56 protein-coding genes, 1 tRNA gene, 1 riboswitch and 1 other annotated feature (2 of these 59 only partly in view) are annotated in these 57,671 nt (G+C 43.0%); of the genes, 12 read left to right on the top strand and 45 right to left on the bottom strand.

The features are described 5' to 3' along the window. The 39 genes from AC0NJP_RS01140 to AC0NJP_RS00950 form a co-directional block, all read right to left on the bottom strand. Window positions 1-1,067: the 5' portion of a sodium ion-translocating decarboxylase subunit beta gene (locus AC0NJP_RS01140; protein WP_474038074.1), read on the bottom strand. It extends 64 nt beyond the left edge of the window; the window shows 1,067 of its 1,131 coding nt (coding positions 1-1,067); the start codon lies at window positions 1,065-1,067; its stop codon lies off the left edge, out of view. 32 nt (window positions 1,068-1,099) lie between these two features. Then, entirely contained in the window at window positions 1,100-1,261 is a 162-nt protein-coding gene (locus AC0NJP_RS01135) for a hypothetical protein (protein WP_474038073.1), read from the bottom strand. Window positions 1,262-1,368: 107 nt separating this feature from the next. Continuing rightward, the gene (mmdA, locus tag AC0NJP_RS01130) at window positions 1,369-2,898 is read right to left on the bottom strand and encodes a methylmalonyl-CoA decarboxylase subunit alpha (protein ID WP_474038072.1); all 1,530 of its coding nucleotides are present in this window, start codon (window positions 2,896-2,898) and stop codon (window positions 1,369-1,371) included. A 37-nt stretch (window positions 2,899-2,935) separates the two neighbouring features. Next, complete coding sequence (mce, locus tag AC0NJP_RS01125; protein WP_474038071.1) at window positions 2,936-3,343, bottom strand: methylmalonyl-CoA epimerase; 408 nt, start codon at window positions 3,341-3,343, stop codon at window positions 2,936-2,938. Window positions 3,344-3,379: 36 nt separating this feature from the next. Beyond that, entirely contained in the window at window positions 3,380-4,318 is a 939-nt protein-coding gene (meaB, locus tag AC0NJP_RS01120; protein WP_474038069.1) for a methylmalonyl Co-A mutase-associated GTPase MeaB, read from the bottom strand. A gap of 84 nt (window positions 4,319-4,402) precedes the next feature. Further along, window positions 4,403-4,795, bottom strand: a complete 393-nt coding sequence (locus AC0NJP_RS01115) for a cobalamin B12-binding domain-containing protein (RefSeq protein WP_474038067.1) — start codon at window positions 4,793-4,795, stop codon at window positions 4,403-4,405. 20 nt (window positions 4,796-4,815) lie between these two features. Further along, window positions 4,816-6,462, bottom strand: coding sequence for an acyl-CoA mutase large subunit family protein (locus AC0NJP_RS01110; protein WP_474038066.1), 1,647 nt, complete (start codon window positions 6,460-6,462; stop codon window positions 4,816-4,818). A 25-nt stretch (window positions 6,463-6,487) separates the two neighbouring features. Further along, window positions 6,488-7,993: an acetyl-CoA hydrolase/transferase family protein gene (locus AC0NJP_RS01105; RefSeq protein ID WP_474038065.1), complete on the bottom strand. Its 1,506-nt coding sequence runs from the start codon at window positions 7,991-7,993 to the stop codon at window positions 6,488-6,490. A 439-nt stretch (window positions 7,994-8,432) separates the two neighbouring features. Further along, window positions 8,433-9,074, bottom strand: coding sequence for a redox-sensing transcriptional repressor Rex (locus AC0NJP_RS01100; protein WP_474698506.1), 642 nt, complete (start codon window positions 9,072-9,074; stop codon window positions 8,433-8,435). A 237-nt stretch (window positions 9,075-9,311) separates the two neighbouring features. Then, window positions 9,312-10,538, bottom strand: coding sequence for a cation:proton antiporter (locus tag AC0NJP_RS01095; RefSeq protein WP_474698505.1), 1,227 nt, complete (start codon window positions 10,536-10,538; stop codon window positions 9,312-9,314). Window positions 10,539-10,654: 116 nt separating this feature from the next. Beyond that, entirely contained in the window at window positions 10,655-12,379 is a 1,725-nt protein-coding gene (locus tag AC0NJP_RS01090) for an NADH-dependent [FeFe] hydrogenase, group A6 (RefSeq protein ID WP_474698504.1), read from the bottom strand. 21 nt (window positions 12,380-12,400) lie between these two features. Next, window positions 12,401-14,191 (bottom strand): NADH-quinone oxidoreductase subunit NuoF, encoded by a 1,791-nt coding sequence (gene nuoF / locus AC0NJP_RS01085; protein ID WP_474038060.1) that lies wholly within the window; start codon window positions 14,189-14,191, stop codon window positions 12,401-12,403. A gap of 22 nt (window positions 14,192-14,213) precedes the next feature. Beyond that, window positions 14,214-14,579: a (2Fe-2S) ferredoxin domain-containing protein gene (locus AC0NJP_RS01080; RefSeq protein ID WP_474038059.1), complete on the bottom strand. Its 366-nt coding sequence runs from the start codon at window positions 14,577-14,579 to the stop codon at window positions 14,214-14,216. After that, on the bottom strand, window positions 14,566-15,129 hold the full coding sequence (locus tag AC0NJP_RS01075; RefSeq protein WP_474038058.1) for an ATP-binding protein: 564 nt from the start codon (window positions 15,127-15,129) through the stop codon (window positions 14,566-14,568). Before AC0NJP_RS01075 ends, AC0NJP_RS01080 begins: the two co-directional genes overlap by 14 nt. Before the next feature lie 2 nt (window positions 15,130-15,131). Further along, on the bottom strand, window positions 15,132-15,629 hold the full coding sequence (gene nuoE, locus AC0NJP_RS01070; RefSeq protein WP_474038057.1) for an NADH-quinone oxidoreductase subunit NuoE: 498 nt from the start codon (window positions 15,627-15,629) through the stop codon (window positions 15,132-15,134). Window positions 15,630-15,671: 42 nt separating this feature from the next. Next, window positions 15,672-16,415 carry a PHP domain-containing protein gene (locus AC0NJP_RS01065; RefSeq protein ID WP_474698503.1) on the bottom strand — a complete coding sequence of 248 codons (744 nt, stop codon included), beginning with the start codon at window positions 16,413-16,415 and terminating at the stop codon, window positions 15,672-15,674. Then, on the bottom strand, window positions 16,408-16,758 hold the full coding sequence (locus AC0NJP_RS01060) for a serine kinase (RefSeq protein WP_474698502.1): 351 nt from the start codon (window positions 16,756-16,758) through the stop codon (window positions 16,408-16,410). Before AC0NJP_RS01060 ends, AC0NJP_RS01065 begins: the two co-directional genes overlap by 8 nt. A gap of 14 nt (window positions 16,759-16,772) precedes the next feature. Beyond that, window positions 16,773-18,125 (bottom strand): [Fe-Fe] hydrogenase large subunit C-terminal domain-containing protein, encoded by a 1,353-nt coding sequence (locus AC0NJP_RS01055; protein ID WP_474698501.1) that lies wholly within the window; start codon window positions 18,123-18,125, stop codon window positions 16,773-16,775. Between the two features lie 6 nt (window positions 18,126-18,131). Next, complete coding sequence (locus AC0NJP_RS01050) at window positions 18,132-18,575, bottom strand: ATP-binding protein (RefSeq protein ID WP_474038052.1); 444 nt, start codon at window positions 18,573-18,575, stop codon at window positions 18,132-18,134. After that, a complete protein-coding gene (locus AC0NJP_RS01045) occupies window positions 18,548-18,940 on the bottom strand; it encodes a DRTGG domain-containing protein (RefSeq protein WP_474038050.1) in 393 nt (130 codons plus the stop codon). Before AC0NJP_RS01045 ends, AC0NJP_RS01050 begins: the two co-directional genes overlap by 28 nt. Before the next feature lie 242 nt (window positions 18,941-19,182). Further along, entirely contained in the window at window positions 19,183-20,436 is a 1,254-nt protein-coding gene (locus AC0NJP_RS01040; protein WP_474698500.1) for an O-antigen ligase family protein, read from the bottom strand. A gap of 77 nt (window positions 20,437-20,513) precedes the next feature. Further along, window positions 20,514-21,806 carry a bifunctional folylpolyglutamate synthase/dihydrofolate synthase gene (locus AC0NJP_RS01035; RefSeq protein ID WP_474698499.1) on the bottom strand — a complete coding sequence of 431 codons (1,293 nt, stop codon included), beginning with the start codon at window positions 21,804-21,806 and terminating at the stop codon, window positions 20,514-20,516. A gap of 33 nt (window positions 21,807-21,839) precedes the next feature. Next, the gene (locus AC0NJP_RS01030) at window positions 21,840-24,494 is read right to left on the bottom strand and encodes a valine--tRNA ligase (RefSeq protein WP_474698498.1); all 2,655 of its coding nucleotides are present in this window, start codon (window positions 24,492-24,494) and stop codon (window positions 21,840-21,842) included. 46 nt (window positions 24,495-24,540) lie between these two features. Next, window positions 24,541-24,760: a binding site (T-box leader), on the bottom strand. A 65-nt stretch (window positions 24,761-24,825) separates the two neighbouring features. Further along, window positions 24,826-26,232, bottom strand: a complete 1,407-nt coding sequence (gene gltA, locus AC0NJP_RS01025) for an NADPH-dependent glutamate synthase (RefSeq protein ID WP_474038045.1) — start codon at window positions 26,230-26,232, stop codon at window positions 24,826-24,828. After that, window positions 26,214-27,053 carry a sulfide/dihydroorotate dehydrogenase-like FAD/NAD-binding protein gene (locus tag AC0NJP_RS01020; protein WP_474038044.1) on the bottom strand — a complete coding sequence of 280 codons (840 nt, stop codon included), beginning with the start codon at window positions 27,051-27,053 and terminating at the stop codon, window positions 26,214-26,216. The genes gltA and AC0NJP_RS01020 overlap by 19 nt, the downstream gene beginning before the upstream one ends. Window positions 27,054-27,089: 36 nt before the next feature. Next, a complete protein-coding gene (locus AC0NJP_RS01015) occupies window positions 27,090-28,757 on the bottom strand; it encodes a formate--tetrahydrofolate ligase (RefSeq protein WP_474698497.1) in 1,668 nt (555 codons plus the stop codon). Window positions 28,758-28,798: 41 nt separating this feature from the next. Further along, on the bottom strand, window positions 28,799-29,644 hold the full coding sequence (gene folD / locus AC0NJP_RS01010) for a bifunctional methylenetetrahydrofolate dehydrogenase/methenyltetrahydrofolate cyclohydrolase FolD (RefSeq protein ID WP_474698496.1): 846 nt from the start codon (window positions 29,642-29,644) through the stop codon (window positions 28,799-28,801). A gap of 75 nt (window positions 29,645-29,719) precedes the next feature. Further along, a complete protein-coding gene (tatC, locus tag AC0NJP_RS01005) occupies window positions 29,720-30,475 on the bottom strand; it encodes a twin-arginine translocase subunit TatC (protein WP_474038040.1) in 756 nt (251 codons plus the stop codon). A gap of 9 nt (window positions 30,476-30,484) precedes the next feature. Continuing rightward, window positions 30,485-30,694 (bottom strand): twin-arginine translocase TatA/TatE family subunit, encoded by a 210-nt coding sequence (locus tag AC0NJP_RS01000; RefSeq protein ID WP_474038039.1) that lies wholly within the window; start codon window positions 30,692-30,694, stop codon window positions 30,485-30,487. 211 nt (window positions 30,695-30,905) lie between these two features. Further along, window positions 30,906-31,874: a polyprenyl synthetase family protein gene (locus AC0NJP_RS00995; protein ID WP_474698495.1), complete on the bottom strand. Its 969-nt coding sequence runs from the start codon at window positions 31,872-31,874 to the stop codon at window positions 30,906-30,908. A gap of 88 nt (window positions 31,875-31,962) precedes the next feature. Next, window positions 31,963-32,460: a siroheme decarboxylase subunit beta gene (gene ahbB / locus AC0NJP_RS00990; RefSeq protein WP_474038035.1), complete on the bottom strand. Its 498-nt coding sequence runs from the start codon at window positions 32,458-32,460 to the stop codon at window positions 31,963-31,965. Window positions 32,461-32,468: 8 nt separating this feature from the next. Then, on the bottom strand, window positions 32,469-32,921 hold the full coding sequence (ahbA, locus tag AC0NJP_RS00985; protein ID WP_474038034.1) for a siroheme decarboxylase subunit alpha: 453 nt from the start codon (window positions 32,919-32,921) through the stop codon (window positions 32,469-32,471). Window positions 32,922-33,016: 95 nt separating this feature from the next. Beyond that, window positions 33,017-33,661, bottom strand: coding sequence for a ribosome biogenesis GTP-binding protein YihA/YsxC (yihA, locus tag AC0NJP_RS00980; RefSeq protein WP_474698834.1), 645 nt, complete (start codon window positions 33,659-33,661; stop codon window positions 33,017-33,019). A gap of 23 nt (window positions 33,662-33,684) precedes the next feature. Beyond that, entirely contained in the window at window positions 33,685-36,045 is a 2,361-nt protein-coding gene (lon, locus tag AC0NJP_RS00975) for an endopeptidase La (RefSeq protein WP_474038033.1), read from the bottom strand. Between the two features lie 180 nt (window positions 36,046-36,225). Continuing rightward, entirely contained in the window at window positions 36,226-37,884 is a 1,659-nt protein-coding gene (gene lonB, locus AC0NJP_RS00970; protein ID WP_474038031.1) for an ATP-dependent protease LonB, read from the bottom strand. 138 nt (window positions 37,885-38,022) lie between these two features. Next, entirely contained in the window at window positions 38,023-39,288 is a 1,266-nt protein-coding gene (clpX, locus tag AC0NJP_RS00965; protein ID WP_474698494.1) for an ATP-dependent Clp protease ATP-binding subunit ClpX, read from the bottom strand. Window positions 39,289-39,300: 12 nt separating this feature from the next. Then, complete coding sequence (gene clpP / locus AC0NJP_RS00960; RefSeq protein WP_474038029.1) at window positions 39,301-39,906, bottom strand: ATP-dependent Clp endopeptidase proteolytic subunit ClpP; 606 nt, start codon at window positions 39,904-39,906, stop codon at window positions 39,301-39,303. A 35-nt stretch (window positions 39,907-39,941) separates the two neighbouring features. Beyond that, window positions 39,942-41,231 (bottom strand): trigger factor, encoded by a 1,290-nt coding sequence (gene tig, locus AC0NJP_RS00955; protein ID WP_474698493.1) that lies wholly within the window; start codon window positions 41,229-41,231, stop codon window positions 39,942-39,944. 184 nt (window positions 41,232-41,415) lie between these two features. Beyond that, a tRNA-Gly gene (locus AC0NJP_RS00950) sits at window positions 41,416-41,490 on the bottom strand. A 156-nt stretch (window positions 41,491-41,646) separates the two neighbouring features. Here AC0NJP_RS00950 and AC0NJP_RS00945 point away from each other — a divergent pair. From AC0NJP_RS00945 to AC0NJP_RS00935, 3 genes are all read left to right on the top strand, one after another. After that, on the top strand, window positions 41,647-42,879 hold the full coding sequence (locus AC0NJP_RS00945) for a radical SAM protein (RefSeq protein ID WP_474698492.1): 1,233 nt from the start codon (window positions 41,647-41,649) through the stop codon (window positions 42,877-42,879). Then, a complete protein-coding gene (locus tag AC0NJP_RS00940; RefSeq protein ID WP_474698491.1) occupies window positions 42,880-43,212 on the top strand; it encodes a hypothetical protein in 333 nt (110 codons plus the stop codon). 227 nt (window positions 43,213-43,439) lie between these two features. Then, window positions 43,440-45,278 (top strand): APC family permease, encoded by a 1,839-nt coding sequence (locus AC0NJP_RS00935; RefSeq protein WP_474698490.1) that lies wholly within the window; start codon window positions 43,440-43,442, stop codon window positions 45,276-45,278. A gap of 65 nt (window positions 45,279-45,343) precedes the next feature. Here AC0NJP_RS00935 and AC0NJP_RS00930 read toward each other — a convergent pair whose 3' ends face one another. From AC0NJP_RS00930 to AC0NJP_RS00920, 3 genes are all read right to left on the bottom strand, one after another. Beyond that, on the bottom strand, window positions 45,344-46,903 hold the full coding sequence (locus AC0NJP_RS00930; protein WP_474698489.1) for an aldo/keto reductase: 1,560 nt from the start codon (window positions 46,901-46,903) through the stop codon (window positions 45,344-45,346). Window positions 46,904-46,973: 70 nt separating this feature from the next. Further along, window positions 46,974-48,983, bottom strand: a complete 2,010-nt coding sequence (nrdJ, locus tag AC0NJP_RS00925) for a ribonucleoside-triphosphate reductase, adenosylcobalamin-dependent (protein WP_474698488.1) — start codon at window positions 48,981-48,983, stop codon at window positions 46,974-46,976. Between the two features lie 203 nt (window positions 48,984-49,186). After that, complete coding sequence (locus AC0NJP_RS00920) at window positions 49,187-49,450, bottom strand: LysM peptidoglycan-binding domain-containing protein (RefSeq protein ID WP_474038021.1); 264 nt, start codon at window positions 49,448-49,450, stop codon at window positions 49,187-49,189. Window positions 49,451-49,870: 420 nt separating this feature from the next. Here AC0NJP_RS00920 and AC0NJP_RS00915 point away from each other — a divergent pair, with 420 nt between their 5' ends. After that, the gene (locus AC0NJP_RS00915) at window positions 49,871-50,395 is read left to right on the top strand and encodes a hypothetical protein (RefSeq protein ID WP_474038020.1); all 525 of its coding nucleotides are present in this window, start codon (window positions 49,871-49,873) and stop codon (window positions 50,393-50,395) included. A 108-nt stretch (window positions 50,396-50,503) separates the two neighbouring features. On the opposite strand, the gene AC0NJP_RS00910 is transcribed toward AC0NJP_RS00915, so the two are convergent. Further along, a complete protein-coding gene (locus AC0NJP_RS00910) occupies window positions 50,504-50,734 on the bottom strand; it encodes a hypothetical protein (RefSeq protein ID WP_474038019.1) in 231 nt (76 codons plus the stop codon). A gap of 290 nt (window positions 50,735-51,024) precedes the next feature. On the opposite strand from AC0NJP_RS00910, the gene AC0NJP_RS00905 reads away from it, so the two are divergent. The 4 genes from AC0NJP_RS00905 (at window position 51,025) to AC0NJP_RS00890 (ending at window position 53,336) form a co-directional block, all read left to right on the top strand. After that, complete coding sequence (locus AC0NJP_RS00905; RefSeq protein ID WP_474698487.1) at window positions 51,025-51,195, top strand: hypothetical protein; 171 nt, start codon at window positions 51,025-51,027, stop codon at window positions 51,193-51,195. 38 nt (window positions 51,196-51,233) lie between these two features. Next, window positions 51,234-51,398: a hypothetical protein gene (locus AC0NJP_RS00900; protein WP_474698486.1), complete on the top strand. Its 165-nt coding sequence runs from the start codon at window positions 51,234-51,236 to the stop codon at window positions 51,396-51,398. 190 nt (window positions 51,399-51,588) lie between these two features. After that, a complete protein-coding gene (locus AC0NJP_RS00895) occupies window positions 51,589-52,302 on the top strand; it encodes a DUF421 domain-containing protein (RefSeq protein ID WP_474698485.1) in 714 nt (237 codons plus the stop codon). A 242-nt stretch (window positions 52,303-52,544) separates the two neighbouring features. Then, entirely contained in the window at window positions 52,545-53,336 is a 792-nt protein-coding gene (locus AC0NJP_RS00890; protein WP_474698484.1) for a hypothetical protein, read from the top strand. Between the two features lie 79 nt (window positions 53,337-53,415). On the opposite strand, the gene AC0NJP_RS00885 is transcribed toward AC0NJP_RS00890, so the two are convergent. Beyond that, window positions 53,416-54,123, bottom strand: a complete 708-nt coding sequence (locus tag AC0NJP_RS00885; RefSeq protein ID WP_474698483.1) for a Bax inhibitor-1/YccA family protein — start codon at window positions 54,121-54,123, stop codon at window positions 53,416-53,418. Window positions 54,124-54,331: 208 nt separating this feature from the next. On the opposite strand from AC0NJP_RS00885, the gene AC0NJP_RS00880 reads away from it, so the two are divergent. Next, window positions 54,332-54,829 carry a hypothetical protein gene (locus tag AC0NJP_RS00880; protein WP_474698482.1) on the top strand — a complete coding sequence of 166 codons (498 nt, stop codon included), beginning with the start codon at window positions 54,332-54,334 and terminating at the stop codon, window positions 54,827-54,829. Window positions 54,830-55,087: 258 nt separating this feature from the next. Here AC0NJP_RS00880 and AC0NJP_RS00875 read toward each other — a convergent pair whose 3' ends face one another. Further along, a complete protein-coding gene (locus AC0NJP_RS00875) occupies window positions 55,088-55,243 on the bottom strand; it encodes a hypothetical protein (protein WP_474038009.1) in 156 nt (51 codons plus the stop codon). A 211-nt stretch (window positions 55,244-55,454) separates the two neighbouring features. Further along, window positions 55,455-55,537: riboswitch (ZMP/ZTP riboswitch) on the top strand. Between the two features lie 70 nt (window positions 55,538-55,607). Between AC0NJP_RS00875 and AC0NJP_RS00870 the strand changes: the two genes are divergently transcribed. The 3 genes from AC0NJP_RS00870 to recD2 all read left to right on the top strand — a co-directional run. After that, on the top strand, window positions 55,608-56,852 hold the full coding sequence (locus tag AC0NJP_RS00870; RefSeq protein ID WP_474698481.1) for an L-lactate MFS transporter: 1,245 nt from the start codon (window positions 55,608-55,610) through the stop codon (window positions 56,850-56,852). Window positions 56,853-56,957: 105 nt separating this feature from the next. After that, entirely contained in the window at window positions 56,958-57,188 is a 231-nt protein-coding gene (locus tag AC0NJP_RS00865) for a DUF2164 domain-containing protein (protein WP_474038006.1), read from the top strand. A gap of 48 nt (window positions 57,189-57,236) precedes the next feature. Further along, window positions 57,237-57,671, top strand: the 5' end (the start) of a protein-coding gene (gene recD2 / locus AC0NJP_RS00860; protein ID WP_474698480.1) for an SF1B family DNA helicase RecD2. The gene runs 1,794 nt beyond the window's last position; only the first 435 of its 2,229 coding nucleotides appear in the window; it begins with the start codon at window positions 57,237-57,239; the stop codon falls past the right edge of the window.

Raw genomic sequence — 57,671 nt, 5'->3', positions numbered from 1 at the left:
AGGTTTGGTCCCATAGCATGCATAATCAAGAAGTTGTAAGGATTTTCTTTTAAAGCAACTACGTGAGCAACACGCGCTGCGATAGGTACCGAAGCAATACCAGCCGAACCGATCAAAGGATTGATTTTGCCGCCGGAAAGTTTGTACATAATACGTCCGCCGATAATACCGGAGAAAGTACCGCCAGCAAAAGCGATCAAACCAAGAACAACGATTTCAATCGTTTCGAAAGTCAAGAAAGTATCAGCATTCATAGTGGAACCGATAGCAACCGTCAACGTAATGATGATGATATTGATCAAATCATTTGCTGCTGTTTGAGCCAAACGATCAACCACGCCGCATTCACGAAGCAAGTTGCCAAGCATCAGCATCGTGATGAGCGGAGCAACTGGAGGAAGTAACAAGTCAACAATAACAGCGATAACCATTGGGAATACGATTTTTTCTAAACGGCTTACAGGACGAACCTGCGTCATGATAACCATACGTTCTTTTTTCGTTGTGAAGAGTTTCATGATTGGCGGCTGAATGAGTGGCATCAGCGCCATGTAGGAATAAGCTGCTACGGAAATCTGTGGTAACAAATGCGGTGCTAATTTCATGGTAACGAAGATAGCCATTGGGCCGTCAGCGCCGCCGATAATACCGATTGCGCCAGCTTCTGCTAAGGAGAAGCCCAGCATTTTAGCGCCAATTAATGCAATAAAGATACCTAAATGAGCTGCAGCTCCTAAGATAATAACACTTGGATTCGAAATCATCGGTCCAAAGTCAGTCATTGCGCCAACGCCGAGGAAAATCAGCGGAGGAATAATAATGAGAGCAACCCCCTGGTAAGCATACCAGAACAATCCGCCTGGGTCCGCTAACCCAGATCCCGGAGCGTTTGTTACGATACAAGCAAAACCAATACCAATTAAGAGTAATGGTTCGTATTTTTTCACAATTGCTAAGAAAACGAAAACAATACCGACGAGCATCATGATAATGTTGCCATACCATAAATGCATTACGCCAGTCTGATTGACCATGTCAATCATCAGTGAGCCTATTTGTTCAAGCATGTAGTTGTTTACCTCCTATAAAAATCTAATTCTTAGTGACCGCCTTTTAACTTCTCTTCATTAATTTCGCCAAGTTTATTGAGCATGGGGAACAGGTATAACACAAGGCCGATGCCCCAAATAATAACGAAACTCAAAATAAAGTCAATGACGCTGAGTAGGATGGAGCCTTCAATTGTATCAGGTACTGTCATGTGCATTCTCCTTTCTAAAGCTAATTATATATAACAACGAGCTTGGCGGAAGCTCTCAGTTAAGTCTCGTCAAGCTCGCTATTATTGAGGTGTAATAGGCTGAACTCTTATAAAGGAATATTGCCGTGTTTTTTCTTCGGACGATCTTCCCGTTTCGTAGCCAGCATATTTAATGCATTAACAACAGCTGGTCTCGTCTGGCTTGGTTCAATGACGATATCAACAAAACCGCGTTCTGCTGCTTTATACGGATTCGCAAAGTCTTTAATATATTCTTCCGTTTTAGCTTTGATGTTTTCATCGCCGCGGAAGATAATGTTCGCTGCGCCAGCAGGTCCCATAACAGCAATTTCAGCGGAAGGCCAAGCAAGAACTTGGTCAGCGCCAAGATCTTTCGAGCACATAGCCAGATAAGATCCGCCGTAAGCTTTACGGGTAATAACCGTAATCTTAGGTACCGTAGCTTCAGAGTAAGCATAAAGCATTTTGGCGCCATGACGGATAACTCCGCCGTATTCCTGCTGCGTACCAGGCAAGAAGCCAGGAACATCGACAATTGTCAATACAGGTACATTGAAGGCGTCACAAGTCCGAACAAAGCGAGCTGCTTTATCGGAAGCGTTGATATCGAGGCAGCCTGCCATAACAGCTGGCTGGTTGGCAATAATACCAACAGACTGGCCGTCAATACGAGCATAGCAAGTGATCATGTTTTTCGCAAAATGCGTTGCTACGTCGAAATATTCGCCATTATCAACAATCGATTTAATGACATCATACATGTTATAAGGCATGTTCGGGTTGTCAGGCAGTAACGTATCAAGAGCTGGATCGACACGAGCCGGATCATCACCAGTTTCTACAATCGGAGCTTCTTCCATATTGTTGTTTGGTAAGAAGCTTAAGAGATAGCGAACTTGGTTAAGAGCGTCTTCATCGTTTTCAGCTGCAAACTGTGCTACGCCGGAAGTCTGGTTATGAGTCATAGCACCGCCCAGAGCTTCTGCTGTAACTTCTTCCGCCGTAACGGATTTAATAACAGCAGGACCTGTTAAGAACATTTGGCTCGTATTTTTAACCATGAAGATAAAGTCAGTTAATGCCGGAGAATATACTGCGCCGCCAGCACTTGGTCCCATGATTACAGAAATCTGCGGGATTACGCCGGAAGCCATGGTGTTATTGAAGAAAATGCGGCCATAACCGGAAAGAGCGTCAACAGCTTCCTGAATTCTAGCACCGCCGGAATCAGCAAGACCGATGATTGGTGCGCCCATTTTCAGAGCAAGGCTCTGCACTTTAGCAATTTTTGCTGCATGCATTTCGCCGAGAGCACCGCCAATGACAGTGAAATCTTGAGCAAATACATAAACGAGACGACCATCAACTGTACCATAACCAGTTGTTACGCCTTCACCAGGAGCCTCTTTGCCAGCCATATCAAAGTTTACGCAACGATGCGTTACAAATTGATCAAGCTCCACAAAAGAACCTGGATCTAAGAGAAGATTGATTCTTTCTCTTGAAGTCAGTTTTCCTTTGGCATGCTGTTTATCAATGGATTTTTTTCCGCCGCCCAGAAGAATTTTTTCCTGGCGTTTTCTTAAATCTTGGATTTTTTCTTGAATTGTAGCCATACTACACCTCCGTTAAATGTCGGAACAAGATCTATACTTATTTACGTTCAGAAAGTTCGAGCAAAATGCCGCCCGTTGCTTTCGGATGTACAAAGGCAATGCTAGCGCCGCCGGCACCATAGCGAGGAGTTTCATCAATAAGACGTACGCCTTTTTCTTTCAAGTCAGCCAAAGCGTTTACGATATTATCAACGCGAAGGGCAACATGCTGAATTCCTTGGCCATTTTTGTCAATGTATTTAGCAATAGGGCCATCAGGAGAAGTGGATTCTAACAATTCCAATTCGCTGTCGCCACAAGGCAAGAAGCATACTTTTACTTTCTGCTGTTCAACAACTTCTTCACCCATAGCTTTTACACCAAGAATTTCAGTATAAAATTTCTTAGCTTCTTCCAAATCCTTTACGGCAATACCAATATGGTCTACTTTTAAAACATTAAACATGTTATTTCCTCCCTTTTGGTACTTCTCATTTTAAAATTATTTTAAAACTTTGCTCAGGATTTCACTAACAATAGTATAAGGGTCTTTCTCCCTTTTTTCAACACTTGACAAAATAGCGTCAAATTGCTCGCCAGAAACAACATTTTTTCTAACGTAACGACCAATTTCATCATCAATCATTGCGGTAAGTTCATTAGCAATCCGTTTTCTACGCCGTTCCGCTAGTTTACCTGTTTCATCTAAATATGTCAAATGTTCTTGCATTTTTGCAATTAATTCACTAATCCCATTGTTTTGGTGAGCAACGGTTTTCATAACAGGCGGTCGCCAATCAGTTTTATACTGATCAAGATCAAGCATCATTTCGAGCTCAATATTCAAGCGATCCACACCATCACGATCTGCTTTATTAATAACAAAAATATCGCCAATTTCAAGGATACCTGCTTTTATCGCCTGTATATCGTCACCCATTCCGGGAATTAAAACAACGGCAGTTGTATCAGCCATTTTGACGATATCAACTTCCGATTGCCCTACACCTACAGTTTCGACAAAAATCACATCTTTACCAAAAGCATCCAAAATTTTGACGACATCTGCAGTTTTGCGGGATAAACCGCCTAAACTGCCTCGAGTACCCATACTGCGAATAAACACACCTTCATCAAGTGTTAAATCATTCATCCGAATCCGGTCACCTAAGATCGCTCCGCCGGAAAACGGACTCGTGGGGTCGATTGCAATAATACCCACCGTTTTTCCCTGACGCCGACATTCTTTAACAAGTTTATCAGTCAAAGTACTTTTGCCTGCGCCCGGAGGACCAGTGATGCCAATGACATGTGCCCTGCCAGTATGACTATAAAGCGCTTTCATGATTTCTACAGCGCTGTCATATTCATTTTCAACTGCAGTAATGGCCCGCGATAAAGCCAGCCGTGATCCTGCCAGTATTTCTTTTGCTATGTCCAAATTTTGCACCACCTTATGGGTTTCTGCTGCCTGCTAAAAATAGCAGGCAGCAGCGACTCCACAATAATTATTGGCGTGTTTACCTTACTTCACATTGGCATTAATGAAATCTACAATAGCTGAAGTAGGCGTTCCTGGGGTAAAGACTTCAGCCACACCGGCTGCTTTCAATCCAGGAATATCGGAATCAGGAATAACTCCGCCGCCAAGAACAAGAACATCGTTCATGCCCTTGTCTTTTAATAAAGCAATAACTTTCGGGAATAAATGGTTATGAGCGCCAGACAGAAGGCTAAGTGCAATAACCTGCACGTCTTCTTGCAAAGCAGCTTCTGCGATTTGTTCCGGAGTTTGGCGAAGTCCTGTATATACAACTTCAAAGCCGGCGTCGCGAAGAGCGCGGGCCACGACTTTGGCACCACGATCATGACCATCAAGACCTGGTTTTCCTACTAATACTCTGATATGTTTTTCCATCGTTGTCCCTCCTACCCTTCTTACAGATTGACATGCGCTTCGTATTCACCGAATACTTTACGCAGTACACCGCAAATTTCGCCAAGCGTTGCATAAGCACGAACTGCTTCCAAAATGAAAGGCATTAAGTTTACATGTTCGTCTTTTGCTTGTGTTTCCAGAGCTGCCAAGGCTTCCTGAACTTTTGCATTATCGCGTTTTGCTCTAAGATCAGCCAATTTTTTCTTCTGCAGTTCGCCAACGGAAGCGTCTACACGAAGAAGACCTTCTGGAGCTTTTTCTTCAACTTGGAATTTATTTACGCCTACAATGATGCGGTTGTTCTTTTCAACATCCATCTGCCATTTGTAAGCACTGTCTTGAATTTCTCTTTGAATATAGCCTTTTTCGATAGCAACAACAGCGCCGCCAATTTCATCGATTTTAGCAATATATTCCATAGCTTCTTTTTCGATCTGGTTAGTCAGGCTTTCTACATAGTAGGAGCCGCCCATTGGGTCAACCGTATCAGCAATGCCGCTTTCATAAGCAACAATCTGCTGTGTACGAAGAGCAACCTGTACGGAAGCTTCTGTAGGAAGAGCCAACGCTTCATCTTTAGAGTTCGTGTGCAGAGACTGCGTTCCGCCGATAACAGCAGCTGCCGTCTGCAAAGCAACACGAACAATATTGTTGTCAGTCTGCTGTGCAGTCAGCATGGAGCCAGCAGTCTGAGTGTGGAAACGAAGCATCATGGATTTTGGTTTTGTAGCTTTGAAACGGTCTTTCATGATGCGAGCCCAAATCCGGCGGGAAGCGCGGAATTTAGCAATTTCTTCGAAGAAGTTATTATGTGCATTCCAGAAGAAGGAAAGACGACCAGCAAAATCATCAACATTCAAGCCAGCTTTGATAGCAGCTTCTACATAAGCAATACCATCAGCGATAGTGAATGCGATTTCCTGTGCAGCAGTCGAGCCAGCTTCACGAATATGATAACCGGAAATGGAAATCGTATTCCAGGAAGGAACATTTTTCGAGCAATATTCAAATACGTTCGTAATTAAACGCATTGAAGGTTTTGGCGGGAAAATGTAAGTGCCGCGAGCAGCATATTCTTTCAGAATATCATTCTGAATCGTGCCTTTTAATTTGTCAGGAGTTACACCCTGTTTTTCTGCTACAGCAATATACATAGCCAACAAGATCGATGCAGGTGCATTAATCGTCATTGAAGTGGAAACTTTGCCAAGATCGATCTGATCAAACAAGATTTCCATGTCAGCTAAAGAGTCGATAGCAACGCCCACTTTACCAACTTCGCCTTCGGCTACTGCGTCATCAGAATCGTAACCGATCTGAGTCGGAAGGTCGAATGCGCAAGAGAGTCCAGTAGCACCCGATTCAATCAAGTAGCGATAACGTTTATTGGATTCTTCTGCTGTTGCGAAACCTGCATACATACGCATGGTCCAGAAACGGCCACGATACATAGTAGGCTGTACACCGCGAGTGTAAGGGAATTCCGAAGGGAAACCAAGGTCGGTTTCATAATCAAAACCCTCGATATCAAGCGGAGTGTAGAGGCGGTCTGCCAAAAGGTGTTTACGTTCTGGGCTTTTCGCAAGAGTTTTTTCAACTTTTGCTTCATAAGCTGCCAGTTTTTCTTTCATAGTGTCATTAGACATGTTCCAAATCCTCCTTTTCTATACTCTATTTCTTCATAGTGCCAGTTTCTTGGAACCGGCTATGCCAGGAAAGGGCTTCGCTCATGATATGAGGCGATTGAGCAAAACCTGTAGCTTTTTCAGCTCTTTCCAGGTAATCAAGAAGCATGGGTTGATAATCAGGATGCGCACAATTGTTGATAATCACACGAGCTCTTTCTTTTGGAGTCAGGCCGCGTACATCAGCTACGCCGCGTTCGGTGATAAACACATCCGTATCATGTTCCGTATGGTCAATGTGCGAGCACATTGGAACGATAGAAGAAATCGCTCCGCCTTTGGCTACGGAATTGGTAAAGAAGAAAGTCAAATAACCATTGCGGGCATAATCGCCAGAACCGCCAATGCCGTTCATGATTTTGCTGCCCATGATATGTGTAGAATTAACATGTCCATAAATATCGAACTCAATTGCCGTATTCATGGCAATAACGCCAAGGCGACGAGCAAGTTCAGGACTATTAGAAATTTCTTGAGGTCTAAGTAAAATCTTTTTGCGATATTCGCTAATATTGCTGTAGAAACGTTTCAGACCTTCTGGTGAAGGACTCAGAGAAGTACCTGAAGCGAAATCCAACTTTCCAGCGTCAATCAAGTCAAACATGCCATCTTGTACCACTTCAGTAAATACGGAGAGGTTTTCATAAGGCGAATCTACAAGACCGCAGATAACAGCATTTGCTACCGAGCCAACACCCGACTGCAGTGGCAGAAGGTTTTTAGGCATACGTCCTTGTTTGATTTCATGATTTAAGAATTCAATCAAATGAGCGCTCATTGCTTTAGCATCATCATCAATTTCAGCTAAAGGACGAACAGCATCAGGAATATCGCATGGAACGATGCAGGCAATTTTATCAATGCCGCAAGGAATATAAGGTGTTCCAATACGATCATCAGCTTTTTCCAAAGGAATCGCTTTTCTATGCGGTGGATCCAGTGGAATGTATACATCATGCATTCCTTCTAATTCAAGTGGCTGGCTCGTATTGACTTCAACAATAACGACATCAGCACTTTGTACATAGGAAGCAGCATTACCCATGGAAGTCGTAGGAATGAGATGACCTTCTTCGGTAATAGCGCAAACTTCCACAATAGCAACATCTACTTTGCCGCCTAAATAGCCATAACGAACCATTTGCGCCATATGGCTTAAATGAAGATCGCAATAGGCAATTTTACCAGCGTTAATTCCTTTGCGGATATCACCATTCGTTTGGTAAGGCATTCTTCTGGCAATCCCATTAACAGCAGCAAGAGCGCCGTCAAGTTCTTTACCAACAGAAGCACCTGTCCAAAGATTGATCTGAAAATGTTCCTGCTTCATTCTTTCCGCTAATGCCAAAGGTACAGCTTTCGGATAGCCGGCTGGAGTAAAACCGCTTGTACCGATATTCATACCAGGTTTAATCAAAGCAGCTGCTTCTTCGGCACTTACGATTTTCGAGTGCAGAGCGGTGTTACGAATGCGACTTTTAATGTCAATCATTCTTGTTCCCCCTATTCATTTTCATTAATTATAGTATTTTGTATTGTCAGCAAAACAATGCAAAATATGCCTAGGTTAAAAAGCTTTATCTTTGCCCCTATAAAATTCCAATTTTATAGTTTGTAGGCAAAATAAAAAGCGCCTAGTAAGTTTTGATAATAATTCTTCAAAACAAACTTTGGCGCAGCTTACTCAATTGTACAGCCGTTTGGGCAATACACCATAAGATGCTTCAGTTTGTGACGTTTTACTTTCAAAAAAGCCGCAACTTCTTCGTCCGTAAATATCCACTTATAAAAGAAACTCCGCATACTCGCTTTATATTTATTGTAATTCGCTATGCTTTTTCAATTTCCTTCTTACCAAACGCAATTTTTGAAAAAAATTTCAAAAATTACGTTTATTGCAAAAAGATATAGATTTTCACAATTTTCTTTCATTATGAATCAGGCAAAGCCCGCGTCAAATAATAAGATAAACTGCTCAAGCCGACGGAAAGATCTTCCGATACAAGCAACACATCTTCTGGAACTTCAATCTTAATGGGAGCAAAATTCCAGATTCCTTTTACACCAGCAGCAATCAATTGATCCGCCACAGCCTGCGCCTTATCAGCAGGTACAGTAATCACAGCAATATGAAGGGACTCAGCCGCTACTACCTTTTCAATTTCATCAATATGGCTCACTGAAACGCCTTTAATATTGAGACCTACCTTGCTATGGTCAATATCAAAAATCGCTTTAATATTGAAGCCAAGCGAAGAGAAGTTCGGGTAGTTGGCCAAAGCCCATCCCAAATGTCCTAAGCCGACAATAGCCATATTCCAGTTGCGATGAAGTCCTAAAATCTCACCAATATTGCGAATCAGTTCACGTACATAGTACCCCACGCCCTTTTTGCCAAACTGGCCAAAAGAGGCAAGGTCTTTCCGAATCTGCTCAGGCGTAACACCAATACGCCGCCCAAGCTCTTCTGACGATATGATTTCAAGTCCTTCCTGCTGGGTCAGTTTTAAGGTGCGAAAATAAAGAGGCAAACGATCAATTGTTGCTTTCGAAATAACAATGTGGCTTTTCAAAGAACTTCCTCCTTATCCATCCACTGCCCAATGACAGAAGAAGATTTCTGTCTTTTTCTACATTACTTATAATTTTCACATAGTCTGGCTATTTAGTCAAGCCTTTTCAAGAGTTTTCCAAAAAATCAACATTATAGCCAATATAAATCAAAACGCCTCGAAGAATACTTTCACACAAAATCACCGAAAGTATTCTCCAAGGCATGAAAAACATTATATAATTACACTTTCTGAAACTTAATCAAGCAAATCTAATTTTTGCGCCAACCACTTTGTTGTGCTTGCCTGAATGACAAGTGTAGCTAAAATAGCCATAAACGTAATCGCTGCAATAATATCAGCATATTGAATTCCCATCCCGATCAGCATGCCTGACAAGGCCGCCGGGATAACCCCTGTTTCTCGCGTCCAAAACATAAACAAGATTTCCTTCTTAGTCCACTCTGCTCTGCGATCAAAAATTACGCAAGCAAGAACCGCCAAGGGTCTGGCGACAAACATAAAGATGCCAATAATAATCATACCAGGAATCAAATACTGACAAACAATCGCAAAGTCCACATGGGTTCCCAGAAGAATAAAGATGATCATACGTAACAACAAAGATCCATTATTAAGGAAAGATTCAAAGTTCTCATGATGCTCTTTGGTCATATGCCAACCAAAAGCGTCTAGATTACCATAAATTAATCCAATTACAAAAACAGCCATAAAGCCGCTCGCCTCAAAATGCTCTGATGTTAGATAGGCAGCAATAATAACAGGCAGAATCAGAACTTGCGCATAGTCGCCAAATAAGAATCTCGCTTTATTGGAAATGATAAAGCCGGAAAGAAGGCCATAAACTACGCCAATGGCGATCCCGCCGCCAGCCATAATAAAAAACTTCATGATGCTTTCACCAGCAGAAACCTGCCCTGTTGCAATCATACCAAGGATCGCAAAGGTACAAATAGCGCCAGTGGCATCATTAAAAGCCGATTCACTAAGCACAGTCTGCGCTACTTTATCACGAATCTTAATCGATAAAAAGATAGGAACAAGTGTCGCCGGATCAGTAGAAGCAATAACTGCCGCTAATAAAAAAGCAAACATAAGATCAATCCCCAATGCCCACTGCGCCACAAATCCAACTATAAGAATCATAATGATTACAGCAAGAGTGGCCAGAAGCGACAAAGTAATCCAGGTCTTTTTTAGTACACCAAAACTAACACTTGTACCACCATGAAAGAGTAAAAAGGACGCACCAAGAATAAGCATGAATTGGTTTAACACCGATTCCGCCGGAACAACTACTAAATTAAGCCCTGGCGGGCCAATTAAAATACCGATAAGCAAAAATAAAACAACGTCAGGAATTTTGAAAAGATCGGCAACTTTAGCGGCAATCCCCCCGGCAAGAAACAACGCCGCAAAAATTGCTAAAGTATGTTTGGATATTTCGATAGCCTGTGACTCCATATTCTCCCCCTGAATAAAAACATTTTGCTTTATTGTAACACATAAAAAAGCATCAGAAAACTTTTAGCAGTTCGCTAAAGAGTTTTCTGATGCAAGATGATAAGTCAGCTGTTTTATTAACCTTTTTGTTGTGCCTTATAGTGGGTATGGAGCAAATGATGGGCTTTATCGCCTAAGGGTTCCCCTAAAAACTCTTCATATAATTCTTTAATACGAGGATTTTCATGGGATTTACGCAACACCATTGCTTCGTCACAGTCATAGATTGCTGCAATGCGCGCTTCTCTGACCTCTTTGGAAACAGGGTAAGGTTGTCCGCCACCGCCAATACAGCCGCCAGGACAAGCCATGACTTCAATAAAATGATACTTAGCCTCGCCTTGCCGGATTTTTTCAAGAAGCACTCGTGCATTGGCCAAGGAATGAGCCACAGCAACGCGAATCTCTAAGTCTTTTACTTTGACAATCGCTTCTTTAATTCCCTCCAGTCCCCGTACTGCTTTGTACTCTAGGTCAGGAAGGCTTTCCTGCGCCAGCACATCGGCAACAGTACGTAAAGCAGCTTCCATAACACCGCCGCTTGCACCAAAAATCACAGCCGCCCCAGTGGAGTCGCCAAGAGGATCATCAAACTCTTCTTCTGGCAAGGTGGCAAAATCAATACCAGCTTCTGTGATCATGCGCGCCAATTCCCGTGTCGTAAGCACCCAATCTACATCCTGATAGCCGCTTGATGCCATATCGGGCCGCAAAGCTTCTGCCTTTTTCGCTGTGCAAGGCATAATGGCGACAGAAATAATATCTTTAGGATCTGTTCCTGTTTTCTGAGCATAATAGGTCTTTACGATGGCGCCAAACATCTGCATCGGAGATTTCGCTGTTGATAAATGGCTGAGAAGATCACTGTAATTTTGCTCAATAAAATTAACCCAGCCGGGACTGCACGAAGTAATCATTGGCAAAACCCCGCCTTGCTTAATACGATGCAATAATTCGTGTCCTTCTTCCATTATCGTCAAATCAGCGCCGAAATCCGTATCAAAAACCTTGGCAAAACCAAGTCGTCTTAGCGCGGCTACCATTTTTCCTGTAGCAATAGAGGCTGTCGGTAAACCGAGTGCTTCCCCTAAAGCCACACGCACACTCGGAGCGGTTTGCACAACAACGTGTTTCGTCTTATCACTTAAAGAGTGCCAAACACCAGGCGTATCATCTTTTTCAATAATAGCAGCCGTTGGACAGACTGTTGCACACTGACCGCAAAGTGTACAGGCCACATCTCCCAATCCCAGCTCAAAAGCAGGCGCTACAATTGTCTTAAAGCCTCTATTGACAAAGCTATAGACGTTAACATCCTGTCTTTCGCTACAAACACGAACACACCGACCACATTTTATGCATTTTGACGGTTCACGGATCAGCGAAGGATTACTGGTATCTAACGGATATTCATTTTTTTCGCCACGAAACGGAATCTGGCGAATATTTAAATCAGCCGCAATTTTTTGCAGCTCGCACTTTTGATTTTTATAGCAAGATAAACAGTCGGACGGATGATTCGCTAGCAGCAACTCGACTACAGTCCGACGCGCTTCGCGAACATCGGCTGTGTTCGTATGAACAACAAGACCTTCACTGACTGGATAAACACAAGAAGCTACAAGAGTTCGCGCGCCTTCTACTTCTACCATACATACCCGGCAAGCCCCTGCCGGTCTAAGTTCCGGATGATGACACAAGCTAGGAACTTTTATGCCAAGCTGCTCGGCCGCCGCTAAAATAGTGCTGCCAGGCTCTACTACTATTTCCTTACCATCAATTGTCAGTCGAACTTTTTCCATACTCCTGTTTTCCCCCTTTCTTTATCCCTTCACAATTGCTTTAAAGGGACACTTTGTCATGCAAGCGCCACATTTAATACACTTACTGCCATCAATTTTATGAACGGATTTTAGTTCACCCGAAATCGCCTCTACCGGACAAACCTTTTTACAGAGACCACAGCCTTTACAGATTTCTTGAATCACGTAGCCCGAAAGTCGGCTGCATACTCCAGCGGTACAGCGTTTTTGCTTAATATGCGCTTCATATTCACTGCGAAAATACTTGAGTGTACTGAGAACAGGGTTCGGGGCCGTTTGACCGAGCCCACATAAAGCCGTTGCTTTAATATTTTTCGCCAAGGATTCTAAAAGTTCAATATCCCCTTCGACGCCTTTCCCTTCCGTGAGCCGGGTGAGAATTTCAAGCATCCGCTTGGTGCCTTCCCGGCAGGGCGTACACTTGCCGCAGGATTCACTTTGCGTAAAATGAACGAAGAATTTTGCTACATCAACCATGCAGGTATCTTCGTCCATAACGACAAGACCGCCTGACCCCATCATCGCGCCAACTTTTATTAAAGAATCGTAATCTACAGGTAAATCCAAAAGTTCCTCTGGCAAACAGCCGCCGGAGGGACCACCGATTTGCACCGCTTTAAATTTCTTCCCGTTTAGAATACCGCCGCCAATATCAAAAATGATCTCACGCATAGTAATTCCCATGGGAACTTCCGCCAGACCGGTATTATTAATTTTCCCAGTCAGAGCAAACACCTTGGTTCCCTTGCTCTTCTCGGTGCCGATCGCAGCATACCACTGACTACCGCGAACAATAATCTGCGGCACATTAGCAAAAGTCTCCACATTATTAATATTGGTTGGTTTACCCCATAAGCCGGAAATCGCTGGAAAAGGCGGCCGTGACCGTGGCATCCCCCGCTCACCTTCAATCGAAGCAAGCAAGGCCGTTTCTTCCCCGCAGACAAAAGCGCCAGCGCCCTCTTTAATCTTAATTTTAAAGGAAAAGCCAGAGTCAAAAATATTATCGCCTAATAAGCCCATGGCCTGAGCTTGCTCTATGGCAACTTTTAATCGTTTAATCGCGAGCGGATATTCTGCCCGTACGTATATATAGCCTTCTTGCGCGCCAATAGCGTAGCCACAAATAACCATTCCTTCAATCACTCGATGCGGATCGCCTTCGAGCACACTGCGATCCATAAAAGCGCCCGGATCGCCTTCGTCGGCGTTACAAACTACATATTTTTCTTTACCTGGTGCATTTTTGGCAAATTCCCATTTCACACCGGTAGGAAAACCGCCGCCGCCGCGCCCTCTAAGTCCCGCTTGTTTCATTTCGCTAACCACAGCCTCTGGCGTCATTAAAGTAAGCGCTTTTCCTAACGCTTCATAACCGCCTGCTGCAATATAATCTTCAATACATTCTGGATTAATATGGCCACAGTTTGCCAAGACCAGACGCATTTGTTTCTTATAAAAAACAATATCCTGATAATTGGGAATTTTCTCATGAGATAGCGGCTCACGATACAAAAGTCGTTCCACAATGCGACCTTTGTAAAGATGCGAGTCTACAATTTCCGCCACATCTTCTTCTTGCACGCGGCAGTAGAAGACTCCTTCGGGATAAACAATGACAAGAGGTCCCATTTCACAAAAGCCATGACAGCCTGTTTCGACAACTTTAACTTCCTTATTCAGGCCGCGGCGCTCTAACTCCCGCACAAAGGCAGCCTGTACTTTTTTCGAGCCGGAAGACACACAGCCGGTACCGGCACAAAGTAAGACGTGGGCTCTGATATGTTCCATAACTTCTCCTCCCGTTAGCCTTTTATTGTTCTATTTTAGCCACAACAAGTTCTTCCACAATTCGGCCGTTCACTACGTGTTCCGCCACAATTTTGGCCACATCTTCTGGTTTTACATTGCCATAGGTAATCCGCGGTTCTCCTGCTCGCACAACATCTACAAGCACTTCCTTCTCACACATGCCGATACAACCAGTTTGGCGTACCGATACATCATCAAGACGGCGCTTTGCCATTTCTTCTAATAAAGCTTTCATTACTTCTCTAGCGCCAGCGGCAATCCCGCATGTCCCCATGCCGATAATGACCTGCGTTTCACCTAGTTGGCGCACTTTGCGTTCACACTGCAGCTTCTCTCGTAATTTTCTCAGGTCTTCAAGCGTCTTCATGGCCTACACCTCCGTATAGTCGTTCATACTGTTCTTCTAAATATCGCGTCAGCCACTGTAATACATCAGGCTGCGTCAGGGATATACCGCCAAGAATTTCGTAAATCTCCTGTGAGGAAAGCGAAAAAGAACGTTCTTTCACACGATGCTGATAATAAAATCGCAAAGAAGGATTCGCAACAAGAATATTTAAAATAGTGTCTTTGATTTTTCCTAGCGGCGGACGATCTAAATGGTAATACTGATAGATTGCTGTTACAGTTGTCCCCGCACCGGGCTTTGACTCTATCTCAAGCGCTCCGCCCGCTCGGCTTGTAGACATTTCAATCAAGGACAGTCCCAGACCGATTTTTCGCGTATAGCGGCTTGTTACAAACGGGTTTCTAACGCACTCCAACTCCTGTCGACTCATGCCGCGACCATCGTCGGAAACAGACAGAAAAAATAAATCATTTGAGGGATCCTCTTGAATTGTAAGACTGATCTCTCCAGCACCAGCTTCCAAAGAATTTTGCACAAGGTCTAAAATATGCAGCGACAACTCACGCATAGTTACATATAGCGACCTAAAATTTCCGGAATCATTGCTGGCGTGAGTCGGCCATGGGTATCCTCATCAACCATCATAACTGGAGCTAACCCACAGGCGCCGATGCAGGCCACTGTTTCCAAAGTAAAGCGAAGATCATTCGTTGTTTGTCCTGCGTCAACCCGTAAATAATCTTCCAGTGCTTTTAATATCGCTTTGGCCCCGCGCACATGGCAGGCTGTTCCTTGACAGACGCGAATTACGTGGCGTCCTCGCGGATTTAAATGAAACTGTGAATAAAAGGTCACTACACCGTAAATCTGACTAATAGGAATTTGCATTTTTTCACTGATCCGAAGCAAAATATCTTTCGAAAGATAGCCGTAGACTTGCTGAATCTCCTGCAAAACAGGAATCAATGCCCCCTTAACCGACTGATAGCGTGCTAAAATTTCATCACACCGCGAAAAATCAATTTTTTGACCGCTACCGCCGCAACAGTTACTATGAGTAGATTCCATATACAAACCTCCCTTATAAATTAACTTTTCTAACTGTCTTATTTAAAATAGAGCGCTCCGACCACAGCTTCCCGCTAGAGCAAGCTTGATCTCCGCAATAGAAACCTTTTCTAAATACAAAGTTGTCCGAGGTCCCTGACAAAAATCTTCGAGTGAATGAGCATCGCTTGCCGTAACTAAAGGCCAATTTTGTAGATTAGAAAAAGCTTTTCTGGCCTCGTTAGCGCCAAAACGACGAGAAATTTCTAGCGCACTAAGCTGGAGTCCTTCTGGAATAAACCCTAATTGAGTTAACAAGCTGTACATAGGACGATCCACATGCGCCGCAATCGTGATTCCGCCAAGTTTTTCTACGGTTTCTGCAACTTCCGCTACAGTAAGATTTAAAGCATCAAGCAGCATTTCTTCTTTTACAGCAACAAATTCATCATACTGATCCACTATAAACTGCGCTCCGAGCTTTTCCTCATCATTGCGGCGGCCACTCCGATGGCTTGCTACGATCTGCTCCCAAGCGAGCAGCGGCGCAAGCGCATCAAACAAAACGAGAATATGGGCTTCTTCTTTTGTTTCTACTTCCATCCCCGGCAAGATCGTGACAGGTTTACCAGAAGCAGCCAATAATGCAGCTTTTACATTATCACAAGAATTGTGATCTGTAATTGCTAGAATATCGACTCCCATCGCTTCTGCTTGCAATACTAGATGATGTGGTGTCATTTCTACGGAAGCGCAAGGTGATAGCAACGTATGCACATGCAAATCAGCGGTAAAAGCCCTAAGCATTTGACTTTATCCCCAATTGATACAGGCGCCCCGCTACTTCATAGGCAGTAAGAGCTGTAGTAAACAACAGAACTTTTTCCTGCTCCGCTTTCTGTCTTGTTCCCTGTTCTACCGTAGCGCCGCCGGCTACAATCACTGCTGCCAAGTCGGCCAAAGAAGCGACAGCAACAATATTTTGATGAGATTGCATCGTAATCCATACAGCGCCGGCTTTCGCCTGACCCATTACATTACTTAAAAGATCGGATACAATCCCGCCAGTAATTTCTTGCAAAAAAAGTCCATCTTCCGCTACAGTAAGACAGTCCAGAGACAACTGTTCACACATTTCCCGAACAATCACTAGCGATCCCTTCTCTACTCCAAATTTTTTTTACCAAGCGAAGAAGGCATTTTTTCAGCTAGACCAATCATTTCCTGAGCTAGCTCCTTGACACGCTTGCGCAGTTTAAAAACACAATCGGCTTCGCTGGCGCTTCCCTGGGCAATATCTTCAGCAAGAGCCCGGCAGGTAGGGGAACCGCAGGACCCGCAATCAAGGCCTGGCAAACGACTCGAAATTTGATCAATCATTTCCACCTTATGCATCGCTTTAAAAATATCTTCATCAAGTTTCATCACATCAAGCGGTAAAATCGGCTTGCGACTTTTTACGTCAATTTCGTCTTGATCGTAAGTAGACCGTCCCTTTTTTCCTGCTTTTTGGTCTTCCTCACAACAAAGTTTCAATCGCTGTTTCAAACGATGTTTCGCCACGTAACGATTTTCCACCGTAAGCGGACCGCCAAGACAACCGCCGACACAAGCCAAACACTCTAAATAAGCTACATCATTGAGCTTGCCGATAGCAACTTGATCTAAAACATTAATCACACTGTGAATATCATGGACCAACAGCGAATCAACCTTACCAGCAATCCCTTCACCACCGGCGCTCTCATAGCCAACGCCAATCCACGAACTAATTTGACTAAATTCCTGCTGTGAATAAGCAGGAAGTATTTTTAAGAGTTCCCCATAGATCTTCAAAATGGAAATCGTACCGGAAAGCTCTGATTTATCGCGTCCCAAGGGGTTACTTACTGCCGTCATTTTAGCCGGACAGGGCGTAATGAACCAGATGCCGACCCGTCCTTTGTCGCTTCTTTCGTGCCGCAGCTTCCTGGCTAAGATCTCTTCTGGCGCATCAATTGGTACAATATGAGATACTAGTTCTGGGTACTTCACTTGAATCAACCGAATCACAGCCGGACAAACCGATGAAATAGCAGGTTGTTTTTTTCCCTGCTGCTGTAAGTAGTCGGCTATGGCTAATGCAGCAATTTCTACCCCTTCAGCCACTTCAACGACTTCCTGGAACCCGAGTTGTTTCAGACCCCATAGAATTGCCGCATGGCTAAATTCCATACCAAATTGACCATACAAAGCTGGTGACGGCAATGCAATATTATAGTCATAGTCCGCCAAAGCATTTAACCCATCGGTTATCGCTGTTTTAGCATGGGTCGGACAATGGCGTATACATTCACCGCAATCAATGCACCGTGAATGAATAATTCGCGCCTTGCCAAAGCGAATGCGTATCGCTTCAGTCGGGCAGCGCTTGGTACAACTAACACAACCTTTGCAACGGTTTGCTAAAAGCCTGACGGAATGTATTGCTGGCGTCCCGGTTATTTCATTCACTGCACACTCACCATCCTTTCCCATAGGAATCTATGCTTCTCGAATCTTATGATCAATAACAATATAAATTTTTGTCCCAACGCCGATTTCTGAAGAAATATCAAATTGATCAACGCAGCGGGAAATATTAGGAAGTCCCATACCCGCGCCAAAGCCCATTGCGCGAATATGGTCAGGCGCTGTTGAGTAACCTTCCTGCATGGCCAGTTCAATATCAGCAATACCAGGTCCCTCATCTTCCAGCGCTATCTCCGTTTTTTCCGGCGAAATAGACGCTTTCATCCAGCCGCGAAAAGCATGAATAATCACATTCATTTCCGCCTCATAGGCGCTAATGGCAATGCGGCGAATCACTTCGGAAGGCACTCCAATTTGCTGTAAAACCTGCTTGATTTTACTAGATGCCTCACCGGCGCTTTCAAATTTTGATCCACAAAGGGAAAACTCTAAACAAATTGCTTGTCCGTCAGACATCTTCTCTGCCCTCCTTTTTGGCCGCGTCCTTGTCCACAGCCAGCTTGATAAAGACGGCCGCAGGCTTCATAAAGCGGTAGCTCTGTTGCTAAGAGCGGTAGTTGATTCAGGTAGGCTAGTTTAAGAACTTCTCCGCCAGGACGTTTTCCTCGCACAAAAACAATACCAATTAAGTCACTCATCTCGGCAGTACGAATCACTTGAATATTAGTAAGTCCCGTAAGTAAAAGAGTATTTTCGTGCGTAAAAGCCAGAACGTCACTCATTAAATCAGCGCCGCAAACACTATCGACTTCGCGACTTAACCATTCTCCGCCGCAAAGCACTTCCGCCGCTAATATTTCTACTACCTGCTGTAACTTCACTCGCCTGCCACCTCCATTGCGCAATTAGTGTGAATAAATCATTAAATGAGAAATTTCACATAATAAATTGCAAAAAATTAGAGGACGCATTGTCCTCATTGTAATCAAATGCTTTCGCTTTTTAGTTGCTCTACAAGGTATGGTAACTAAATTTATCAGATTACCTTGTAAGTAATTCGAAAAAAAAGAAGAAAATCCTGCTTAAAATCAAAAATGTAAACAAAATTATTTTGTTTTTTGTATTATTTATCCTGAAGTGTTAAGCAATCAATTCGTCGACTCAGTCGCCATGATTGCACAATGAGAGCATTCAGGAACCAAAATAACATGGACATCTGAATATTAAAGAGAGTATAGTCAGTAAATCCGCTGATCACAAGCGCTAAAAAAGCGGCTAATACGCCAAGCATCAAACCAGCAATATAGGGATCACGACTTTCTTTGCATAACACCAGCGCCAACTTACCGTGACCATAAAAGAAAGCCATAAAACATAAGAAACCAGGCACGCCAATCTCAGCGGCAATATTTAAGTACATGTTATGAGCATGAAAAATCTTCCCTGCTACAACATAAAAATCATAAGCCGGATAGACCAGATAGTAAGCGCCCCAACCAATCCCCAAGAGCGGATGATCTAAAATCATATACCAAGTGCTTTCCCATAGGGCCAAACGCAGACTGGAAGAACTATCTATCGTCGGATTTAAAACAGAAAGCAATCGTTCTAGCACACCATTATGGGCGAAAAAGATCAATAAAGGAACAAATAAAATAAGCCATAAAATTTTTCGATTATACCACCAGCCAAAGGCGGCAAAAACGGCAAACAGACTAATCCAAGCGCCCCGCGAATAGGTCATAACCAGACAAGCGCCAGAAGCAGCAACAAGCAAAAACAAAGCACTTTTATATTTACGATCCGGTGCATAAAAGCCAAGACCGCTAGCAACGGCCATAATGGTAACAAGAAAAAACGCTAACAGATTCGGATTTTTCAACGTGGAAAAAACCCTCACTTTTAAATCAGGAAACTGCGCATCGTCCACCCATTGAAACGCCGAGATATCTACGCCAAAAATATACTGATAATAACCATACAAATTGACAAAAAAAGCCGAAAAGAGCAGTACGGCTACCAAGCGTTTTACTTGATCTAAAGAATGAACATTATGTACAACTAGATAATAGATCAGCAAATATCGACCCATTAGATTATAATAATTGTAAAAACTAAACCCCACGTCAGGCGAACCCCATACAGAGGCAAACGAAAAAAGCGTTAAAAACCCAATAATCAAATCAAACGGGGTCGACCGAAGCAACCACTTGCGACGATACAATAATTTTACTAACCATAGGCCGAACGATCCCATCAAACAGTAAGTTGTTAAATCTAAGGACAGCGGCAAAAAAAACACAACAAGAATTAAAGAATATTCAATATATTGATCAAGCGAATAAAAAAAACGGTGTATGAAATTTTCCTTACACACATTGTCACCTTTACCATTTCAGTTTTGTATTACATAAAGCGAGCCAACCTCATTATAACGAAGCTGGCTCACTTTGTCTACTGACAGTATTGTCTTGCTTCACCGATTAAATAAAGCGAACCGGCAATACAAACAACCCGATCCTTTTCAGCCCAATTACGGGCTAGTTCTAAGGCTTTTGGTATTGTAGCAGCTACTTGAATCTGCTCACTATGTAGCTTGGTGAACTTGGTAATAAAGTCTGCTACGGCCTCTGCGTCACAGGCTCGCTCAGAAATTGGCTCAGTTACAACAACACGGTCATCTGGCTCAATTAAATCAGCAACCATCTCAGCGATATTCTTGTCACGCAAAATTCCCAAAACAAAGACAAAGCGGCGTCCAGGAAAATATTCAGCCAGGGTATTTTTCAATACCTGAATTCCTGCTGGATTATGAGCTCCGTCAAAAATCATAACAGGTTCGCCAGGAATAATCTCAAAACGCCCTGGCCATTTCGCCATGGCAAAGCCAGCTTGCAGGCTTTCTAAAGAAATGCGCTGCTCCTGTTTTGCTAAAAGCAACAGCGCTGCCGCCGCCACAGCCCCATTTTGCGCTTGATGATGACCAAGAAGCGATAATTCTAGGCAAAATTTCTTTCCCCAACAATTTACTGCTAGCTTCTGACGCTCTTGCGAACGATCTAAAATCTTAACTGAAAAATCCCTATCTAATGAGTAAAGCGCGCTGCCAAGCTTTTCAGCTTTCGCGGCAATGACTTCAAGGGCAGGACTGACAGCTGCTGTAACGACAGGCCGTCCGGCCTTGATAATTCCCGCCTTATGAGCAGCGATCGCTTCAACAGTATCACCGCAGCGATCCATATGTTCTAAGGACACATTCGTAATGACTGACACTTCAGGAATAATGACATTCGTGGAATCTAACAGACCGCCGAGCCCTACTTCAATGACAGCATACTCAACGCCTTTTTCAGCAAATAAATAAAAAGCCGCTGCTGTAAGCACTTCAAATTCGGTAGGATGCTCTAATCCTAAGTCAACCATTTGCTGTACAAACTTCGCTGTATGAAAAATAGCTGCAGCAAAATCATCTTCCGAAACGTTCTTTCCACCAAGCTTCATTCGCTCACAATAAGAGTGAAGATGCGGCGACGTATAAAGTCCGGTACGAATGCCGCTTGCCTGAAGACTTGCGGCAATCAGGGTCGAAGTTGACCCTTTGCCATTTGTTCCAGTTACGTGAATGGTGCGATATTTTTGCTGCGGATTTCCCATCAGTTCCGTCAGTTTTTGAATCCGCTCTAACCCAAGCTGACTGCCAAATTTACCGAGCGATTCTAAATAGGCAAGGGCTGCTGCATAATCCATGCTTCTTGCATCCTCCTATCCACAAAATCAGACTTATAAAGTATCTAAATAAGCAAGCCGCTCTGCGACAGCTGCTTTTTGCTGCTCATAGCCTGCCAGCTTTTCTTTTTCTTTGGCCACAACGTCGGCTGGTGCTTTGGCCATAAAGCCGGCATTATTTAATTTCCCTTCAATACGAGCGACTTCTTTATTCAAGTTTGCCAATTCTTTCGCAAGTCGCGCTGTTTCTTTTTCCACATCAATCAGGCCTTTTAAGGGCAGGAAGATTTCCAGACCAGCTACGACTGCGGTCATGGCATTTTCTGGTTTTACAGCCTCTGGCGCAAGAATCGTTAAGGACTCAGCGCCTGCCAAGGTATAAAGGTAACCTTTATTGATCGTAAAAGTTGCTTCTAACGATGAATCGGCAAGTTTCAAGATAATATCGCACTTTTTCCCTGGCGCTACATTGACTTCAGCCCGCATATTCCGTACGGCTTTGATCGTATCCATGACAGCTGCCATCTCTTTTTCTGCCGCCAAATCGATTCCTTCTGCCTCCACTTTTGGCCAAGGAGCAACCATAATACTCTTGCCTTCATGAGGCAGAGTCTGCCAAATGGCTTCTGTAATGAATGGCATAAAGGGATGAAGCAATTCTAGCGTGCCGCGCAACACCTTGCACAGGACATATTGCGCTGTTTTGCGGCTTTCTTCTGTTTCTTTGCCATACAAACGATTTTTGGCTAATTCAATATACCAATCGCAAAATTCACTCCAGATAAAATCATAGAGGAGTCGACCGGCTTCGCCAAGTTCAAAATTCTCCAGATTTTCCGTTACTGTTTTTACTGTCTGGTTATAACGGCTTAAGATCCACTTATCAGCCAGCGTAAATTCCTGCGGCACAAAGTTCGCATCAAAGCCTTCTAGGTTCATTAACATAAAGCGAGAGGCGTTCCAAATTTTATTGGCAAAATTTCTGGTAGATTCGACTCTTTCCCAGTAAAAACGCATATCATTGCCTGGCGTATTACCAGTAATAAGCATAAAGCGTAGCGTGTCAGCGCCGTATTTTTCAATAACTTCCAGAGGATCAATGCCATTGCCAAGAGATTTACTCATTTTACGGCCCTGATCATCTCGCACGAGACCGTGAATGAAGACATGTTTAAAGGGAATTTCCTGCTGGAAAGCCAGTCCCATCATGATCATTCTAGCCACCCAGAAGAAAATGATATCATAGCCTGTTACCAAAACGCTGGTGGGATAAAATTGTTTTAGTTCAGCAGTGTCGTCCGGCCAGCCCATCGTGGAAAAGGGCCATAACGCAGAGCTAAACCAAGTATCAAGCACATCAGGATCTTGCTCGACTTTGCCGCCGCAATGAGGACAAACAGTCAGATCGTCGCGAGAAACGCTAGTTTTACCGCAGCTTTCACAATACCAGGCGGGAATGCGGTGACCCCACCAGAGTTGACGAGAAATGCACCAATCGCGAATATTTTCCAACCAATTGCAGTAAATTTTCGTAAACCGTTCTGGTACAAATTCAATATTTCCGCCAGTAACTGCATCAATAGCCGGTTTAGCCAGCGGCTCCATTTTAACAAACCATTGCTTCGATACTAGCGGTTCAACGACGGTTGAACATCTTTGGCAGTGGCCTACCGAATGATTGTGCTCCTCAATCTTTACTAAGCAGCCCATTTCTTTTAGATCAGCCAGTAAGGCTTTCCGACATTCATAACGATCCATTCCGGCATATTTGCCAGTTTCTGCTGCCATAGTGCCATTAGGATTGATCACAATATATTCCGGCAAATGATGACGTTGACCCATTTCAAAGTCATTAGGGTCATGAGCCGGTGTAATTTTTACGGCGCCAGTACCAAAAGACGGATCAACATATTCATCAGCAATAACCGGCAGTAAGCGGCCGACAACAGGCAAAATGAGATTTTTTCCAATCAGGTCTTTATACCGCGCGTCGTCAGGATGAACCGCTACAGCACTATCGCCTAAAAGTGTTTCTGGCCGCGTTGTAGCAATCGTTAAACCGCCGTTTCCATCTTCAGCCGCATAGAAAACATGATATAAATTGCCTGGTTTTTCTTCATGTTCCACTTCGATATCGCTTAAAGCCGTATTACAACGAGGGCACCAATTGGTAATACGGTGACCTTGATAAATTAAACCTTGCTCATAGAGATTAACAAATACTTCTCTTACCGCCTTAGAACAACCTTCATCAAGAGTAAAACGCTCTCTGTCCCAGTCGCAGGAAGCGCCAAGACGCTTAAGCTGATGAATAATATCGCCGCCGAACTGCTTTTTCCAGTCCCATACGCGGTCGACAAAAGCTTCACGCCCTAGATCGTAGCGACTTTTTCCTTCTTCCTTTGCCAACATTTCTTCTACTTTGATCTGCGTAGCAATACCGGCATGGTCTGTCCCTGGCATCCATAGCGTATTATAGCCCTGCATGCGCCGGAAGCGAATTAAAATATCTTGAAGTGTATTATCAAGCGCATGGCCCATATGCAATTTTCCTGTTACATTCGGTGGTGGTATGACCATACTGAATGGCGCTTTTTCTGGCTCTACTTCTGCATGAAAGAAACCTTCTTCTTGCCAATAATCATACCATTTTTGTTCAAACTCCGCAGGATTGTAAACCGTAGGAAGTGTTTTCTCTTCTGTGTTCAACGTGATAGCCTCCTTAGACTCAATAAAAATAAAAAACCCTTTCATCCCAAAGGACGAAAGGGTTATCTTTCGCGGTACCACCTTACTTTCCGGTGTAAACCGGACACTCTCCTTGTCGTAACGGGACAAAACCGGCCAGGCCTACTATTCGTTCAGCGCGGCAACTCCTGGATGACCTTCGAAAGCTTCTAAGTTAAGATCTCTCAGCCAAGGATCTTATTTCTGTGTCTTACTAAGCAATCTACTCTTCCATTCACTGTAGTTATGTTCATTCGATTCGTTATTATCTTATCGAATCGATCGATTCTTGTCAAGCACAAGCAAAACCTTATTAGGCTTTGCGTTTTTCCGCCAAGTACTGATCCATGGCTGCTGCCGCTTTTTTCCCGGCACCCATCGCTAAAATAACAGTAGCAGCGCCTGTCACAATATCACCGCCAGCAAAGACGCCGTCACGAGACGTTTGGCCGGTCTCTTCATTCGCTACGATATTGCCGCGCTTATCCGTATCAAGACCTGTCGTTGTAGACTGCACCAGCGGATTCGGTCCCTGACCAATGGCAATAATAACCACATCAACATCAAGAACAAATTCCGATCCTGGTACTTCAACCGGACGACGACGGCCACTGGCGTCTGGTTCACCCAGCTCCATTTTTACACATTTCAAGCCGGAAACCCAACCATCTTGGCCCATAACTTCCTGCGGATTCGTAAGAAGCGCAAATTCCACGCCTTCTTCTTTCGCATGATGGACTTCTTCTAAACGAGCTGGCATTTCTTCTTCGGAACGACGATACACAATATAGGAATGGTCAGCCCCGAGGCGCAATGCCGTTCTAGCTGCATCCATAGCTACATTACCGCCGCCGATAACTGCTACTTTCTTGCCGACATGAATCGGTGTAGCTGCTTGCGGGAATTGATAGGCTTTCATCAGATTGCAACGAGTCAAAAATTCATTGGCGGAATACACGCCATTCAAGTTTTCACCAGGCATTTTCATAAAATGCGGTAACCCAGCGCCTGTGCCGATAAACACGGCGTCAAAGCCTTCTTCTTCCATAAGCTCATCAACAGTATAAGTACGACCGATTACCGTATTGACTTCAATTTTTACGCCAAGTTGTTTCAGCGTGTCAATTTCTTTTTGAACAATTTCTTTTGGCAGACGGAATTCAGGAATGCCATACATCAAAACACCGCCTGGCGCATGAAGCGCTTCAAAGATCGTCACTTCATAGCCGAGCTTCGCCAGATCACCAGCGGCGGTCAGACCAGCAGGGCCTGCGCCAACAATGGCAACTTTCTGATTCTTCGGTTCAGCGGCTTTCACCGGAGCTGCCTCGCCATGGGTTCTGGCATAGTCAGCTACATAACGTTCCAAACGACCAATTGCTACAGCTTCCCCTTTTTTCGCCAAAACGCAATATTTTTCACACTGTTCTTCCTGCGGACAAACACGGCCGCAGACTGCAGGCAGACTGCTGAAGGATTTAAGGCTCTGTGCAGAGCCTTCCAAATCATCATCGCGCAGTTTTTTAATAAAATCAGGAATGTTAATTTGAACAGGACAGCCTTGGCGACAAGGCGATGTTTTGCATTGCAGACAACGGTCCGCTTCCGCTTTGGCGTCTTCTGCATTATATCCTAAAGAAACTTCAGAAAAATTCTTTGCGCGAACTTTCGGATCTTGTTCTGGCATGGGGTGTTTCTTCATTACCGGTGACAATGACATTCGCTCCTTCCGCTTTCACAACTTTTCTTTTCCTGAGGCAAATACATTTTTTGACGAGCAATTAGATTGGCAAAATCTACTTTATGGGCATCAAATTCGGGGCCATCAACACAGGCGAATTTATTCTCATCACCTACAGCTACACGGCAACCGCCGCACATTCCTGTGCCATCAACCATAATTGGATTCAAGCTGACTACAGTATGAATACCATAAGGGCGTGTTACTTCAGCTACGCCGCGCATCATAACAACGGGGCCAATTGCCATAACTTCAGCAATTTTTTCGCCTTCATCAATTAAACGTTTCAAAACATCCGTAACAAAGCCTTTTACGCCTTTTGAACCATCATCAGTCGTAACATAAAGCTCATCACTTACATTTTTCATTTCATCTTCGAAAATTAAAAGATCTTCATTTCTAGCACCAATAATCGAAATAACCCGATTTCCCGCTTCTTTCATGGCGCGAGCAATGGGGTATACCGGTGCAACACCGATGCCGCCGCCGACACAAACGACAGTACCAAAATTTTGAATATCCGTCGGTTTACCCAAAGGGCCGGCAATATCAAGCAGTGAATCGCCTTCTTCTAATTGACCGAGTTGTTGGGTCGAAGCGCCCACTTCTTGAAACAGAAGGCTAATCGTTCCTTTTTCTCTGTCAAAATCGGCAATCGTGAGCGGAATACGCTCGCCTTCTTCGTCTATTCGAATAATTACAAACTGACCGGGATGGCACTTCTGCGCAATCCGCGGCGCATCCATAGCATATTGTTTTACGCTAGGAGACAGAACTTTTTTTTCTACAATCTTAAACATAAAACCCCTCCTAAAATATACCTATCACTCAATCAGCTAAAATAAGCCGGTGATTGTACCATCATTGGCAATATCCATTAATTCCGCTGCTGGCCGTTTGGGAAGACCAGGCATTGTCATAATATTGCCTGCTAAGGCAACAAGAAAACCAGCCCCGGCAGCCACACGAATCTCACGAATCGTCAAAGTGAAATTCTCCGGACGACCCAGTTTGGTCATATCATCACTAAAGGAATACTGTGTTTTCGCAATGCAAATTGGCGTTTTATCAAAACCAAGCGCCGTAAGTTCCGTTATGGTCTTAGCTGCCGCTGCTGTAAAGGCCACTTGACTCGCACCATAAATCGTCTTAGCAATTGCCGTAATTTTATGTTCTATTGATTCATTGACATCATAAACAAATTGGAAATTTTTCGCCTGATCACAAGCGGCCAGAACTTTTTCCGCCAACTCTACGCCGCCAGCACCGCCATCAGCCCATACATTGGAAATGGCAATTTCAGCGCCTAAGGCTTCGCATTTTTCTTTTAAAAGAGCAAGCTCGGCCTGTGTATCCGTCGGGAACACATTGACTGCCACAACAGTAGGCAAACCAAATTGTTTCATATTTTCAATATGTTTTTCTAGATTGGCCATACCGCGTTCTAACGCGGCAAGATCCTCTGTAGTCAATGCAGTTTTCGGTAATCCGCCATGCATTTTCAGTGCTCTTACCGTAGCGACAAGAACAACAGCATCTGGCGAAAACCCGCCGAATCGACACTTAATATCAAGAAACTTTTCGGCACCTAGATCAGCGCCAAAACCAGCTTCTGTAACAACAATATCGCCCAGTTTCAAACCAAATTTTGTCGCCATAATACTATTACAGCCATGAGCGATATTAGCGAAAGGACCGCCATGGACAAGAGCTGGCGTATTTTCCAACGTCTGTACTAAGTTCGGCTTAATCGCATCTTTAAAGAGAAGAGTTAAGGCTCCTGCTACTTTAAGATCCGCTACGGTAATTGGCTTATTATCGTAGGTATAAGCCACAATAATCCGGCTGATTCTTGCTTTCATATCCTCTAAGTCAGCAGCAAGACACAGAATTGCCATCATTTCTGAAGCAACCGTAATATCAAAGCCACCTTCGCGCGGCACACCGTTGGCCTTGCCGCCAAGACCTGTAATAATCTGACGTAAAGCCCGTTCATTTAAGTCAAGTACCCGCCGCCAAGTAATGCGTCTAGGGTCGATATTCAATTCATTGCCTTGATGAACATGGTTATCGATAATTGCCGCCAGCAGATTATGAGCTGTGGTAATCGCATGAATATCGCCCGTAAAGTGCAAGTTAATATCTTCCATCGGTACAACTTGAGCATATCCGCCGCCAGCTGCACCGCCTTTAATTCCAAAGCAAGGCCCTAAAGAAGGTTCTCTCAGGGCAATAACGACCTTTTTACCGAGTTTATGAAGGGCATCGCCTAAGCCGACTGTCGTTGTTGTTTTGCCTTCACCGGCAGGCGTCGGCGTAATAGCTGTCACAAGGACGAGCTTACCATTGGGGCGATCTTTTAAGCGCTCCCAAGTAGAAAGAGCTATTTTCCCTTTATATTTGCCGTATAACTCAATTTCTTCTTCCCCAATTCCCAATTGCTTCGCTACAACTGTAATCGGTTCTTTCACTGCTTCTTGTGCAATTTCTACGTCACTTTTCAACCTGTCGTTCCCTCCAAATCATTCTTGCATCAAGACTGCCCTTATTCACTAATAAGTTTCGCAGCCTTTACTGTATTTTTCAGCAGCATGGCGATTGTCAATGGGCCAACACCGCCTGGTACTGGCGTAATAGCACTGGCAATCTCCTGCACAGAGGCAAAGTCCACATCGCCAACCAGCTTCTTATCAAGGCGATTAATCCCTACATCAATCACTACAGCGCCTGCTTTCACCATGGAGCTTGTTACAAATTGCGGCTTGCCTACGGCAGCAATCACTATGTCAGCTTGCTTCGTAAGACCTGCCAGATTTTCTGTTTTTGAGTGACAAATCGTCACAGTGGCGCTTTTAGCCAAGAGCAAAGCAGCCATTGGTTTTCCTACAATATTACTGCGTCCAATAATGACTGCATGTTTACCGGCAACAGCGATATCATAGCGGTCTAATAATTCCATAACGCCTTGAGGCGTACAAGGAATAAAAGCATCTTTCCCTTGCCATAAACACCCGGTATTAATCGGATGAAAACCATCTACGTCTTTTTCCGGTACAATTGCTTCAATCACTTGCTGTTCATCGACGGCTTGTGGTAAAGGCAGTTGCACGAGAATGCCGTGAATCGCATCACGTTGATTTAGCTCGCCAATTACGGCAAGAACCTCTGCTGTCGTTGCCGTTTCCGGCATTCGAATCACTTCGGAATAAATGCCTAAGGCCTGGCAAGCCTTTTCCTTATGTCCTACATAAACTTTCGAGGCAGGATTTTCACCAACTAGGATGACAGCAAGGCCTGGCGTAATTCCCCGATTTTTCAGACAAGTAATATCATTTATTAGTTCATCTTTGATCAATTGTGCTGTTTTTTGTCCATCAAGTAAATGCGCCATAAGTCCATCCTTTCTAATGTGAAAAAGTCCCTCCAGAATTTCGCCGACAGCAAAATCTGAAAGGAGCATAGCTATTTATTTTCTTAAAATATAACGGACGATTAATAAGCTAATCTCATACAAAATAAGCATGGGCACAGCTACAAGCGTCTGTGAAAACACGTCTGGCGTCGGCGAAAGTATGGCGCCGAATACAAACGATAAAACAAAAACGACTTTGCGTTTTTTCTTTAAAAAATCTGATGTAAGCAGCCCCAATTTCGCTGCTACCGTAATAAACAGTGGCAGTTCAAAAACAAAGCCAAAAGGCAATAAAAAGGAAATTACAAATGATAAATAATCACCAATCGAAAAAAGCGGCTGCAAACTATCCGTAGCAAATCCCAGCATAAAGCGAATCCCCGCTGGAAGTGCTAAGAAGTAGGAAAAGGCCAGTCCCGCTAAAAAAAGCAAAACAGATGCGGGGACCAGAAAAAAAGAAACTTTCTTCTCCGTACCCGTTAAAGCCGGCAGAATAAAAGCCCAAACTTGATATAAAATTACAGGTAGTGCAATTAAAAAACCCACAAAAAAAGAAACTTTTAAATAGGTAAAAAAAGCTTCAGCAGGATGCATATAATAAAGTTTTCCAGCTGGCGCTGTAATAAAACTCACTAAGTCTACAGCATAGAAGTAACAGACAGAACTTGTGGCCACCAGTGCAATAATTATTTTAATTAACCGATGACGTAATTCCTGCAGATGGTCTACCAGCGACATCATTCCTTGCGCGGCGGGTGCAGCCGTATCGGATTCTGCTGCCGTTACTTCGTCTTGTTCATCGGTCGCCATAAGAAATCCTCACTTTTTCTCTTCCGCTTTGCGAGGTTCTTCAATCGGCTTTGCTTCTACTTTAATGGACTCGTCTTTTGCTTCACCGATAGTCGCCTTTTTAAATTCAGTAATGCCGCGGCCAAGAGCCTTGCCAACTTCAGGAAGTTTCCCCGGTCCAAATACAACTAAAGCAATTACAAGAATTAAGATCAATTCCGGCATACTAAAACTAAACAATCCTGTCACACCCTTTCATTAATATTATACCTGTTTGTTTTCTAAAACACAATATGAGGGATATTCAGTAAGATTTGTCTAAAAAATTTCGCCCTACCAAGTGATAATTCCTTTAAAATATTTTCATTTTACAGTAATTTAACAAAATAGCAGAATAATGATTGAAAAAAAGACATTTTATCGCAGCGCATAAAATGTCTTTCTTGAAATCTTAAAAATGACGTTTACCAATAAATTCAGTAATATCCAAAAGAACCTTTTTAACCGAAAGCGGTATGCATTCAGGCAAAACCTGCCGCGCCTCCTCCAGGTAGTGCTGGGCTTGCTGAAAAGAATATTCAACAGCACCACTATTACGAATATAACCTAATGCCTCTGCCAGCTTTGTTGCATCATTCGCTACAGCACGTGAGGCAATTAATTGATACAGCTTGTCTTTATTGTGACTATGGTTCAACGCATACAGCGTAGGCATTGTTAAGATGCCTTGTTTTAAATCATTGCCTGTGGGCTTTCCTACTTCCTGTTCCGTAGCCGTTACATCAAGTAGGTCGTCCGTAATTTGAAAAGCAATCCCAATGCAGTAGCCATAACGATGAAGCGCCGTTACCGACTGCGTATCATACCCAGCGGCAATTCCACCCAACTTACAGCTTGTTGCAATAAAATCAGCTGTCTTGCGATTAATATTGGTAAAATAGCCTTCCATGGTTTGGTTTAAATCAAAGAGATCCCGTTCCTGGAAAATTTCCCCTTCACAAATAACACAGATCGCATCTGTTAAAAGTTTCATCGATTCACTGCGTGAATGCTCAGCGATCAAAGAAAAGGCACGAGCGAACAAATAATCTCCAGCCAAAACCGAAGCATGGTTACCAAAAATCACATTTGCCGTAGGACGCCCCCGCCGCGTAGCCGCCACATCAATTACATCATCATGGACAAGTGTCGCCATATGAATTAATTCGATAGCCGTTGCTAAATAATGAGCCTCGTTACTTTGTTCCTTGTCCCTTTTGGCACAGAGTAAAAACAAAGCCGGCCTCAATCTCTTTCCACCGGCATGAAGTAAATGTCCACCGATTTTACTAAGTAAAGCTTCCGGCACAGTAACCATCTCAAGTAGCTCCTGTTCCACGGCAGCCATTTCTTCTTGCACCAGTGAAAATAAATTAGTCATAGTCAAATCAGATCACCTACAGCTAAAGTCTGTTACTATCATACAATACAACAGACATATAGTCCACCATATTTCCCCTTTTTATTCCCTATTGCGCTTTTTCCTGGCGTAAGACTGCGTCTTCCTGAAAATAACGCATACTCGTCTTTTTCCATTCCTTGGTGCTAAACAGCAACTTATAATCGAAAACGCCTGTCGCTTCTGCTAACTTTAGCGCAGTCTCTTCACAAATCTCCCGGCTATGGCCATGGATCATCGTATAAAAATTATAAGGCCAGTCTGGTTTTATTTCCCGGCAATAGCAGTGCGTAACAGCAGGAGACGCTGTCATAATTTCCCCGACTCGTTCACAGTCAGCAAATGGCACAATCCAAGCGCATAAAGCATTTGCTGTATAGCCAATGCGACGATGCGTCAGAACAGCGCCAAACTTACGAATTTTCCCCGTTTCTTGAAACCGCTGCAATCGTTCTATCAGTTCTGCTTCGGTAATTTTTAATTCGCTAGCTAAGCGTGCATAAGGTTCCTTTTCCAAAGGAAATTCATCTTGCATTAGTATAATAATCTCTTTATCCAGCCAATCCACTCCATCACCTACTTCAAATCAAATTTGACATTTACTTTTAATTTTTTTTGGGCTGGTAAGCTATGCAAACGCCGAATCCCAGGAACTTTTGCAATTTCCGCCAGAACTTGTTCTTGCGCCGCTTTACTTGGTGAAAGCAGTGTAAACCAAAGGTTAAATTCCCCTTCTCGTTCATAATTATGAGTTACGCCCACATAGGAGTTGATTTTTTGCGCTACCGCAGCAAGGGCCTCACTATCTACCTCAGCAGCAACTAATGTACCAACATACCCGAGTCGTGCCGAATCAAAAAAAGGACCAATTCGTCGAATATAGCCATTGTCCTTCATCCAACGGACACGTGACAAAACCGTCTCCTCGTCGCAGCCTACAGCATCGCCAATCATTGCAAAAGGACGGCTGGCTACCGGAAGTTTCGTCTGTAAAATATTTAAAATAGCCTTATCGAGTTGTGACAGCATGACATCCAGCCTTTCTAAAAATAATAAGAAAACAAGACCTGTTCAGCATGGAAAGAAGGACAGCCCGGAGACTGTCCTTTCCTATTCTATTACTGTTATAGTAACAAAAGGTCGCCAATAACGTCAAGAACTTCTTTCCTACCAGTTCCTTTTAACGAAGAATAAGTCATGATTTCATGTTGCTTTATTTTTAGCTGACGACTAATAAGAGCTTGCTGTTTCTGCACGGCCGAACGACTTAATTTATCGGCTTTGGTCGCAATAATCTGTACAGGTACGCCTGATGAAACAAGCCAGTCAAAAACCTGTAAGTCGCTTTCCTGCACAGGGTGGCGAATATCGATAAGCTGAAATACCCGTTTCAGTTCCGTAGATTCCATAAGAAAATCTTCAATAAATTTCCCCCAGCTTGTGCGTTGTTTTTGTCCCCGCTTAGCATAGCCATAACCAGGCAAATCGACAAAGAAAATGCTCTTTCTCTCTAGAGATTTTCGCATTTCTAATTGATAAAAATTAAGAGTTTGCGTTTTACCTGGCGTACTACTGATGCGAGCTAACCCCCGATGACGGCAAAGCGAGTTAATCAACGAAGATTTTCCTACATTGGATCTTCCTACAAAGGCAAACTGAGGCAGATCTTCTGCTGGATATTGATCAGCCCGCACAGCGGAAGCGACGTATTTTGCCGCCAGAACCTCAACCTCTGCGATTACAGCTGCCGCTTTCTCGCCTGGTGCCATTTGCCCGTTTTTTACTTCTACAGTCATTCTTTTGCAGCCTCCGCTGTTTCCGTCGCTTCCTCAGACGATTTTCCTGCCAACAAGGCCGTTTTAAGGACTTCATCCATATGCTCTACTGGAATAAATTCCAGGCTTCGTTTTACATTTTGCGGCAATTCCTCAAGATCACGTTTGTTTTCCGCTGGTAAAAGAATGGTTTTAATGCCAGCACGATGCGCAGCCAGAACTTTTTCTTTTATACCACCGACAGCAAGAACGCGGCCACGTAACGTAATTTCGCCAGTCATAGCTAAATCGCTGCGAATCGGTCTGTCGCTTAGCGCTGACACGATCGCCGTAGCCATGGTAATACCGGCTGACGGACCATCCTTAGGAATTGCGCCTTCTGGTAAATGCACATGAATATCTAGTTTTTCGTGAAATTCTTCATCAATGCCAAGAAGCTGCGCCCGATTGCGAATATAGCTAAAACCAGCCTGAGCACTTTCCTGCATAACTTCGCCTAACTGTCCAGTCAAGGTTAGTTTCCCTTTGCCCTTCATGGTCGAAACTTCTACAGGTAAAACATCGCCGCCCACTTCTGTCCAAGCCAGACCTGTCGCAACGCCAACCTGAGGCTCTTTTTCCGCAGCAGAATGCCGAAATTTCGGACTACCCAAAAAGACATGAATGTTTTGCGGTGTAACTTTAACACGCGAACGCTTATTTTGGACGATTTGACGGGCCACCTTACGGCAAAGACCAGCGATACTGCGTTCTAAGCCGCGGACTCCCGCTTCGCGCGTATAGTCACGGATAATCTTTTGAATCGCCGCGTCGGAAAATGAAATTTGTTTCTCCGTAAGACCATGTTCTTTCGTCTGTTTACTAACCAAATACTGTTTAGCAATCTGCACCTTTTCTTCTTCCGTATAGCCAGGAATCTGAATCACTTCCATACGGTCTAACAGCGGCCGGGGAATATTATGCATCACATTCGCCGTAACAATCCAAAGCACGCGCGATAAATCAAAGGGCAGCTCTACATAATGATCACTAAAGGTATTGTTCTGTTCAGGGTCTAGCACTTCCAGCAACGCGGAAGACGGATCGCCTCTAAAATCAGCGCTCATTTTATCAATCTCATCTAGCAAAAAGACCGGATTTTTTGAACCAACTGTCCGCATCCCCTGAATAATCCGACCAGGCATAGCGCCTACATAAGTCCGACGATGACCGCGAATTTCCGCTTCATCACGCACGCCCCCCAAAGAAGCGCGAATAAATTTACGCTCCATTGATCTGGCAATCGAGCGCGCCAGCGATGTTTTACCAACGCCAGGCGGCCCTACCAAGCAGAGAATTGGTCCTTTCATCTGATCGGTTAATTTGCGAATAGACAAGTACTCTAAAATTCTTTCTTTCACTTTTTCCAGACCATAATGATCTTCATCTAGCGTGGCTTCTGCCAAAGTAATATCAAGACGATCTGTAGAAATTTTCGACCAAGGCAAAGAAAGTAGCCAATCGAGATAGGTGCGAATGACGGCGCTTTCCGCCACCATAGGTGGCATTTTTTCCAGACGATCAATTTCCTTCTTGATTTTTTCTTCTACCTCTTTAGGCAGTTCTTGTTCCTTCATGCGCTGCCGATATTCTTCTACCTCGGCTGCCCGGTCATCCTTATCGCCTAATTCCTTTTGAATGGCCTTCATTTGCTCGCGTAAATAGTATTCCTTCTGGGTTTTTTCCATTTGTTTGCGTACGCGCACATTAATCTTTTTTTCCAGTTCCAATATTTCCATTTCACGGCCTAATATCTCGCAAAGCTTTTCCAGGCGTTCTTTAATTGTTACTGCATCAAGCAGCGCCTGTTTATCTTCAATCTTCAGAGATAAATGAGTCGCAATCAAATCAGTAAGCCGACCCGCTTCTTCTACGGTTACAACCGATACAAGCGTTTCCGGCGGAATTTTCTTGCTCAGCTTCACCCACTGTTCAAATTGGCTGATCACTGTACGCGTCAGAGCTTCTATTTCCGGCGTTTTCTGTTCCACTTCCGAAAATTCTTCAATCTCTACGGAATAGTAAGGATCAAATTTAATATAATTTGCAATTTTAGCCCGATGAAGTCCTTCTACCAAGACTCGAATCGTACCGCCAGGCAGCTTTAATAATTGTTTAATTTCTGCTACCGTGCCAATTTCAAAAATATCTTCCGCTTCTGGCTGATCCGTCTGGGCATCTTTCTGTGTTGCCAGCATAATAAGCCGATCATGAACCATCGCCTCTTCTAGGGCGCTGATCGACTTTTCCCGACCTACATCAAGATGAATAATCATATAAGGATATACCAAGATGCCTCGAAGCGGCAGCAATGGTATCAATTTTTTTTGGTCAGACATAATGTGTCCTCCTTCTCGCCTCTTCACTTTGTACGTCCTTATTCCGGTTTAGCAACCGAAATAAGAGCTGCGGTAATTATTTCATAGGTCAGCCTATCTTATACATATTCTTACACATTCCCTAAAAATCCTTTCTTTTCTCACAAGAGTAGCCGGGTAAGTTTCCCGGCTGTCCTTGTTTTATATTAAATTGATCTTAGCCGGTTCCTGTACCAGTGTTCTAGAATCGAAACACAATGTCTCCGCAAGAACTTCTTGCAAAGTATCCACAGCAAGTACTTCAATGCCCAAAGATTGAAACCCCTCCTGTTCATTTTCCCGGGGAATCAAAACTTTTTCGGCTCCGGCTTGCTTTGCCGCTAGCACTTTTGCGAGTACTCCGCCCACAGGTTTAACTAAGCCGCGCAATGATAATTCGCCTGTCAGAGCAACTCGGTTGTCAATGGGAATCTGATGAATCGCCGAATATAATGCGGCAGCGATGGTTACGCCAGCGCTAGGCCCATCAACCGGTCCGGCCGAAGGAAAATTCACGTGGACATCATAAGACGAAAAATCAATGGAATATTCATTTTTCAATACAGTCATAACATTTTCGATCGATCCTTTAGCCATACTTTTACGACGAATTAAGCGGCCTTGACTCTGAATTTCTTCCTCATCAACAATTCCTGTTACCGTCAGTTTTCCTTGACCACTATCCACTTTCGTCGCCGCAACTTCAACTTCCATCATCGCCCCGATGCTAGGACCGCAAATCGCTAAGCCATTGGCAAACCCGACTTGCGGACTTGCCCCAATCTTCGTTTCCGGCCTCGGGTCGTATTGACTAAAATTAATCACCCATTCTATATCAGCCTTCGAAAGAGTACGACGTCTTTCCGTAAGAGCCATACTCGCCGCGGTCTGTACGATATTTACAGCCTCGCGCCCGCTCGAAGCATAGCGTTCAATTAGAGAAATCACCTCAGGCTCAACAGAAAAATCTATTTTATTTAAGGCTATCTTAGCGATTCTGCCAATTTCAGGCGCAAGCAGTGGCCGAAAATAAATTTCGACGCAACGTGAACGCAGTGCTGCCGGAATCTCCTCCGGCAATCTTGTTGTAGCACCAATCAGACGAAAATCCGCCGGCAAACCATTTTGAAAAATATCATGAATGTGCAGCGGGATATTTTTGTCTTCCTTATGGTAATAGGAACTTTCCAAGAATACTTTGCGATCTTCCAGGACTTTTAATAGTTTATTCATTTGCACATGGTGGAGCTCACCAATTTCATCAATAAATAAAACACCGCCGTGGGCTTTAGTGACTGCTCCCGCTTTCGGCTGAGGAATACCAGCAACGCCTAACGGTCCCGCCCCTTGGTAAATCGGATCATGAACAGTACCAATCAGCGGATCGGCAATTCCCCGCTCATCAAAACGCGCTACAGTGGCATCCAATTCGGTAAAGACAGCACCAGGTCGAAAAGGAGACAGACTGTTGCCACGGGCTTCTTCCAAAATAAGTCTAGCTGCCGCAGTTTTGCCGATACCTGGTGGTCCGTAAAGAAGGACATGTTGTGGATTGGGGCCGCAAAGAGCCGCTCGCAGAGCGCGAATGCCTTCTTCTTGACCGACAATCTCCCGAAAAGAAGTGGGACGTGTTTTCTCTGACAGCGGCTCCGTTAAAGCAATGGACCGCAATCGTTGCAATTTATCAATTTCAGAACGTGATTCTTTTTCTACAGCCACTTTGTTCCCTTGTTGTGATCTAAGTAAATTCCAAAAGTAAAGGCCAATTACTACAGCAAAAAAGCACTGGAGTAACGTAAAAAAATTGACTGCATATTCCATGTTTGCCCTCCTTTTGCTCCGTGTTCTTTTTCAGCTTTGCACAAGTTTAGTATGAGCGCAAAACTTCATTTTATCCGACGAGCAAAAGAGACAAAAAAGGAGAGAACGCAAGGTTCTCTCCTCAAGCTAAGCTGCTAATCAAGCAGACTCTTCTTTTTTCTTGCTTTTTTTATCAGCTGCAGTGACCAATTTCGGTTCTTCTTTCGCCATGACGACTTCGCGAGTTACCACGCATTTCGTCACATCACTGCGCGAAGGAATCTCATACATAACATTGCGCATAATTCCTTCAATAATTGCCCGAAGTCCTCTAGCGCCGGTATTGCGCTTAATGGCTTCATCAGCAATCGCCGAAAGAGCGTCTTCCTTAAATTCAAGTTGCACTTCATCCATTTCCAAAAACTTTTGATACTGTTTAATCAAAGCATTTTTGGGTTCCAATAGAATCCGCACAAGCGACGCTTCATCAAGCGCATCTAATGTTACGATCACTGGCAGACGACCAACAAATTCAGGAATTAAACCAAATTTCAGTAAATCTTCCGGCAACATTTTGCCGAGAAGTTCGCCAACATTTTTCTTTTCTTTCGTTTGAATATCAGCGCCGAAGCCGAGATTTTTCTTGCCGATTCTAGCACTGATAATCCGGTCGATACCATCAAAAGCACCGCCACAAATGAACAAAATATTGGTTGTATCAATCTGGATGAATTCCTGGTGAGGATGTTTTCTACCACCTTGCGGTGGAACACTGGCAACAGTTCCCTCTAAAATTTTAAGCAGAGCCTGCTGCACGCCTTCGCCAGATACATCACGGGTAATAGATGGATTTTCCGATTTTCTAGCAATTTTATCAATTTCATCAATATATACAATGCCTTTTTCGGCTTTCTCTACATCGTAGTCGGCCGCCTGAATCAGCTTTAGCAGAATGTTTTCTACATCTTCACCGACATAGCCCGCTTCTGTTAAAGAGGTTGCATCAGCAATAGCAAAGGGTACATTGAGAATTTTAGCTAGTGTTTGTGCTAGAAGAGTCTTGCCGCTGCCTGTCGGTCCCAGCATGATAATGTTGGATTTTTGCAACTCCACATCATCCATCTTAGAACCAATATTGATCCGTTTATAGTGATTGTACACAGCTACCGACAAAGATTTTTTGGCATCGTCTTGACCAATGACATATTGATCCAAAATCGCTCTAATTTCTTTCGGTTTTGGAATTTCTTTCATATCAATGTCAATCGTTTCGCCAAGCTCTTCCTCGATGATTTCGTTGCACAATTCAATGCACTCATCACAAATATAAACGCCTGGACCAGCAACTAGCTTTTTAACCTGTTCTTGCAACTTGCCGCAAAAGGAACATTTTAACTGACCTCTGTCATCGCCAAACTTCAACATGCTATCACCTCTTTATTCGGAAGTCTCCTTCTGTTTATCGCTACGAGATACCACAGCATCAATCAAACCATAATCTAAAGCTTCTTGGCTTGACATGAAGAAGTCTCTTTCCATATCCTGACGAATTTTCTCCAAGGGTTGACCAGAATGACGAGATAAAATTTCATTGCCAATTTCGCGTAACCGCAAAATTTCACGAGCATGAATTTCAATATCCGTCGCCTGCCCCTGCGCACCGCCATGAGGCTGATGAATCATAATACGGGAATAAGGTAGAGCATAGCGCTTTCCTTTAGCACCAGCCGTTAAAAGAATCGCTGCCATACTGGCCGCTGAACCAATGCAGATTGTCGATACATCAGGACGAATATACTGCATCGTATCATAAATAGCTAAGCCAGCAGTTACAACGCCGCCTGGGCTGTTAATATACAAGTGAATATCTTTATCAGGATCTTCAGACTCTAAAAATAAAAGCTGTGCAATCACAAGATTTGCTACAGTATCATCGATAGGTCCGCCAATAAAGACAATACGGTCTTTCAGCAAACGAGAGTAAATATCATAAGATCGTTCGCCACGATTTGATTGTTCTACAACAACAGGAACAAAATTCATGATTACCACCTCTATTCGTGTAGTAGCATCCTGTTTTACGCTTTTTCTACCGTGTCAAGAATCAGGCCAAGAGCTTTTTTACGCAGAACAGTCTGCGCTAATGCGCCAATGTTGCCTTGTTCGGTAATAATTTTGCGTACTTCTTCTACAGGTGCTTGATAAGCTTCAGCCATAGCAGCTGTTTCGGCGTCTAAATCTTCAGTTTCTACTTTGAGTTCTTCTGCTTTAGCAATTGCTTCGAGCAAAAGATCTACTTTTACATTGGCTAAAGCATTATCGCGATAATTTTCTCTGAGCGTATTCATATCCATATGAACATATTCCAAATATTTATCCAGTTTCATGCCGCGACTTTCTAAATTCACAGCTAGATCTTGAATCATAACATTGATGCGGTCATCGACCATAACATCAGGAATGTCCATTTGGGCATTATCTACAGCCAATTTAATTACGTTGTTTTTAAATTCGCGTTCTGCTTTTTCTTTAGCAGCCTCTTCTAGCTTATTCTTGGTATCGGCTCTTAATTCCTCTAAGGTTTCAAACTCGCCGCTGTCTTTAGCAAATTCATCGTCAAGAGCAGGCAATTCCTTGCGTTTAATATCCTGAATTTTCACTTTAAACTCAGCGGCTTTGCCAGCCAGTTCTTGCGAGAAATATTCTTCTGGGAAGCTTACTTTAACAAGACGATCTTCCCCGCTTTTTGCACCGATCAGCTGATCTTCAAACCCAGGGATAAAGCTACCGGAACCAACTTCTAACGGATATCCTTGTGCATCGCCGCCTTTGAAAGGAATGCCATCAACAAAGCCTTCGAAGTCAATAATGGCGAAATCGCCTTTTTCTAAAACAGCATCAGGAACTACAACCATTTTTGCTTGGCGGGAACGCATATCTTCTAACTGTTTGTCAACTTCTTCATCAGTTACTTCTGCTTTTACTTCCGCAACTTTCAAGTTTTTATATTCGCCTAAAGTCACTTCCGGTTTCACCGTTACAGTTGCTTTAAATACGCAAGGAGCTTCCTCCGTTAACGTAACGACTTCAATCTGCGGACGACTTACAGGTTCAATGTTCTGTTCGTCAAGCGCTTGGCTATAAGCATTAGATGCCAAAAGATCAAATGCTTCTTCCATAATCGCTTCTTTACCAATTCTCATTTCCAATACTTTCTTAGGAACTTTTCCTTTACGGAAGCCAGGAATATTTACTTTAGCAGCCAATTTTTGATATGCACGACCTACCGCTTTCGTTACTTGTTCCTGAGGAATTTCCACCTCAAGTACGGCTTTATGGTTGTCTATTCTTTCCACTGTTACTTTCATTTATGCGATATCCTCCTTAATGAATAGTGCCATGCTTGTCCTAATACAAATTCAAATCGCAATGATTGCCTTATGTAGAAACACGAACGCCAGCATGCCATGCCTAATATACTATCATAATTGTATAACAAAAACAAGAAAAATGCAAAAAACCCAGCGATTTTTGCTGGGAATTTGACTTTAATGGAGCGGAAAACGAGATTCGAACTCGCGACCCTCGCCTTGGCAAGGCGATGCTCTACCACTGAGCTACTTCCGCACAATTTTTTCTGACGACTTTTTTATTATAGCTATAAAGCTACACTTTGTCAACATAATGTTGAAAAAAAGTATCTAATTGGCTGCACCTCTAGTAGATTGGCCGAATAAAAATAAATAACCCAGCTTAAAGGCAAAACCAAAGGAGTGGTTCTTCTTGTTCTTTTGCTTAAATAAAGATTGTCATCTCGTGGTCGGTCAGCGGCGCGGCGCCATCTATAACGTCAAATCTGGCAAGGTTCATTCTATTAGCCCTGCCGCCGTATCGCTCTTAACAGGTAGTGAAGGCTCATCTCAAACTATGGTTTTATCTGCGGACTTACTAAAAGAAAACGAACTCCAGTTTCTTGACCATCTCATTTCACTGGGCCTCGGCTCCTTTTACTATCAGCAGCCTGCCCTCGACCAGCCAAGCACGAAGCCAGTTCAGGCGCAAACTCTTGATTTTATCTGGCTAGAACTAACGGGAATGTGCAATAATCGCTGTTTGCACTGCTATGCCGATAGTTCACCCGAAACAGTCACAGAACTTCCGCTCAATTGTTGTGAACAAATATTAAGAGAGGCTTTTGCAGCCGGCGCTCGTTCCGTTCAATTGATTGGCGGTGAGCCCTTGCTTTATCCCCACTGGCGCGAACTAGCTCTGTATGCTAAAGAACTCGGCTTTGAAATAATTGAAATATTTACAAACGCTACGCTAATTACGGAAAAAGAGATTGCTTTTATCCAAGAACATAAGTTGCAAATCGCCACAACACTCTATAGCGATAAAGCTGCTATTCATGATCTAATTACTCAAAACCCAGGCAGTTTTGAACAAACTCTCGCCGCAATAAAGAGCTTACTAGCCGCCCATGTGCCCCTACGTATTGCCTCTATCTTAATGAAGCAGAATGAAACAGAGGGCGAAAATATTATGAAGCTTTGCGCCAGCCTTGGCTTACCCCCCTCGCCACCTGACGTAATTCGCCCGACAGGCCGCGGCAATGATCAAACTATACGCCCGAACCATCTCACAACGCCGCCTATTCAGCCGCCGTTTTTTACGGACCCCTTAGCTTTTAGCCGCAACCAATCCTACCATAGCTGTCTAGCCGGAAAAGTAGCTATTACCGCCACAGGTGATGTAATTCCCTGTATTTTTGCTCGTGAACAAATTTTAGGCAATATCCATGCAGAATCCCTCTCATCGATACTTGCTGGCGAAAAACTACAATCCTGCTGGCGTCTCACCAAAGACAAAATTGAAAAATGCTGCGGCTGCGAATACCGCTATGCCTGCCATGACTGCCGCCCACTAGCGCAAGCTACAGCTGCCACTCCCCATTGGCTTGCCGCACCTAAGAACTGCCTATACAACCCCGCATTGGGGATTTGGGAGGAGAAATAAATGTCTGACGAACGAGATTTTTGGCAAGAAGGCGAACTGGAAATTGAAGATCTAAAAGAACTAGATGATCGTTTTGAATCGCCTGCTGATTTCTATGATGAACCGCTTCGCATCTGTTATCCCCACAATTGCTATCCCCGGCCTTGTTACCCCCGTTCTTGTTATCCGCGCCGCCCTTGTTACCCTAATACCTACTGTTTCCCCAACACACCTTGTTCACCCAATACCTATTGCTATCCGAACCGCTACTGTTCACCACGGATGACTTGCTGGCCGAATCACGGCTGCAATCCTCGCTATTGCTACCCCAACAGCTGCTATCCCAGACGTTAAATACAGATACAGGAAAATGCACCAGCTGAGCTGGTGCATTTTTCAAGAAAAAGTAAGAGATTGGTAGCGAATGCGTTAAAAGAAATGTCATAGGAACCTTTTAGGCTAAAATGCTTCTTATTTGCGAATAAATAATAGCAAATCCGTCTAAAACAAAGCTTTCATTCTACAGCAGGCCTTGTATAATTAAGTTCTGAGTTATATTTTTCTTGGAGGATGATTCACTTATGATGCACTTTTTGCGTCGCCTGCTTATTGGTCGACCACTGCACAATCAAGAAATGGTGCATGAAAAAATGCCAAAATGGAAGGCCTTGGCAATCTTCTCTTCTGACGCCTTGTCTTCCGTGGCATACGGGCCAGAACAGATTATGTTGATCTTAGCTTTGCCTGGCATGATGGCTTACGGCTTCATCGGGCCCGTATCTATCGCTATTTTAGTCTTACTAGCAATCGTAACATTATCCTATGTCCAAGTGGCAAAAGCCAATCCTGGCGGCGGCGGCTCCTATTCCGTAGCGATCCATAATCTTGGCGAATGGCCGGCTCTTACCGCAGCGGCAGCGCTCTTTGCCGATTATACGCTAACTGTAGCCGTAAGTGTTTCAGCCGGAACAGCGGCCATCATTTCTGCCTTTCCGGAACTTTCAGCCCACGAAATTTCAATTGACTTATTTGTATTATTTTTTATTCTCATGCTTGTGAATCTTCGGGGAGTCCGTGAATCTTCCAGTGCCTTCGTCATTCCGACTTACGCCTTCATTATGGGTATTTTTATTTTAATTGGCGCTGGCATCTGGCAATCTCTTTCCGGCCTTGGCCCAACAATTCCGCCAGAATCCTTGGAAAGACAGCTCAACTTCCCTGTATTTTATTTGCTACTACGAGCCTTTGCTAACGGCTGTAGTTCGATGACTGGTTTAGAGGCTATTTCCAACGGCGTTCCGATGTTTAAAGAGCCTGAAGTAAAAAATTCCGCTAAAACGACGTATTGGATGTCACTGATTCTTGGTGTCATGTTTCTTGGAATTTCTTATTTATTAATGCATTTTCATATCCTACCCCTTGATGACGTAACCGCTTTATCACAGATTGCGGAAAAAACCTTTGGGCGCGGCTTTTTCTACTATTATATTCAAATTACAACGATGCTCGTTCTTTATCTTGCTGCGAATACTTCCTTTAATGGTCTGCCGCCACTGTTATCGATTCTCGCTAAAGATGGCTACATGCCCCGCTATCTGGGAACACGCGGTGAAAGGCTCAGCTTCAGCAATGGCATTATTCTGTTAAGCATCGTAGCTGGCCTGCTTATTGTCATCTTTAATGGCAATACAGAAGATCTGATTTCACTTTATGCTATCGGCGTATTTCTCTCCTTTACCATTGCACAAAGCGGCATGGTCGTTCATTGGAAACATGAACAGGGCTCCGGCTGGATTGTGAGAGCTATTTTAAATGCCTTTGGCGCCATAATCACCGGTATCGTCGTACTGATTATCTTAGTGACAAAATTCTTCTATGGCGCCTGGATGGTCATTGTGTTTATTCCGATCATGATGTTCGTCTTCAAAAAAATTCGTCACCATTACAATGATATGGCAGAACAGCTTCATTTGCCTTCTAATGAAATTGAAGAAATTTTCAATACGCCTATCGGAAAAAACATGGTCATTGTCCCCATTGCCTCACCGACGCGAGTCGTAGCCGAAACGCTAAAATACGCTCGTTCCATTTCGGCTGACGTAACAGCGTTACATATCGCCATTGACGAAGAAAGCGGTCAAAAGGTCGAGAAAAAGTGGCGGTCACTCAACTTAGATATCCATCTAGTTACCGTCTATTCGCCCTATCGCCTCGTAATTCAGCCGCTTATTGATTATGTAGCCAAACTAGAAAAAGAAAAGTCACCGGAAGACTTTATTACCGTACTCATTCCCGAATTCGAAACAAAAAAAAGCTGGCATCGACTGCTACACAATCAAACCGGCTGGATTTTACGTACTTTGCTAATTTTAAAAGACAACGTCGTTGTAACAACCATCCCTTATCATCTAAAAAAATAATCGTAATCATGAACATTTATGAAAAAAAGCGCTCCTAATCCCATTCAGGATAGGAGCGCTTTTCGTTATTCCCCAAGAAGCGCTAAAGAATCAAGATCTATTTTACTAGTTGCTTCCTGCAATTTCTGCCAACTTACCTCACGTGGCGCTACGGCAACTGGCTTTTTTAGGTCTTCAAGAACATCTTCGACATAGGTAGCCTGCCGCATACCAACAAGCACGGAGGTCACGCCCAAAGTAGAACGAATCGTCCGCAAAGCAAGCTGACTTAAGGACGCTGCTTCACTCCAATCAGGGTCAGCAGCAGCTAAAGCTGCTTTATCAAGTTTCACTCGCTGTTGTTCTCTCCCACGATAATAAGCAGCAATATTTTTAAATAAAGGATTTAATTGCGCCACATAATCATCAATCCAACAAGTTAATTCCTGGTTCAAGGCGGAGCTTTTCAATAATATATCAATCGACGTCTGAATCACCGGAATAAAATAGGAATGATTCACATCCTGCCAATGCCAATAAGAATCAAAAGTATACCAGTGTTTTTGCAACACTTCACCAGAGTTCAATCCTTTAAATAAAGCTGGATTGGCAAGATCCTGATCAGGCAATACTGTAATGAATTTCCGCCGGAAAACTTCCTCTAGTTCCATCAATGCCCGAATCTGCTCAACAAGGAGCTCAATATGCCGAAAAGTTTCGCCAGAAAGTTCTGTAAGCCGACAGATCGAGTCCCCTTTCATCGCGTTAAGTGGTCGATTAATCAGAACAGCCAGTTCCTGTGACGCTGCAAAACTCAGAAGCGACTGACCACCAGGCTGATTTTTTTCTAGTATAGCGCCAGGTTCATAGATGTTTAAGGGAAATTCGACAACTTTAAAATGATGAGTAGGAGCAATTTTTTCGGCAATTTGCCAAATGTCGCTTAAAGACACCGCTTCATAGGCGTCAGCTGGCGTTGGAAAATCGTTGGAACTAATCCCATAGCAACCAATCCGACCAGCAGCGACCTCCTGTTCTAAGTAAATAAAAGCTGCCTCAATCCGCCGCAAAAATTCGCTTCTCGCTGCATCTTGTTCCATCCCCTGTTCTTTCGCCCACAAAAAAAAGTATTCCGGGTTATGGAGCAAATAGCAGTCAATGACAGACAGATTAAGTCTTGCAAGGCTTGCCGCGATCTGGTCTCGTAAAAAGTCAGGATGGATCGAGTGCGCTAAAGTTTCGTTAAAGACAAGCACTTCCGGCGAAACGGGATTTCCAGCCGCTTGCCCTTCCTGATAGCGTACTAAATTACTGCCTTGCAAATAACCACCTTTCGATACGATCACAACTTCGTCTCTGGCAAGTTCACCAGAGTTCGTTAATTCCGTAAGAACTTGTCCTATCAACTCTTCCGACTGACCATCTGTATAATTTGCACTTGTATCAATCAAATTAATGCCACTCTGCAGCGCCGTCTTCAGCGCTGTTTTATGGCTTTCTTCGGTCAAAAACAAGCGATAACTGCCAAAACCGGCTTCGCTTACCACAAGCCCGGTATTCCCCAAGGAACGATAGGCTAACTCCTTATGTTTTTGTGCATAGCCTGCTGTGCCTTGCGGGGTTGCCTTGGTCTGTAGATTTTCCAAAATACTACCACTCCTTTATTAATCTCCCCCTTCATTATAAGGCCCCAGCCTTTTTCCAGCAATCAAATTACTACTTTATGGGACAAGCGCCGTTTTGACACTCTAAATCACCATGACCGACAGTGCCATGATGCTGTGAAAACTCAGCAAAAGACAGCCGTTCATAGGGCGCCTGCTGCCGGCTTTCATCAATCATAATTGTCGTACCCTTTAGCCGCGGTAAAAAGGACAACAGTAAGCTCTTTACCTCTGAGGAAGAAAGCGAGTGGGGCGGAATGTTGGCAGTAAAACTAATGGCATTATCGGCATAAACATCTTGAATCATGGCTTGAACACTGAGCATATCGGCAAGATGAATTTCATTTTGTTGCTCAACCATATCTTCTATATCTAATCCCGCTGCCTCAGCAATTTCTACCAGGCGGTCTTTATAGTAAAATTTTACAACTTTCGTAGTTGCTGAATACATGTCCTGCTCCATATCACTCAGGCTAAAAGCGTCTAACTCAGGATCATTTGCAGCATAACGCACACGGCGAATCCCATAGCGCGTATAAATCGGCTGAATCCCTGTTGTTTCACCTGGCAACAGAGCAATCGTTCCCGTCGGTGCAATTGTCGTTACTTTGACAGGCTCGGGAATTCTCAGGCAAAAAGCATAATCGCGCGCCGCCTGTCGCACAATCTGATAATATTTTTTTAACGATTGCATCACATATTGATTATAGTGAGACTCAGAATATTTAATACCGTTTTGAATGAGCCAAGTCTGATAGCCGAAAAACCCTACGCCAATTCGCCGATTTTTGGCCACTACCGCCTGTTGACGCTGATTTAAAATATCGCCGAAAGTATTACGAATCAAGAACCGAGCCATGAGCCGAAAGGCTTCTTGCCGTTCCTGTTCGTCACTAAAAGCCGCCAGATTAATATGACCTAGGTTACAATTTTCAAAACCTTGTAAGGCAATTTCACCGCAAGGATTCGTACTTTCGATGAGTTCAGGTTCTGTTTCACCTACTTGTGATAAAGAGCGGTTCCAAAATCCCGGTTCCCCTCTAGTCATCATCGCCTCAACAGCTCGATCCAGAACTAGCCGAGCATGAGAATTGCCCTTTTTCCATGCAGCAAAAAAATCATCATCAATTTCAACAGAAATATTCGTCGTCCAATGGGACGTTTCATCAAGCTTGCAATCAATAAAAGCCAAAATGTCTTCGTCTTTCCAAGATTTCAGACTCATTCTAGCGCTACGTCGCACATTACCAGAAATTACACAACGAGCAATAAGATGGTCAATTTCCATAAAATCAAGAGAATTCAATTTTTGCCCTTGTTTGCTATTGAGCAATTCTGCCACATCATAAAGCATGACAATGAGTGGCAAGGGTCCTGAAGCAATCCCGCCAAACCCTTTAATTCGAGATCCTTTCGGTCGAATATTAGATACATCGAAGATCAACTCAACTGCTTCATCGCCGGTTTCCCAAAAAGCATCAAGCAGATTTTTAAGAGCCTCTACCCAGCCCTCACGAGAATCATCAATCGTAATGGAACCAGTCCATTCCGGCGAATAAGTCAGTGACATCTTGTCTTTAATATCACTGTAATCAGGATGGCTGCGATCACAAACAAGATGCAGATTCACTCTGCGCTGTACCGGATTATAGCGTTCCACATAACGATTCGAATAGTTACTGCCCACACCGCCGCCTTTGCACAGTTCATCGAATAAAAAAGTAAAATGCTCTGAAACAATTTCTGTCCAAGAGCTATTATGACAATTAAATAAAAACTGCCGTCCTGGCACACCAGAAACCCATAAGCTTCGCCCCGCCGGAATCGCTTTGAAAGAATACATCATATCAAAAAGCTTTTCCGCTTCGTCCGGTTCTATGTAACGACTTGGTACTAAACTGCAATTCCCATTGACCACCCGTAAAACAGTTTCCGGCCAAGTTTCCTTTTCGCCATTCGGCTTTATCCTCGAATAGGTTCGTTCATACACGGCTTTGCCTAAAACGCCAAATTCTACTGACTCATTCAACTGCTGAAGTTTTTCTTTATCGATGATCAACATAATAATCGCTCCCGCTTACAATTTACTAGTTAGCTTTCGAAAAAAGGCAGATATCTATAACAGCCTCCTCAATCACTATATATTGTATTTTAACACATTTTAAAAACTATATATAGTGTTTCGTGGTCTTGTAAAAAAATAGAGACAAAAGGCACAGTCCTTTTGTCTTGTTTGCAATACAGCGTTTTGTAATTAGAAAAACATTAAGGAAAAGGTACTTTGAGTTGCTGGCCAGCCATGATTTTTCCGTTACTATCTAAGCCATTTATACTACATATTAAAACAATGCGCTGTCTGATATCTTCTCGTTCTGTAGTATACCGAGCAGCAATGGTCCACAAGGTATCGCCCTGCGTCACAGTCACTGTTTCATAACGTAAAGCAGCTTGTTTTCCCTGGATTGAATAAGCATGAACAGAACTTACAGCCATGAATAATAAAAGAAAAACCCATAAGAGTTTACGCATTCAAACCCCTCCGAACATTTGTTTGGTTTTAGTTTATCACAGAACAGATGTTCGGTCAAACAGAAAAACCATTGCCAAAATAAAATAACCGCCCTAAATAAATAGGACAGTCAATTTTATTCACAGCATATAGTAATCATGCTATAATGGGAAAAAATAATTTATCTAATGCCGCGCCTACTCTTTTTCCCGCTTTTGTGTTAAAGTTTTCAATGAGTCGCTAATAGTCCATAAAAAATATAATTGCAATAACGTAGTAACAATATAAAAAGCCAATAAAAAAAAGTCTTCAAAATCTAACGGATACATACGTGGACCAGCTCCCTTCTGTCTATTATTTCATCATAACGAGTAATTATGACAAATCAGTGACAAAAGGACGATGCGACCGCGTCAAATTTGCTTTAGGAGGCTGTCTATGTGATTGAATTGTTTTTAATTTTACTGTTTATCGCTGCTGCAATTTTAGTAAAAATGCGCATAGAATTAGAAAAAATTGATGATGTAAAATATGCTATGAACAACTTTGCCGTGGAAGCTGCCAGACTCGTAAAGACAATTGATCATTTTACTCCCGCCATGGTTGCTGCTCTATCGCTAGGCGGACAGACCATAGACGGCTATATTTACGCAGATACAGATACAGGCACGCTTTGCCTTGTAAATAAAAAGCTACGTTGGAAACTCGTAAAAGGCCATGAAATATTAGATGTGGCAATCGTAACAGATGATACGAGTCAAAAAACGAGTAAAGACTATGTGGAACATGTTCATGTAATTATGCATCTTAATGATTTAAAATATCATACAGTTCGGATAAATTGTCTGCCTGTCAGAGCGAAAAAAAATTCTTCTAGCTATCAACAAGCTTTAGCCACAGCAACGCAATGGCACGGCATGCTACAATATTTGAAACAGGCTGAAGAAGAATATCGCTTCAATTAAAAAGCCAATGCACTTGCGAAAATAACAAGTGCATTGGCTTTTATTCTTATATGCTACAATGACTATTTGATGGAAAGCTTCGTCTATTGATTCGTATTAATACTTAATTTACTGCCTACTGCGTGAAGGCGCAAGCTGCCTGCCCCAGCCTTTGGCTTGCTCTTTCAAATAAAGATCCAATTCAGCAGGATCCATGCGAACCGTTTTTACTTCAGCTTGTCCATAAACCCTTCGGTCGCGGTGAGTAAATCCTGCTATTTTCGTCACCTTACGGTGCATCTCTGCTTCAATAGTTGCCGCTTTAAGTAAACCGCAAGTTTTTCTGTCAAGCATTTTCATACGCCAATCACTCTCCTAAATTGTTGTGTGATCATAACAGAAACTATTCAAGCATATTTTTTTAAGACAGTTGCTATTATCACAACTCCCTCTATAATTACTATAAGACTTTTGCTGGATTTAGTCTATATGTAATTTGTTAATTTGGCGTAAATTTGTAAAGAACCTAAAATAATAAAAACGATTTATCTGTCTTATTTAATATTTTGCGAAACCGTCTTAGCCTTATTGACATTTATGCTCAAAATACGACATAATATTTATTGTTAGAAAGAAAGCAGGTGAGTTCTGTGGAAAAGAAGAAAAAAAATCAAACAACGATCATTACCTATTTTACGAAAGATGGCCGTCGCACAACAGAAAAACTTGCTTTCCGAAAAATCGTCCACTGCTATGATGCTGGAAGGAATTTAATTCACTCTAGTTTAAGTATACGCTTTTCTTTGGAAGACGAATGGTAGTCTTGCTAGCAGGTTATGCTAAGCGAGAGGTGATAAGCATGGATAAGAATGAAACCGTGGAGCAGCAAGCAGCTAAAGCCAATGCAGCTGTCGGTTATGGACCCAATAATCCAGAACCCATTCAGTTCAAGGAAGATCAGAAAAAGCCACCAAGAGACTCTTTAGAAGCTGTTTCTGAATACATTAATCGCGATCGAAATTAAAGTTGCATTTCCTAACTAGATAGTGTATTCTATCTATGGGGATGCTACGATGATTCGTAGTAGTGGTTATAAGGCGGGACAAAAGCGGGAGCAGATCGGAAAAAGCTCTCGCTTTTGTTTTTATAAAAATATGGTATAGCAAAACTACGATACTCTTATCCTATAAAAAAATGGATAGGAGATTTTTTTTATGGAACAAATCCTCCAAATCGTCGCTACATTATGCCGCACGCTATTTAGTTATATCTTTTTGCTTTTTCTTACTAGAATCATGGGTCGAAAGCAGATTACCCAACTTACCTTCTTTGATTATGTAACAAGCATTACCATTGGTTCTATTGCCGCCGCAATTGCCATTGGTCCTATAGGCGATTTTTATCTAGGCGTTCTTAGCCTATTCGTTTGGACTTGCAGCATCATGACGACAAATTATTTAACGAAACATAGCGTACCTGCCCGAAAACTTGTTGAAAGCTCCCCGGTCATGGTGATTTATCAAGGGAAAATCCTTGAGGAAACTCTTGGCAAAATGAACTATACCTTAGATGACCTCTTTATGGAGCTGCGTAATAAAGACATATTTGACCCTACTGAAGTAGCTATTGGCATATTAGAGCCAAACGGCCAGTTAAGTGTCAAAAAAACTTTTCCAGCCTCGCACGTAACCAATCAGAACCTTGCGCTATCAGAATCGCCCAAATTTCTATCCCCCTTTACAGGGCTCCAACTCATCACCGATGGCATTCTCATCAAAGAAAATCTGCGTCAAAGCGGTTTATCGCTGACTTGGCTGCTACAGCAGCTTAAAGTCCAAGGACTAAACGATCTGACACAAGTAAATACAGCCCTGATTCGCTCTGATGGATCTCTTTATTTTGATAAAAAAAGAGACCCCTTGCCTTAACAACAAACCTATTATATTCAATAGTAAAACTTTTTTGCTATAATATGAAATTTTTTTGACATAAAAAGGCATACTCTGTTTTTTATTTAGGAGAATCTGATATATAATTAAAGGTATTCCTAAGATTTGATATAATGTGTTTAATAACATATTGAACACATTTTCACTTCGTTAAGCATGAACATTACAATTTGCCAAGCTACAGTAATGCTTTATAGTTTGGCCTAGGAGACGCGAACTACATGAATCATCTTTTTGCCACTTTGTTTTTATTAGCTTTTATCCTCTTGTTAGTCGGCCTCATCTCACCATCAGCGGCACTTTTCTGGGGAAAGACCAAAACACGCAAAGCTGTCATTATATTCTACGGACCTATCTTAATTTGCTCACTAGCTCTCGCCGCTTACTTCAGGCTACAGCCAGCGCCCAGTGATGCGACTGCTCCAATAAGCGCAACAACAGAAGTGGCGCAGCAGCAACCAGTCTATAGCTTAGGGTCGGACATAACAGATTTCGAAAAAAAATATCCTAAAGCACCTGTTTCACGTGAGTGGATCACGCAAAATCTATATGAAAATCGATTTCTTATGGCAGTAGGCGGCAACCGATTGATACCCGAAAAGGTCGATAGCATTCGTGTTGTCTTAGAAAAACGCACTGCCGATTGGCAGCTTACCACTCCCCTAGAATATCCCGTAAAAGACATTACGACAATCAATCAAATTATTACAGAACTAGCTCCGCCAGATAGCCAGCTAAAGCGAGAAAAAGCCTATCAGATTACATCTTCCGGTACTACTCATGTCCATTATAAAATCTACCGCCAATATGAAAGCAACTGGCTAGAAGAAAACTTTTCAGCAAACCCTTCGCTGAAAATAAGTAATAAAAAAGCATTTACAGTCATTATTAATAAATTACCGGAAGGCTATCAAAGCGTTACCCTTGACGTAAATCCCATTGAATGGGAAGATATTGATCGAGGTGTTCACGGTCCCGATGGCTGGCAGGAAATCGAAAGCCCCAAAACGTAATAACCTAGTTTACAAAGAAAAAAGGACGAGCCAATGGCCCGTCCTTTTCCTTTATCCTATATCCTGAAAACAGCGCTCTTTACTCGTCTTTCAATTTGCGCAGCAGATTCAATACTTCAATATACAACCAGACTAATGTTACCAATACACTAAAGGCGCAAAACCATTCATATTCTTTGGGCAAGCCTTGACGAACGCTCTGGCTGATCTGCTCATAATCAATAAACAAATTGAGCGTAGCAACACCGACAATGATCAAGCTAAAAGCTATACCGACGATGCCCCCCTGATGAATCATAGGGATACGGATCCCGAAAAAACCTAAAACAAATTCAATCAAATACGTCACAGCGATTCCCATCGTCGCCATAAAGACACCGCGCATAAACTTATCGTTGACCGTTACATAACCACGGGCATAGATCACGGCCGCACTAATGGCAAGACCGAAAGTAATCATGACGGCATTGAGTACGATGCCGTGATACATTCTCGCAAACATAGCCGAAACAGCAGCTAAAAACATGCCTTCTAGAATTGCATAAAGAGGCGATAAAAAACCAGCCCAGGAAGGTTTAAAGCTAATTGCCATTGCGGCAATAAAGCCCATAATCGCAGTAACAGTAGCTGTAACAGGCGTTGCATAACCGCCTAGCCAAGTAACAAGGGCCGAAGCGATAACAATAGCGACAAGAAGCATACTTTTTAATGCGACACCCGTATATGTGGCAGTCTCACTGCCGTATGCTGGAAGTTCTCTTACTTTTGAAAGAATTGGATTTGCCATAAAAATCATCTCCTTTTAAGGGTTTGATTTATATTATACCATAGAGTAATCCCCTTGCAGGGAAAGAAATAGAAAAATTTCTCCATAATTAAAATTCTCAACTAATTTTATCTGGTAAATTTCTCGGCTAAGTAATGACAAAATCACTTTGCGGGTGTATATTTTACATGTAAAATAGATTAGAGTAAAAATAAAACGAGGCCTAGCTATGAAAAAAATTTTCCTAATTCTTCTTATTACCCTTTTTACCAGTAATTGTTTCGCTGAAGACGTGTTTATCGCCAACGAAAACGGCTATACAAAATATTTGCGTTCCGAATCAGCAAATGCAAAAGTACTGCCAAAAAGTGATCAACTCTCAACCTTTGAAATGACCTATTCTTTACTTTTAGTACCTGATAAACCTACGTTAGACATGTTAAAAAACCAAACATTAGACAATAAAATCGCCTATAAAAAACAAACCTTTATCTTCAAATGTTCCTTTAACAAAATCCAAAACCAATGGAACCCCGATGGGACTCTTTGGATCACAAATGATGAAATATGGGGCGGTGCTCCAACAGCCCTATGTTTATATCAATTACAAGGTAATATGCCTGCCGGTCCTTATTATGGCGATACCCCCGAAGCCAACACCAACCGCAATACAGTCATTGCAATCTACAATTATATTGTTTCGCATAACTTAATAACCTACTATTAAAAAGAAAACTAACCTGACTAAAAGCTTCCCAAGATTCCTGGGAAGCTTTTTTATATAGACTTGACATTTCATTTTTATGTGTTATGATATAATTACCTGATTTCATATTATCTTATTATAGTCGCCTGCATTGATTGCAGACGACTTCTTTCTATTATAAAACCTATTATAGTTACAATAATCGACTCAAAATAACCGATATATCAAAAGAAAAAGAGTGGCTCTGCCACTCTTTTAGAATACACTAAATTGCCATTACTATTTAAGCTGTTCTTTGACCATTTCGCATACATTAGGCCACTTCGAACAAAGTTCTTCTCGCAACTTTATTCCTTGCTCCCGCTCTTCTCGGTCATCAGAATTCAGTAAAGTAACCATTTCATTCCAAGCTTTATCCACCTCAGATAGCTCCATAATAAATCCCTCTCTTAATAAAATTATTATGCCAAATAGATTTTACATCAATTGTATTTATTCCTTCTTGACAAATATTATTATCCCTAATCTTAACGACTCCGCAATAGGAGCTCTTTTATTTTCCCCCTCCACCATCGTATTTTTAGCAGTATTTTATCTTGACACCTTTTTTCTCTGTTGCTATAATGAGCCTGTAATAAAAAGTTCATAGGCTATGCAGGACTGACGGATAAGTGGAAATGACCACATGTACTGCAGAGCAAAGATAAGCCGACCGTCTGGGCAGAGAGATTCATGCCTGGACGGTTTTTGCGTTTTGGCAGCATCTCTCGGATTTTTTTCTTAGAAGGGATGGATTTATATGAGAAATCGCTGGTTTATCGCTCTTGCTGCTGTGGGAATTCATATTTGTATTGGCAGCGTCTATGCTTGGAGTGTATTGGTTCGTCCAATTATGGCAAACCAAGGCTTTTCCTTGAAAGAAACAACCTGGACATTTTCTTTAGCTATTTTGTTTTTAGGTTTATCCGCTGGACTTTTAGGCAGTTTCGTAGAAAAATACGGTCCAAAAAAAAGTGGACTCATCGCGGCCGCTTTCTGGGGTGCAGGAATGTTCGGCACTGCCTTGGCTCTCTATCTGCATAGTTTGCCACTACTGTATTTGTTTTACGGCGTAATTGGCGGCATTGGTCTAGGCATTGGATATATTACCCCTGTTTCAACGCTAGTCAAATATTTTCCGAATCATCGCGGCTTTGCCACGGGCCTTGCTATTATGGGCTTCGGTTTTGCTAGTTTGATTGCCGGCCCTTTGATGCAACGGCTAACGACAGCCTACGGATTAGTAGATAACTTTCTGGTGCTAGGCATCATTTATATGATTGTTATGGGACTATCGGCTTCCTATTTAAAAGCTCCCCCAGAAAAACCAAGTAATAATCCTGTAGCACCGAAAAATTCTTGTTTACAGCGAGGCTTTACGGAAAACGAAGCTTTAAAGACTTGGCAGTTCAGTGCTTTATGGTGGATTTTTTTCGTAAATATTACTTGCGGCATCGGCCTTTTAGCAGTCGCGTCGCCCATGGCCCAAGAAGTTGTCGGCATGTCTCCTGCCGAAGCAGCCTCATTAGTAGGTATCATTGGACTATTTAATGGCGCAGGCCGTATCTTTTGGTCAACGATTTCTGACTATATTGGCCGCGGTTATACTTATGTACTCTTCTTCGGTTTAGAGTGCTTCGCTTTCTGGAAGCTTGCCACAACGGCAGATGCTTTCGGATTTGAAGTACTAGTTCTTCTCATTATTACGTGCTACGGCGGTGGCTTCTCTTGCATGCCAGCCTATCTCAGCGATATCTTTGGCACCAAAAAACTAAGCGCCATCCATGGTCGGATCTTGACTGCCTGGGGAATGGCCGGTGTCGCTGGTCCTTATGTCGTGTCATTACTTAGAGAATCAACCAGCGGCTACACACTGACCCTATATTTCTTCGCCGGATGTTTTGTTATTAATTTAATCATTGCCTTCTTCTTAAAACACTATGGCGCTCGTCATACCGCTACAGCACTTACGGCAAGACAATATTCGGCCGAAAATCCTTCATAAAAAATTATCAGCCAGCGCCAAAAGCGCTGGCTTTCTTATTACCAATCTTTTTTTCTGAAAAAGGCAATGCTATAATGAACCAAAACTTAAATTCGAGGTGCCATCATGATTAAGCTTTCTGACGAATCAAAACAAGTTTTACTAAGCAGCATCCAAGAATTCTTTTTGAAAGAACGCGATGAAGAAATCAGTTCTTTTCAAGCTTCGCTGTTTTTGGATTTCATTCTGAACAATGCCGGTGTGTATATTTATAATCAAGCAATTTCTGATGCCCAGCAGTTAATGTCACAAAAGGTGGAAGAACTTTTTTCGCTTGAAAAACGCATAACGAATTGATATTTTTAAAATGAACCGTACTTTCTTATGAAGTGAGGCATTTTTTTAATGGCAGATATCCCTACAATAATTCCTACCGATTCTACTGAAGAAAAAGTATTTCTCAGCGGAACCGTAGAACGTGTTACTTTTCATAATGACGATAATGGTTTTTGCGTCCTGCGAGTAAAAGCAAGGGGCTTTCGCGATTTAGTAACTGTTGTCGGACATGCTTCCACAATCACGAGTGGCGAATTCATTGAAGCCATCGGACTATGGAAAAACGATCCCCAATACGGGCTTCAATTATCTTGTATTTCTTTAAAATCCATGCCGCCTACTACGTTGGAAGGCATTCAAAAATATCTTTCCTCTGGCCTAGTTAAAGGAATTGGTCCTGTTTATGGCGAGCGTTTAGTCAACTGTTTCGGTCTAGACGTTTTTACCGTCATCGAACAGACACCGCACCGTTTACGAGAAGTTGATGGAATCGGCAAAGTCCGC

It is taken from the genome of Pelorhabdus sp. sgz311002 (assembly GCF_056134285.1).
Note: the sequence above shows the minus strand (reverse complement) of the source record. Positions and strands in the feature narration are given on the sequence as shown.

What these genes read in the sequence shown, in the direction of transcription:
- AC0NJP_RS01135 (WP_474038073.1), bottom strand. Translation starts at nt 1,261, where the DNA reads ATGACAGTACCTGATACAATTGAAGGCTCCATCCTACTCAGCGTCATT.
- mmdA (WP_474038072.1), bottom strand. Translation starts at nt 2,898, where the DNA reads ATGGCTACAATTCAAGAAAAAATCCAAGATTTAAGAAAACGCCAGGAA.
- mce (WP_474038071.1), bottom strand. Translation starts at nt 3,343, where the DNA reads ATGTTTAATGTTTTAAAAGTAGACCATATTGGTATTGCCGTAAAGGAT.
- AC0NJP_RS01115 (WP_474038067.1), bottom strand. Translation starts at nt 4,795, where the DNA reads ATGGAAAAACATATCAGAGTATTAGTAGGAAAACCAGGTCTTGATGGT.
- AC0NJP_RS01110 (WP_474038066.1), bottom strand. Translation starts at nt 6,462, where the DNA reads ATGTCTAATGACACTATGAAAGAAAAACTGGCAGCTTATGAAGCAAAA.
- AC0NJP_RS01105 (WP_474038065.1), bottom strand. Translation starts at nt 7,993, where the DNA reads ATGATTGACATTAAAAGTCGCATTCGTAACACCGCTCTGCACTCGAAA.
- AC0NJP_RS01095 (WP_474698505.1), bottom strand. Translation starts at nt 10,538, where the DNA reads ATGGAGTCACAGGCTATCGAAATATCCAAACATACTTTAGCAATTTTT.
- AC0NJP_RS01090 (WP_474698504.1), bottom strand. Translation starts at nt 12,379, where the DNA reads ATGGAAAAAGTTCGACTGACAATTGATGGTAAGGAAATAGTAGTAGAG.
- nuoF (WP_474038060.1), bottom strand. Translation starts at nt 14,191, where the DNA reads ATGGAACATATCAGAGCCCACGTCTTACTTTGTGCCGGTACCGGCTGT.
- AC0NJP_RS01080 (WP_474038059.1), bottom strand. Translation starts at nt 14,579, where the DNA reads ATGAAGACGCTTGAAGACCTGAGAAAATTACGAGAGAAGCTGCAGTGT.
- AC0NJP_RS01075 (WP_474038058.1), bottom strand. Translation starts at nt 15,129, where the DNA reads ATGCGTGAGTTGTCGCTGCATATTTTAGACCTTGTGCAAAATTCTTTG.
- nuoE (WP_474038057.1), bottom strand. Translation starts at nt 15,629, where the DNA reads ATGGAATCTACTCATAGTAACTGTTGCGGCGGTAGCGGTCAAAAAATT.
- AC0NJP_RS01065 (WP_474698503.1), bottom strand. Translation starts at nt 16,415, where the DNA reads ATGCTTAGGGCTTTTACCGCTGATTTGCATGTGCATACGTTGCTATCA.
- AC0NJP_RS01055 (WP_474698501.1), bottom strand. Translation starts at nt 18,125, where the DNA reads ATGGGAAAGGATGGTGAGTGTGCAGTGAATGAAATAACCGGGACGCCA.
- AC0NJP_RS01050 (WP_474038052.1), bottom strand. Translation starts at nt 18,575, where the DNA reads ATGTCTGACGGACAAGCAATTTGTTTAGAGTTTTCCCTTTGTGGATCA.
- AC0NJP_RS01035 (WP_474698499.1), bottom strand. Translation starts at nt 21,806, where the DNA reads ATGGATTATGCAGCAGCCCTTGCCTATTTAGAATCGCTCGGTAAATTT.
- gltA (WP_474038045.1), bottom strand. Translation starts at nt 26,232, where the DNA reads ATGTCATTGTCACCGGTAATGAAGAAACACCCCATGCCAGAACAAGAT.
- AC0NJP_RS01020 (WP_474038044.1), bottom strand. Translation starts at nt 27,053, where the DNA reads ATGTTTAAGATTGTAGAAAAAAAAGTTCTGTCTCCTAGCGTAAAACAA.
- folD (WP_474698496.1), bottom strand. Translation starts at nt 29,644, where the DNA reads ATGGCGCATTTACTTGATGGACAAAAAACAGCACAATTGATCAAAGAT.
- tatC (WP_474038040.1), bottom strand. Translation starts at nt 30,475, where the DNA reads ATGGCGACCGATGAACAAGACGAAGTAACGGCAGCAGAATCCGATACG.
- AC0NJP_RS00995 (WP_474698495.1), bottom strand. Translation starts at nt 31,874, where the DNA reads ATGACTAATTTATTTTCACTGGTGCAAGAAGAAATGGCTGCCGTGGAA.
- ahbA (WP_474038034.1), bottom strand. Translation starts at nt 32,921, where the DNA reads ATGCTGTCACAACTCGATAAGGCTATTTTAAATATTTTACAGACGAAA.
- yihA (WP_474698834.1), bottom strand. Translation starts at nt 33,661, where the DNA reads ATGGCACCAGGCGAGAAAGCGGCAGCTGTAATCGCAGAGGTTGAGGTT.
- lon (WP_474038033.1), bottom strand. Translation starts at nt 36,045, where the DNA reads ATGTCTGACCAAAAAAAATTGATACCATTGCTGCCGCTTCGAGGCATC.
- lonB (WP_474038031.1), bottom strand. Translation starts at nt 37,884, where the DNA reads ATGGAATATGCAGTCAATTTTTTTACGTTACTCCAGTGCTTTTTTGCT.
- clpX (WP_474698494.1), bottom strand. Translation starts at nt 39,288, where the DNA reads ATGTTGAAGTTTGGCGATGACAGAGGTCAGTTAAAATGTTCCTTTTGC.
- clpP (WP_474038029.1), bottom strand. Translation starts at nt 39,906, where the DNA reads ATGAATTTTGTTCCTGTTGTTGTAGAACAATCAAATCGTGGCGAACGA.
- tig (WP_474698493.1), bottom strand. Translation starts at nt 41,231, where the DNA reads ATGAAAGTAACAGTGGAAAGAATAGACAACCATAAAGCCGTACTTGAG.
- AC0NJP_RS00940 (WP_474698491.1), top strand. Translation starts at nt 42,880, where the DNA reads ATGTCTGACGAACGAGATTTTTGGCAAGAAGGCGAACTGGAAATTGAA.
- AC0NJP_RS00935 (WP_474698490.1), top strand. Translation starts at nt 43,440, where the DNA reads ATGATGCACTTTTTGCGTCGCCTGCTTATTGGTCGACCACTGCACAAT.
- nrdJ (WP_474698488.1), bottom strand. Translation starts at nt 48,983, where the DNA reads ATGTTGATCATCGATAAAGAAAAACTTCAGCAGTTGAATGAGTCAGTA.
- AC0NJP_RS00920 (WP_474038021.1), bottom strand. Translation starts at nt 49,450, where the DNA reads ATGCGTAAACTCTTATGGGTTTTTCTTTTATTATTCATGGCTGTAAGT.
- AC0NJP_RS00910 (WP_474038019.1), bottom strand. Translation starts at nt 50,734, where the DNA reads ATGAAAATGCTTGACAGAAAAACTTGCGGTTTACTTAAAGCGGCAACT.
- AC0NJP_RS00900 (WP_474698486.1), top strand. Translation starts at nt 51,234, where the DNA reads ATGGATAAGAATGAAACCGTGGAGCAGCAAGCAGCTAAAGCCAATGCA.
- AC0NJP_RS00895 (WP_474698485.1), top strand. Translation starts at nt 51,589, where the DNA reads ATGGAACAAATCCTCCAAATCGTCGCTACATTATGCCGCACGCTATTT.
- AC0NJP_RS00890 (WP_474698484.1), top strand. Translation starts at nt 52,545, where the DNA reads ATGAATCATCTTTTTGCCACTTTGTTTTTATTAGCTTTTATCCTCTTG.
- AC0NJP_RS00885 (WP_474698483.1), bottom strand. Translation starts at nt 54,123, where the DNA reads ATGGCAAATCCAATTCTTTCAAAAGTAAGAGAACTTCCAGCATACGGC.
- AC0NJP_RS00880 (WP_474698482.1), top strand. Translation starts at nt 54,332, where the DNA reads ATGAAAAAAATTTTCCTAATTCTTCTTATTACCCTTTTTACCAGTAAT.
- AC0NJP_RS00875 (WP_474038009.1), bottom strand. Translation starts at nt 55,243, where the DNA reads ATGGAGCTATCTGAGGTGGATAAAGCTTGGAATGAAATGGTTACTTTA.
- AC0NJP_RS00870 (WP_474698481.1), top strand. Translation starts at nt 55,608, where the DNA reads ATGAGAAATCGCTGGTTTATCGCTCTTGCTGCTGTGGGAATTCATATT.
- AC0NJP_RS00865 (WP_474038006.1), top strand. Translation starts at nt 56,958, where the DNA reads ATGATTAAGCTTTCTGACGAATCAAAACAAGTTTTACTAAGCAGCATC.